This window comes from Allobosea sp. UNC402CLCol, assembly GCF_000745475.1.
GTDB lineage: Bacteria > Pseudomonadota > Alphaproteobacteria > Rhizobiales > Beijerinckiaceae > Allobosea > Allobosea spartocytisi.
This window is the reverse complement of record NZ_JQJJ01000010.1, coordinates 903,235-946,316: the sequence shown is the minus strand read 5'-3', so window position 1 is coordinate 946,316 and position 43,082 is coordinate 903,235. Positions and strand designations below refer to the sequence as shown.

Sequence of the window (43,082 nt, the reverse complement as noted above, 5' to 3'; positions counted from 1 at the left end):
TGGGTATCAGGCCGCTTCCATTGAGCCAGGATGCGGCGCGGAGGGATTGAGCCACCCTCCGCACGCCCCGTGGCGCTCCGCTTATCGGCGTTCTTAAGTCTCCGGGCCGCGCTTACCGGGCCTGCAGCCATCCTTCGCCGCGAGCCCTTTCGACGCCAGTTCGGCTCAGCGCCTTGTCGCGTCTACTCGGGCATGGGACGAAGGCGTGATGCCATCGGCCGTTCCCAGCGAGCTCCTCGCACAGGGATCGTAGTGTCCCCAGGGCGGTGCCCCGAAGCCTCCCGGGAGTGGATCGTGACTCCACCCGCAGGCGCCGCCCCCGCCCCGCCAACGGCATACCTCCGGATGGCTGCCCCTCGGGGACGAGGTGGGGTGAGGATAGGCGCGGGACGCGAGGGCGGGGATGAATTTAGCGCCACCTCGATCGCCAAGATCGAGGCTCTGCAATACGCCGCAGGACACGAGCTTGAAAACAGCGTGTGCTCAAGAATTCGACAATCGTCGTGGACCCATTTCGACCAATCAATACCGGCACAAGAACACCAGAGTCCCAAAAATATTTAGGAGCCAAATAGATCAAAGTAGCTTTCCATCCTCCTCGATAGGTCGCTCATTTTCTCCAGCTTCAGACTCTCCCGTAAAGTCTTTTGCTAAAGCAAAACTACGCCCAGAATGGGTCCAGCAAGACGAAAACCGCGCACGTTCAATACCCAAAAAATCCAACACCGCACCCAAAAACGAGCGAGCGTCTACCGTTAATTCATCGAATGTCGGCAGCGTGATCGAGTATGATGAGTATTCCAGATTCCGAGCACCTTCAAACAGACGCTCGGAGTTGCCCATCCTTGCTACCACTTCAGCTAGGCCCTCAGCGGGGACGGATAGCAATGCCTCATTAAATCGGCTACGTATCATCTCGGCGAGCCCTGCACCGTTTGGAGCAAACTCTCGGATGGCAGCTTCCGCCCATCGGAGCTTTTCAGCAGTTCCTTTAGCGTCTTCTCCATGGCGAATTGCGCTAGTCAAACTGGCTAGTCGCTCAGAAGCAGGGCGGAGCGCGATTTCACCGCAAGCAAAATCTAATGAAGCAGCGGCGATCGCCGCACAAAAGTACACCAATCTAGTAAACGCTTCCGATTGAAACGAATTTGGATGCGATTTCATCGCAAAACTAGCAAATTCTTGCATGTAATCAATCGCTTGATTCGCACAAGACGGGCCAAAGCGGTCAGACACGGACGACTTTAAAGAATTAAATCTGTCCCGAATGCTCTTGGTAGATCTTACGGCATCAACTCTCCCAATAAGGCCATAAAAAGCCTCATCAGAAAGGCGAGACGAAACAGAAAGTCTTTGACTTGCCTTCAAGCGCTGCAAATCAGCGTTGTCGATCCAGATAATATTATGCTTACGGGCAAGATCGCGCAAAGAGCGACGCGGATCACTTGTTACGATTCCCGCCGCTTCAACCTGAGTAAATTCCGCCAAGCCCTTTACAAAAAACAGTCTTTCAGCCGCCTTCGGTTGGGCATTATCTTTAATATCAATAATTATCCGCCTCCGAGCAAGCGTAGCCGACCTCTCATAGAGCCATAGGTCGATATCCGTCAGCTCGTCACCCGCGTGCCGCAATTTAACACCGCGGAGAACAAAAAATCCGGCCTGCAAAAAGTAAGACCTAACTATTTCTTCGGTCTCTAAGCCTTTTTTGCCAGTTTTTTTTGCCACAGTCACAGCGCTCCCCCTCGAACCGCGCTGAGTAGCGAGCGGGTTTGAGCTTTGCTTGCAGCCGACTGATTTTTACGAAGGCCCACACGAGCGACTTCAGGCGCAACGTAACTACGCATGCCGGCACTAGGTAAGGTCTCCAGCGCTGCGGCAGCAGCATTACGCCCTTTTAGCACCTCCAAAGCTATGACCCCAACTTCCCTCTTCAGCAGGCGCATCGTAAAACCGCTTCCAGATCGCTCCGTCTTAACAACGCGCTCAAGCTCAAGAGCACGATAGTCATTTCCAATTGCCGGAGCAGGCCCGACTTTTCCACCTCTGATGAGCTTGCCGAGCAACAGATCGATACCCCAGATTCGCCCCCTCTCAGTGGGGCTAAGTGACATACCATAACTCAATGCAGCGACGAGTGCTTTCGCATGATCGAACGCGTCTTCGGTAAGCGGATCGCTGAATTTATGGAAAGCCCCGGGTGTCGTGATGAAAACGTGATCGCCAGCCTCGTTCGAAACGATGTTCATATCGTACAAAGCCGCAGCACGGACTTTCGAAAACAACGCCTCTCCCAGCATCGCAGATGCCTCGACTGCCGAGATAGCCCCGGTCAATTTGAGCTTTGCGTTAAATTCGGACAAATTCAGCTGCTCCGAAGAACTTAACGAAGATAGAACTTTTGAAGTCTTTTCCGCGTTATCCCGACGAAATAGATTCCCGTTGAATAGAAGCTTATCATTTCCGTCCCCCTCAGCATCGACAAAGCCAATCTGAGCCGCCTGCTGAACGAATTCGACGGAGTCCGCCTTGGCAATTTTATGAGTATCTCCAATGTATTCTGCAGCTTTGGCGCTAGATATCGGCGCCTGTGAAGCAATCTCTGAAAGATCAATCGCCGCCCTCTCGAGAGGGTGAGGGTCGTTATCCTCAAAAAGATTCGCAGCATGCGTGAGGGCAGAGGCGCCAGACACGCCAAGAACCGACACCGCGCCGTTCGACGCTCTGTCTATAAGTTTTCTTCGCGCCAAGTGCTCTAGACAAGCAGGAAGCTCAGTCTTTGGATTAAGATTACCTATTCTAGCGGCAGCAGTCACCTGAGAAGATGATAACGTGCTCTCGTCGCTTTCGCCAAGCCTTGTAAGTAAGCCCGCAGCCTTTGCCGCTAAATCAAGAGCACTAAATTCAGCTCCCCCTCGCATATCGGCCGCAATCTTGCGGCCATGATGCACAATCCAAGCACCTGTGGTTTTTGCGTCGAGCTTCGCCAAGATCGTCCCCCGTTTTCTTATCGATCTATATCGGGGCACTAGATCATTGTTGATTCGACGAAAGTCGCGCCTTCAAGCGCTCCCTTGACTCCCCACCCCAAGCGGCTCTACCCCCATCGACGGGACACGCCCCCCCAACGGGGCGCGCCCATCTGTAAGGATGGAGACATCGATGGCGAATACCGCACCGACCACGCGTCCGCGCGTGCCTAATTTCTCGTCCGGCCCCTGCGCCAAGCGCCCCGGCTGGGCCCTCAAGAACCTCTCCGACGCCCCGCTCGGCCGCTCGCACCGCGCCAAGATCGGCAAGGACAAGCTCAAAGCCGCGATCGACCTCACCCGCGAGGTGCTGCAGGTCCCGGCCGACTACCGCATCGGCATCGTGCCGGCCTCCGATACCGGCGCCGTCGAGATGGCGCTGTGGAGCCTGCTCGGCGCCCGCGGCGTCGACATGGTCAGCTGGGAGAGTTTTGGCGCCGGCTGGGTCACCGATGTCGTCAAGCAGCTCAAGCTCGCCGATGTCCGCACCTTCGAGGCGCCTTACGGCGAATTGCCGAACCTCAAAAAGGTCGACACGAAGAACCGCGACGTCGTCTTCACCTGGAACGGCACCACATCGGGCGTGCGCGTCGTCGATGCCGACTGGATCGCGGAGGACCGCGAGGGGCTGACCATCTGCGACGCCACCTCCGCCGCCTTCGCCCAGCGCCTTGATTGGCCGAAGCTCGATGTCGTCACCTTCTCCTGGCAGAAGGTGCTCGGCGGCGAGGCCGCGCATGGCATGATCGTGCTCTCGCCCCGCGCAGTCGAGCGGCTGCTGACCTACAAGCCGGCCTGGCCGCTGCCGAAGATCTTCCGCATGACCTCGGGCGGCAAGCTGATCGAGGGCATCTTCTCCGGCGAGACGATCAACACCCCCTCCATGCTCGCGGTCGAGGATTATCTCGACGCGCTGAACTGGGCGAAGAAGGTCGGCGGGCTCGACGGGCTGGTGAAGCGCGCCGATGCCAACGCCCGCGTCATCGCCAAATTCGTGCGCGAGAACGACTGGATCGACTTTTTGGCCGTGAAGCCGAAGACGCGCTCCAACACCTCGGTCTGCCTGAAGTTCACCGACCCGGCCGTCACCGCCCTGCCGGCGGACGCGCAGGCGGCCTTCGCCAAGCAGGTCGTCTCGATCATCGAGAAGGCCGGCGCCGGCTACGATCTTGGCCATTACCGCGACGCCCCTCCCGGCCTGCGCATCTGGTGCGGCGCGACCGTGCAGTCGCGCGACGTCAAGGCGCTGCTGCCCTGGATCGAATACGCCTTCGCCGAGGCCAAGGCGGCGTTGGGCAAGAAGGCGGCGTAACAAGCTGCCGCCATGGTCGGGCTTGACCCGACCATCTCTCTCAAGAAGAGGCGCTGCCCTGCGCCTCCGCGTCCCGAGATGGCCGGGTCAAGCCCGGCCATGACGCTCTCCTCCTCTTTACGCGCCGAACGCTCCCCGTGTAGCGCGGCGCCAGCCGGAGCCTCCCATGCCCGCACCAAAGGTCCTGATTTCCGACGCCCTCTCCCCCGCCGCCGTCCAGATCTTCAAGGATCGCGGCATCGACGTGACCTTCGATCCCAACCTCGGCAAGGACAAGGACAAGCTCGCCGCGATCATCGGCGATTATGACGGCCTCGCCATCCGCTCGGCCACCAAGGCGACCGCCAAGCTCCTGGAGCAGGCGACGAACCTGAAGGTCATCGGCCGCGCCGGCATCGGCGTCGACAATGTCGAGATCCCCGCCGCGACGGCCCGCGGCATCATCGTGATGAACACGCCCTTCGGCAATTCGATCACCACCGCCGAGCACGCCATCGCGATGATGTTCGCGCTCGCCCGCCAGATCCCCTCGGCCGACGTCTCCACCCAGGCCGGAAAGTGGGAGAAGAACCGCTTCATGGGCGTCGAGATCACGGCCAAGACGCTCGGCCTGATCGGCGCCGGCAATATCGGCTCGATCGTCGCCGAGCGCGCCATCGGCCTGAAGATGCGCGTCATCGCCTATGACCCCTATCTCTCGCCGGAGCGGGCGGTGCAGCTGGGCGTCGAGAAGGTCGAGCTCGACGACCTCCTGAAGCGCGCCGATTTCATCACGCTGCACGTCCCGATGACGGCGATGACCAAGAACATCCTCTCGGCCGAGAACCTCGCCAAGACCAAGAAGGGCGTGCGGATCATCAACTGCGCCCGCGGCGGCCTCGTCGATGAGCAGGCGCTGGCGGACCTGATCAAGTCCGGCCATGTCGCCGGCGCCGCCTTCGACGTGTTCTCGCAGGAGCCGGCTGAATCGAACCCGCTCTTCGGCCTCGACAACGTCGTCTGCACGCCGCATCTCGGCGCCTCGACCAATGAGGCGCAGGAGAATGTCGCCCTGCAGGTCGCCGAGCAGATGAGCGACTATCTGCTCAAGGGCGCCATCACCAACGCGGTCAACTTCCCGTCGATCTCGGCGGAAGAGGCGCCGCGCATCAAGCCCTTCGTCGATCTGGCGGAGAAGCTCGGCTCCTTCCTCGGCCAGCTCACCGAGGCACCGGTCAAGGGCATCCGCATCGAGTACGAGGGCGCGGTCGCCGCACTCAACCTCAAGGCGATCTCGGCTGCCGCGATCACCGGCGTGCTCAGGCCCTTCCTGCCCGAGATCAACATGGTCAACGCCGCGCTGATCGCCAAGGAGAAGGGCATCGTCGTCGAGGAGCTGACCCGCGACGTCGCCGGCAACCTCGAAAGCGTCATCCGCATCGTCGTCGATGCCGAGGACATGCCGCGCCATGCCTCCGGCACCGTCTTCCATGACGGCAAGCCGCGCATCGTCGAGATCCGCGATATCGCCGTCGATGCCGAGTTCGCGCCGCACATGCTCTACGTCCGCAACGCCGACAAGCCGGGCTTCATCGGCGCTTTCGGCTCGCTGCTCGGCGGCGCCGGCGTCAATGTCGCGACCTTCGCGCTCGGCCGCGACAAGCCGGGCGGCGACGCGATCTGCTATGTCGCGGTGGACGAGCCCATCTCGGATGAGCTACTGGCCAAGATCCACGAGATCCCCATGGTCAAGCGCGCCAGGCGCCTGAGGTTTTAACATCTTGATCAATCCGCTGAAGGCTCTCGTCGCCGCGCCCGCCGGGGCGATGGAGCCGATCCGCTTCGAGGTCCGCCGCGACGAGGCGGCGGGCCTCTGGTACGCCATGGATGTGGGCGAGCTCGGCATCGTCACCGAGGCCGACACGCTCGATGCCCTGCGCGAGCGGGTGAAGCAGCTCCTGCCGGAATGTTTCGGCATCGAGAACTGCCCTGTGGAGCTCGAACTCTGCGACAGCGAGAATAACGGACCGGCCTGACGCACCGCCGTAACCCCGCCGTAATGTCCATTCTCTCTGATGCGGACATCACGAGGAAACGTCCATGCCTGCCCGCCTTCGCCTTGCCGCCGCCCTCGCTTTCGTCGGCCTGGCCATTCCACCCGCCTTCGCCGATTGGGATCGGCCCAGCCTCGACAAGGGCATCGCCAAGCTCGAGCGCCGCACTGAGGGCCGGCTCGGCGTCGCGCTGATCGACCTGAAGGACCACAAGCTCTGGTCCTGGCGCGGAGCCGAGACCTTCCCGATGCAGAGCGTCTTCAAGCTGCCGCTGGCGGTAGCCGTGCTACAGCAGGTCGAGGCGGGGAAGTTCAAGCTCGACCAGCCGATCACCATCACCCGCAAGGATTTGTCGCTCTTCAACAGCCCCATCGCCCGGCAATTCAAGGGCGAGAGCGCGACCTACCCGGTGCGGGACTTGATCCGCCTTGCCGCCGGCCAGAGCGACAACACGGCGGCCGACCGGTTGATGCGCGAAATCGGCGGCCCGCAGGTGGTGACGAAGATGCTGCGCGACGGTGGCATCGAGAACATGTCGATCGACCGCTACGAACGCCAGTTCCAGCCGGAGATCTACGGTCTCAAGGGCTTCGGCTGGAACGAGGTCGTCGACGAACAGCGCTTCCGTGCCGATCTGCGCGCCCTGAACCCCGAATTGCGCATCGCGGCGCTGGCCGCCGCTCTGAAGGACAAGCGCGACGCCGCGACGCCGGAGGCGAGCGCGCGCTTCCTCGAGGGCTTCGCCGAAGGCAACTGGCTGCGCAACCCCGCGCACACCGCCTTCCTGACCAAGGTCATCAGCGAATCGAAGATCGGCACCGGCCGCATCAAGGCTGGGCTGCCGCCGGGCTCCGTCCTCGCTCATCGCACCGGGCTCGGCCTGACCACGGACGGCATCAACCACGCCACCAACGACATCGGCATCGCGACGCTGCCGGACGGGCGGCGCTTCGTCATCGTCACCTATCTTGCCGGCTCGCGCGCCGATGCCCCGAAGCGGGAAGCCGCACTCGCCGAGGCGGCGCGGCTGGCGGTTTCAGCCTTGCGTTGAGAACCGCTGTTTTTGGCGAGCCCGCGCTTGTATCGCCGGAGATTCTCTCTCATTCTCAATAACGAGGGAGAGGCTGACATGTCTGACGCAGTCTTCAAGGGCGGCAGGTCGGAGTTTATGTCGTTTCCGGGCAGTGCCTGCCTCAACGACAATACAATACTCGGCATGTGGTACTGGGATGTAAAACAGGATCGGCTCTACGCCGATGCACAATTCGCCGCGCTGTTTTCTGTCGATCCCGAGGAAGCGATCCGCGGCGCGCCGGTCGATGCCTATGTCAACGGCATCCATTCCGGGGATCGCGAGCGGGTCGCGCGGGAAGTCGCGCACTGCACGCGGGCCGGCATCGATTTCAGCAGCCAATACCGCGTCTCGACGGCCGAGGGCGAGCGGCTCATTGCGGCGTTCGCACGCTGCCACCGCATGGCGGATGGCAGCGCCACGCATTATGTCGGGATCGCGCTCGACATCACGGAGACGGTCGGCACGGAGACGCCGACCGCAAACGTCGCCGACCATGTCATGCAGGCTTACCGCGTCGCGAAGGACGCTGGCGACGAGGAACTCAAAAGCGAGCTGAAGAACCTGCTGGTGCGGATCGGCAGGCGCCTGTCGCGGGAAGCCAGCCCCATGGACGCCCGATGAAAGGCCACGCGGCGGCTTGAGCCTTGTCGAGCGAAGTGGACACCGGCTCGCGTGAAGAAAATCCGATAAAACAAGGAGATAGAGCGTTTTCGCAGAAAGGCGGAAATGCTCTATCGCCCCAGCCGCTCGGCGATGAAGATGCCGCCGAGCACCAACGCGAGCGCGACCGCATGGTAGAGGCCGAAAGGCTCGCCGATGATCGCCACGGCGAGAATCGGCGCGAAGACCGGCACGAGATTGACGAAGACGCCGGCCCGGCCCGGCCCGATCAGCTCGACCGCCCGCAAGAAGGCGAGCTGCGACAGGAGCGAGGGGCCGATCACGACGAAAGCGAGGATGAGCCAGCCCTTCGGCGTCGGCGCGTAGTACTGGCCGAGCGCGATCTCGGCCGCGAGCAGCGGCAGCGAGATCACGCAGGCGAAGCAGGCGACCGCGGTGAAGAAGACCAGCCCCGGCATCGGCGGCCGATTGCGCACGGCGACCGTGTAGCCCGCGTAGAACACACAGGCGAGGATCATGAACAGGTCTCCTGCCGCGAAGCGCAGGCCGGTCAGGACATGGAAATCGCCCCGGCTCGCCGTGACCGCGACACCGATCAGCGTCACCGCGACGCCGAGCGCCTGCATCAGGCCGATCCGCGTGCGATAGGCCAGGAAGGCGCCGATCAGCACGAAGATCGGGATCGAGCCCTGAAGAATGCCGATATTGATTGCCGAGGTCGAATAGGCAGCGAGATACATCAGCATGTTGAACATGGTGAAACCGCCCATGCCGAGCAGGGCGATGAACCCCCAGCGCGCCCGCAGCGCCGGCCAATGGATGCGGAGCTGGTCGCGCAGCAGCCAGGGCAAGACCGCGCAGACCGCGATCCACCGGAACGAGGTCAGCGCCATGGGCGAGATGTTGCCGACGGCGAGCCGGCTCGCCACGGCGTTGCCGGCCCACATCAGCGTCGTCAGGATCATCAGAAGATAGGCATTCGCCCAGGCCCGATGCAGCCATGTCTGGGAGGGGTACACGTTTCGGCCCTGTCGCGAGGAAGGAGCTTTGCATAACCTTGCGCAACCCGCCCCTCCTATGAGATTGCGCGCACACCTGCCCGTCGCCCGATGCATCCCTCGGAACCCTGCCCATGATCCAGACCGGCCACCGTCCCCTCCGCCTGCTCTTCGTCGAAGGCAATACGCGCGAGCATCGCGAGGAGCATGTCGCCGGCTATGGCGCGACCCCGGCCGAGGCCTATGCGGCCGAAATCGCCGCGATCGCCCCCGGCATCGTCTCGGATATCTGCCTGCCGGCGGATGAGGGCGCCAATCTGCCGGATGCCGCGGGACTGGAATCCTATGACGGCATCTTCCTCACCGGCTCGGCCCTGCACATCTACAAGATCGAGCCGGCCGTGACCCGGCAGATCGAACTGATGCGCGCGATCTATGCCAGCGGCACGCCCAGCTTCGGCTCCTGCTGGGGCATCCAGATGGGCGCGGTCGCGGCCGGCGGCACCGTCACCGCCAATCCGAACGGGCGCGAGGTCGGCTTCGCCCGGCGCATCGCGCCGACCGAGATCGGCCGTGGCCACGCGCTGCTGGCCGGGCGCCCCGCCGCCTTCGACGCCCCGGCGATCCATCTCGACAGCGTCGCCCTGCCGCCGCATGGCACAACGATCCTCGCCTCGAACGCCATCAGCCAGGTCCAGGCCGCCGAGATCAAGCATAATGGCGGCACCTTCTGGGGCGTGCAGTATCACCCCGAATTCCCGCTGAAACAGGTCGCCTCCATCCTCGGCCGCATGGTGCCGCTGCTGATCGAGGAAGGCTTCCGCAAGGACGAGGCCACCGCGAAGGATTGGCTCGCGGACCTCGAGACGCTCGACGCCGACCCCGCCCGCCAGGACCTCGCCTGGGCCCATGGCCTCGACCGCGAGGTGCTGGACGCCGAGCGCCGCGTCACGGAGCTGCGCAATTTCCTCGACCGTCGCGTCAAGCCTCATGCGAGCGAACGCGGCAGGGCGTGAGGGCTGTCAGTGGAACCGCTGGAAAGCCCAGAAGCCGAGAGCGGCCAAGCCCAGCAACCAGATCAGGACGATGATCGCAGCCCCGACGGCGCTGCGCGGTCGGCCCGCGCGCTCATCGGCCTGCCTTCGAAACTCGCTCATGAGCTCGGCCGGGATGAGGCGGACCGCCAGAGCGATCCCGGCGGGCCCGATGAGCAGGTCATCCAGATAGCCCAGGACCGGAATGAAATCCGGAATGAGGTCGATCGGACTGAGGGCGTAAGCGGCGACCGCGGCAGCGACGGCTTTCGCGATCAACGGCGTCCGCGGATCGCGCGCGGCAATCCAAAGAGCGACGGCGTCACGCTTGACCCGTCCTGCCCATTGCGTGATCCGTTTCAGCATGGGCGCGGCTTCTCATGAACCGGAGGCGTCCGCAACGGGCGGGAAGCCGAAACCGGTGTTATTGGAAGCGGCGATGCCACACCCGGAGAAGCACCTGCCTGCAACGATCAGCGTTGAGCTGGTTGGTCGCCTGATCAAGGCCCAGTTTCCGCAATACGCGACGCTGGCACTGGAAGCCGTCCAGCCGGGAGGCTGGGACAATCGAACCTTTCGCCTTGGCCAGGAGCTGTCCGTTCGCTTGCCGAGCGCAGAACGCTATGTCCCGCAGGTCGAAAAGGAGCACCGCTGGCTGCCGAGGCTGGCTCCGAACTTGCCCCTTCCGATCCCGGTTCCGTTGGCGATGGGCGCGCCAGGCGAAGGTTACCCTTGGCCCTGGTCGATCTATCGATGGCTTCAAGGCGAGCCTGCAACGACCGGCGATATTGCCGACCTGCCTGCTTTGGCCCGATCATTGGGCTCCTTCCTGGCTGCATTGCACCGGATCGATGCCACCGGCGGACCTGCCGCCGGGAACCACAATTTTCATCGTGGCGGGCGCCTTGCCATCTACGACTCGGAAACGCGGTCCGCTTTGACGGCCCTCACCGGACGGATTGATGCCGCCTCCGCCGCCGAGGTGTGGGAAACGGCACTCTCGTCGGAATGGAGCGGCCAGCCGCTATGGGTTCACGGCGACATCGCCTCGGGCAATCTGCTGGTCAAGGACGGAGCCCTTTGTGCAGTCATTGATTTCGGAAGCTCGGCTGTAGGCGACCCCGCCTGCGATCTGGTGATGGCCTGGACAGAGTTTTCCGGAGACAGCCGCGCTGCGTTCCGCGCCGAACTCGCGCTTGACGACAACACCTGGAGTCGTGCTCGCGGATGGGCCTTGTGGAAGGCCCTCATCACCCTCGCAAGCGCCGGTCAGGATGCTCGCTCGATTGAAAAAGCCGGGAGGATCGTCACCGAGGTCATCGCGGACCACCGCCCGTCGTCCGGGACGTAGCGCTGATTTCGGGCCGAACGCCGACCTGCCTTGGCACTCCCGCACATCCCCAAACCCTTGCGGAAAACCCGCGCCGTCCGGCACAATTCGCCGGAACCGTTCCGCACGAAGCACCGTTGCTCTGTCGTCCATGCTGGCGATCACCGGGGATGCGCGAGACCACGATGAGACTTTCAGGCGGCTGCAATTGCGGACAGGTCCGCTACGAACTCGACGGCGAGCCGATCCGCGTCGGCATCTGCCATTGCGAAACCTGCCGGAAGGGCTCGGGCGCGGCCTTCTCCTTCTTCGGAATCTGGCCCCGGGCCGGCGCGACGCTCTCCGGCGAGCTCGGATGCTGGCAGAGCCGGGCGGGCGGCGAGCGCTTCTGCCCGCGATGCGGCTCGCCGCTGTTCTGCTGGGCGGAAGGTTCGGACGAGATCGAGATCAAGCTCGGCACCCTGGACAGCCCGCCGAGCGCGCTCGTGCCCGCCTATGAGCTCTGGACCATCCGCCGGGAGCCATGGCTGGCGCCTCGGCAGGGCACCGAGCAGCACCGGCGCGACCGCGGGGATGCCGGCGCCTGACCTTGAAGCGACCGGCGCGCATCCGCTGCGGGGGCAACCGTCACGTGACGAGCCCCGAGGCTGGCGCCTTGCCGCCACCGCCGGAAAGCGCGTCCCGCCCGGCCGACGCCCCTGCGAATGGAGGACGAGGCCATGGCCCAGCGGGCCTATCCGCAGTTAGGCTCGATTTCGCCTTGGGCGCGCCGGATTCGGCACCGTCTATCACGGCCTCGTGACTTTGATTTGGAGGGGGAAACTTCATGAAATACGGCCTCGCCGCCGCCCTCGTGATCGCGCCTGGCCTCGCCAGCGCCGCCGAGACCGAGCTTTCGAGCCGCATCGACCGCGTCACGGTCTATCCCGACGGCGCTATCGTCACCCGCCTGGGCAAGGCCGACCTGCTGCAGGGTGCCTCGCAGATCGTGCTGCGTGGCCTGCCGGCGACGATCGACCCGGCCTCCATCCGCATCGAGGGGAAAGGCGACGGCTCGTTCTCGGTCGGCGCCATCGATGTCCGCGTCACCCCGGGCGAGGCGAAGCCGGTCCTCGACAAGACCGCCGAGGACAAGCTCAAGGCGCTGCGCGACGAGAAGGGCGCGCATGAGGGCCGCATCGCCGCGATCGAAGCCCAGCGCACCACCATCGAACGCTTCGCCCAGACCGGCCCCGACAAGCTCGGCCCGGACGGCAAGGCCCTGCCCGTCGCCGACTGGCCGACAGTGTTCGAGGCGATCGGCACCGCTTTGGTCAAGGTCCAGAACGATCTGCGCGGCGAGCGCGGCAAGCTCGCGGATGTCGAGGCCGAGATCGCCGCGCTCGAAAGCGCCCGCCCGCAAGGTGGCCGCCCCGGCGCGCCGAAGCGCGACGTCGCCATCGCGGTCGAGGCCCCGCAGCCGGTCGCGGCCGAGTTCACGGTCAGCTATCGCGTCAGCGGCGCGCAATGGGTTCCCGCCTACGAGGCGCGATTGACGACCACGACGGCGAAGCCGGAACTGGCGCTGACCCGCCGCGCCGAGATCCGCCAGCGCACCGGCGAGGACTGGGGCGACGTCGCGCTGACGCTGTCGACGACGCGCTCGGCCGGCGGCACCGGCGCGCCCGAGCTCCAGCCGATGCAGATCGCGTTCTTCGAGCCGCCGGCGATCTATGAAAGCCGTTTGCGCAAGGTTGCGCCTGCGCCGATGGCCGCCGCCCGCGCCAAGGCGGAGGCCGAGGCTCTGGCCGAGCAGGCAGAGGCAAAGGCCGCGTCGCAACGCGCCGCAGCGCCGCCCACACCGGCGGAAGTCCAGACCGCCCGGATCGAAGCCGGCCCCTATCAGGCGAGCTTCCAGGTGCCCGGCCGGGCCACCATTCCGCAGGACGGCACGGTGAAGACGGTCGTGCTCACGCAGCGCAAGGCCGAGCCGACGCTGTCGGCCCGCAGCGTGCCGGAGCTGGAACAGAAGGCCTTCCTCGAAGCCGCCTTCAATCATGACGAGGAAGCCCCGCTCCTGCCGGGCAAGGTCGCGCTGCATCGCGACGGCACTTATGTCGGCACGGGCCGGATCGGGCTCGTCGCGCCGGGTGACGAGGTCTCGCTCGGCTTCGGCGCCGACGACCGGATCAAGGTCAGCTTCGCCCCGGTGAAGCGCCGCGAGAACGAGCCGCGCTGGCTCAACCAGACCCGCACCGACCAGCGCGAGTTCCGCACGGTGGTGAAGAGCCTGCATGCTCAAGCCGTCAAGGTCACCGTGCTGCAGCGCACCCCCTACTCCGAGAACAGCGCGATCACGGTCGAGACGATCGCGGCCCAGACCACGCCACCGACCGAGAAGCAGGTCGGCGACAAGCGCGGCGTCTCCTCCTGGACCTTCGATCTCGCACCGGGCGGCGAGAAGGAACTCCGGCTCGCCTACCGCATCAAATCGCCGGGCGACCGCGAGCTCTCCTATGACGAGCAGCCGCTGCCGCAGGCGACGGATTGAGGCCAGAGGCCTTCACGCCCCGGAGCGCCTCGCTCCGGGGCGTGAAGGCACCTTGCATCGGCAACCGGAGGCCGATCGCGCAAATGATCTGAAATAAAAGAATACCCGAAGCAGGAACCCATGGCGAGAGGCGGCGTTGTCTCTATCACCTGGGGAATTCATGGTTTGGAGTTTACTTTCATGCGCAATGTCGCCATCGCCATCATTTCTGCAACTGTTCTTTCGACCAGCGCCTATGCGCAAACGGCTACCAGCACGACGGCGGTGAAGGAAGTCTATGTCGCCGCCAAGCCGACCGACGTACTGAGCAGCAACCTGATCGGCCTCAATGTCCAGAACTCCGCCAAGGACAAGATCGGCGAGATCAAGGACATCGTCATGTCGAACGGCCAGATCGCCGGCTACATCGTTTCCGCGGGCGGCTTCCTCGGCATGGGCGAGCACTATGTGATCGTCTCGCCGGCCGCCGTGAAGGTGAACTATTCCGAGAACGACAAGAAGTGGTCGGCCACGATGGAGACCACGAAGGACGCTCTCAAGGCCGCGCCGCAGTTCAAATATGAAGGCCGCTGGGCAAAGTAAGTCCTTGCCGTAAGTCGACGACGGCCCTGCTTCGGCGGGGCCGTTTTCATGTCGGCGGCCCTCTGTCGGTCGATATGCCCGGACGCTCCGCCTCGTCGGCGAGCTAAACCGCCATTTCCAGCTCGCGCTTGCGGCCGAGATCGTTCATCCAGGTCCGGAATTTCGGCTGCGCCGCGATCTGGTGCGCATAATGCCGGCCCAGGGCCTCGGTCAGCCGGCCATGGCGGCCGAGCTGCTCGTCGGCGAAGCCGACCATCACCGAATTCGGCCAGGCCTGAGGCCGGATCTCGCGCAGACGCGCGAACAGCGCGTCCTCGCCCTCATGCGGATCGGCCTGCGCCATCAGGGTCAGCATCGCCGCCGTCGAGCGCGAGATGCCCATATGGCAATGCACCAGCAGATGGCCGGCCTTCCGGCCCACCGCCGAGGCGCGCAAGCCCTCGCCGAAGCCGAGGATCTCCGCGACATGCCCCGGCGCCGGCATGATCCTGTCCGGGGCCGGATCGATGATGTCGTGGAAGCGCAGCGTCACCCGCTCATGCGTGCCATAGGCGCCGAAGGCCTCGATTTCGGCCCGGTCGGGATCGAGCACTGAGAGCACATGCGTGACCTCGCGGGCGCTGTTGCCCGGCAGTTCCTCGATGCCGCAGATGGTCAGGGTCGAGATGGCGAGGGTTTTCATGGCATCATTCCGCATACCGTCATGGTCGGGCTCGTCCCGACCATCCACGTCTTTAGCCCGCATCGCTCGCCAAGGGGAGCCGAAGACGTGGATGCCCGCCACAAGGACGGGCATGACAGTTCCCGTGCAGGCGCTCCGTTACTCCGCCGCGACGGCCCGCAGGCCCTGGCCGAGCTCCTGATCGACGAGGCCAACCCAGTAGCGCACGCCGGCCGGGATGATCGCGTCGTTGAAGTCGTAGAGCGGCGTGTGCAGGCCGACGAAGGAACCGTCCGGATTGACGCCGTTGCCGATGCGCATGAAGGCACCGGGCCGCACCAGCATCATCTCGGCGAAGTCCTCGCCGCCCGTGCCGGGACGGAGCTGGCCGTTGACATGCTCAGCGCCGGCGGCCTGCGTCGCCGCGGCGACGGCAACGCGAACCTGCTCGGCCTCGTTGACCAGCGGGCTGGTGCCGCGGTGATAATACGGCTCCGCCTGGCAGCCCCAGGCCTGCGCCGTGGCCAGAGCAAGCTCGGCGATGCGCCGCTCCACCGTATCGCGCACCTCCTGCGAATAGGTGCGGGCCGTGCCGCCGATGACGAGCTCGGAGGGGATCACGTTCGAGGCGTTGACGTCGCCGCCATGGATGTAGCCAACGCTGATCACGGCGGTGTCCAGCGGCGCGACGTTGCGGCCGACGATGCCCTGCAGGCCGAGCACGAAATGCGCCTGCGCATAGGTGATGTCGGTCGAGCGATGCGGCTGCGAGCCGCCATGGCCGCCGAGGCCGCGGAAGGTCACCTTCCAGCTATCCGCCGCCGCCAGGAACGGGCCGACGGTGGTGCCGAAGCTGCCGGTCGGCATGCCCGGCGTGTTGTGCAGCCCGTAGATCGCGTCGCAGGGGAAGCGGTCGAAGAGACCGTCGGCCAGCATGGCGTTGGCGCCGCCGCGGCCTTCCTCGGCCGGCTGGAAGATCAGGTTGACGGTGCCGGCGAAATCCCGGTTCTCGGCGAGATAGCGCGCGGCCGCCAGCAGCATGGTGGTGTGGCCGTCATGGCCGCAGGCATGCATCCGGCCGGGATTCTTCGAGGAATAGGGAAGGTTCGTCGTCTCCTCCAGCGCCAGGCAGTCCATATCGGCGCGCAGGCCGATGGCGCGCCCGCCCGGCTGCTTGCCGCGGATGACGCCGACGACGCCGGTCTGGCCGACCTTCTCGGTGACCTCGATGCCCCATTCGCGCAAGCTGTCGGCGACGAGCTTGGCGGTGCGGTGCTCTTCCAGGCCGAGTTCGGGATGGGCGTGGATGTCGCGGCGGATCGCCGTGAACGCGGCATGGTGCTGGCCGAGCCAGTCGTCGAGCTTGGTCATATTGCTGTTCTTCCCCTTCTGCGGCCCGCGCCGGCAAGCACGATTCCTGCCACGCGCCGACGATGCCCCTTAGCCCTTACGCGCGATTGCGGCAGCATTACTGCGCAGATCCTGCAGATCCGCCATGCTCCGGCTGTTTACCCATGGATCCGCCCCCCATTTTGCACCTGTCCGGGCCGCTCAAGCCCTCATCCTGAGGGGCGGCGTCAGCGGCATCTCGAAGGAGGCTCCAGATCGCTCCGGAGCCTCCCGGACCATCCTTCAAGAGGCCATTCCCCTGGCAATGGCTCCTCAGGATGAGGGCTGGGGGCCTCAAATGGACCTACGCAAAACTTGACCTTCGCGCCGCATTGGCCCATGAGGGCTTGCAAGGACCTGCCCCGAAACCCCGGCCTTGCGCCGGGGTTTTGCATTTGCGCGGGCCGCTTGCGTGAGGCAACGCGGAACAAGCAGGGACACCTCGCTCATGGCGAATGTTGTGGTGGTCGGCGCCCAGTGGGGCGACGAGGGCAAGGGCAAGATCGTCGACTGGCTTTCCAGCCAGGCCGATGTCGTCGTGCGTTTCCAGGGTGGCCATAACGCCGGCCATACCCTGGTCATCGACGGCGTCGTCTACAAGCTCTCGCTTCTGCCTTCCGGCATCGTGCGCCCCGGCAAGCTCTCGGTCATCGGCAACGGCGTCGTCGTCGACCCCTGGCACCTCGTCGAGGAGATCGGCAAGCTGCGCGCGCAAGGCGTCGCGATCACCCCTGACAACCTGCGCATCGCCGACAACGCGACGCTGATCCTGCCGCTGCATCGCGAGCTCGACCATTTCCGCGAGACCTCGAATGCCGGCATGAAGATCGGCACGACCAAGCGCGGCATCGGCCCGGCCTATGAGGACAAGGTCGGCCGCCGCGCCATCCGCGTCGTCGATCTCAAGGACGAGGCCCTGCTCGAGGCCAAGATCGAGCGGCTGCTTGCCCATCACAACGCGCTGCGCCGCGGTCTCGGCATCGCCGAGGTCGACGGCCGCGAACTGCTCGGCCAGCTCAAGGCGATCGCGCCCGAGATCCTGCCCTATGCCGACACCGTCTGGGCGCTGCTCGATGCGCAGCGCCGCGCCGGCAAGCGCATCCTGTTCGAGGGCGCGCAGGGCGCGCTGCTCGACGTCGACCACGGCACCTACCCCTTCGTCACCTCCTCGAACATCGTCGCCGGCCAGGCCGCGACCGGCTCGGGGATGGGCCCCTCCGCCGTCGGCTATGTGCTGGGCATCGCCAAGGCCTACACCACCCGCGTCGGCGAAGGCCCCTTCCCGACCGAACTCTTCGACGAGATCGGCGAATTGATCGGCCAGAAGGGCAAGGAATTCGGCGTCGTCACCGGCCGCAAGCGCCGCTGCGGCTGGTTCGACGCCTGCCTCGTGCGCCAGACGGTCAAGACCTCCGGCATCGACGGTATCGCGCTGACCAAGCTCGACATCCTCGACGGCTTCAAGGAGATCAAGGTCTGCGTCGGCTACAAGCTCGACGGCCAGATCATCGAGCATCTGCCCGCCGGCCAGAGCGACCAGGCCCGCGTCGAGCCGGTCTATGAGACGATCGAAGGCTGGGAAGGCTCGACCGCCAACGCCCGCTCCTGGGCCGATCTGCCGGCCCAGGCGATCAAGTATGTCCGCCGCATCGAGGAACTGATCGGCGCCACCGTCGCCGTGCTGTCGACCAGCCCGGAACGCGACGACACCATCCTCGTTCATAATCCGTTCGAGGGTTGACGCGGCTCGTCATCAGCGACAAGTGAGGCCAATGGCCGATTTCTACCCGATCCTGGCACGCGCCGTCGCCGGGCTGCCCGACAACTCACCCGAGGCGCGCCGCGCCATCTTCGACCGGGCGCGGGCAGCCCTCGTCGCGCAGTTGCGCGGTCTCGATCCGCCGCTGAGCGAGGCCGAGATCATGCGCGAGCGCCTGACGCTCGACGAGGCCGTCGCCCGGATCGAGGCCGAATATAGCGAGGCGCCGCAGCCGCCCGCTCGTGGCCCGGTGATTCGCCCCCAGGAGCCGGCGGCGAAGCCTCCGCGCCCGCCCGAGCCGAAGCAGCAGCCCGAATTCGCCCCTCTGCCGCCCGCCGAGGGCCAGGAATTCGGCGAGCCCCTGCCCGAGCCGGCAGAGAGCCAGCCGGCCCGCCCGCGCATCATGCCGCCGCGTGAGTCCCGGGTGAAGCCCGGCCACATCCGCACCGGCGTGGTCGGCGTGGTCGTCGCCGTCGCGGTGGCCGCCATCGCCGGCACCGCGATCTATGTCCACAAGCTCAAGCCGCAGGACGCGACGCATCCCGGCGCGGAAACCGCGGCCCGGCAGCAGCCGGCCCAGCCGGAAAATGCCGGCAAGATCGGCGACCGCGTCGGCGACGCCAATGCGCCGACGCAGGGCCGCTCCAACAACGCGGGCGGCAACAACGCCGCCGGCACGCCGGTGCAGCAGCCGGGCGGCGAGATCGCCGTCGCCCAGCGCGCCATCCTCTATGTCGAGAACCCGGACAACCCCCAGCAGCCGCGCACCGTCAATGGCCGCGTCTTCTGGCGGCTCGACAGCGAGAGCGCCGGCCAGGGCCGGCCCGTCGAGACCATCGTGCGCGCCACCATCGAAATCCCGGAAGCGGGCGTCAATCTCGATTTCACCATCCGGCGCAACACCGATTCGGCCTTCCCCGCCTCTCACATCGTCGGCATGCGCTTCACCGCCACCGGCGACCCGGCGACGCAGGGGATCAAGGAAGTCGGCGTACCGCAGTTCAAGACCGCGGAAGGCGAGCGCGGCGCGCCGCTCTCGGCGATCAACTCGGCGCTCGGCGACAATCTCTTCGTCGCGGCCCTGTCCAACGTGCCGGTCGAGGTCGAGCGCAACACCGATCTCATCCTGAACCGGAGCTGGATCGACCTGCCCGTGCTCTTCACCTCGGGCCGCCGCGGCATCATCACCTTCGAGAAGGGCGTCTCGGGCGCCCAGACGCTGGGCGACGCCTTCGGCCGCTGGCAGTAGGCCTGCCGGCTTCGGAGACGCCCGGTCTCCACAAGGAGAGAGGCACCCGCGCCTCTATTTCCGGGATGGCCGGCCGGCCCCGCTCGCCACCAGCGCGCCGATGACGATGAGCGCGCAGGAGGCCGCCAGCAGCCAGCTCGCCTGCGCATAGCCGAACAGCACGAGCACCAGCGTCGAGAGCACCGGGGCGGCGTAGGAAGCGACGCCGAGCAGCGCGACATCGCCCTGCTTCATGCCGATGTCCCAGACGACGAAGGCGAGCCCGATCGAGCCGAGCCCGAGGCCGAGAACGCCGGCCCACTCCACTCCCGTGAGCGACCACAGCGTCGTCTCGAAGGCGAAATGGCAGAGGAGAGCCGGCACGGCGCAACCCAGCATGGTGACGCAGAGGCTTTCCGACGGCACGTCGGCGAAGCGGCGCGAGACCACCGAATAGCTCGCCCAGACGAAGGCGCCAAGCGCGGCCAGCACATGGCCGACAGCGAGCCCGCCGCCACTGCCGAGGCCGCCGGAAACGAGGAGCCCGGTCGCCATGAGCCCGACGAAGGCGCCGACGAGATGGCGGGTCTTCAGCCCGCCGCCGGGCAGGAGCGCGGCGAAGAGCACGATCAGCAGCGGCCAGAGATAATGGATCAGGTTCGCTTCCGCCGGCGGCGCCGTTTTCACCGCGGCATAGTAGAGCGCGCTGTCGCCGAACGGACCGTAGAGGCCCAGTGCGAAGGAGGCCGGCGTCGGCCTGATCCGGCTGAGCTCGCCGCGCAGCGCCGTGATGGCGAGGATCAGCAGGCCGCCGATGACGAAGGTCATGGCGACGAGCTGGAACGGAGGCACCCGCCCCGACATCGCGGTGAACAGCGCGAGCGTCGACCAGAGCAGGATGGCGCAGAAGCCGATGAGAGTGGCGGTACGGGAGGTCATGACGAAAAGCCGGGCTCGAAACAGGGCGGCGATAGCAGGTTTCGTCGGGCTTGCCGATGGGCCGGCGCCAGTTTGTCCGGCAGCCCCCGGCATCATGCTGCATTGCACCTCAGCACGGCAGCCATGGGCGCCATGTTCCGGAAACCGTTGACCGCGACGCCGGCTCGCATCATGCCTCATTCATGACCACGATCCCGATAGAAGGCGTCGTCCGCCGCCCGTTGATGCCGGTTCTGGCGGCGCTCAGCGTCGCCCATCTGCTGAACGACCTCGTCCAGTCGATGATCCCGGCGCTGTATCCTCTGATCAAGGATGCCTATCGGCTCGACTTCATGCAGATCGGCTTCATCACGCTCGCCTTCCAGGTGACGTCGTCGCTGCTGCAGCCGCTGCTCGGCTATGTCACCGACCGCAGGCCCTGGCCCTATGCGATGGTCGCCGGGATGTGCTCGACGCTGACCGGGCTGCTGCTGCTCTCCTTCGCCCACAGCTATGCCGTCGTGCTGCTGGCGGCCGGGCTGATCGGCCTCGGCTCTGCGGTGTTCCACCCGGAAGCGACGCGCATGGCACGCCACGCCGCCGCGGGGCGGCAGGGGCTGGCGCAGGGCGTGTTCCAGGTCGGCGGCCATGTCGGTTACGCCATCGGCCCGCTGCTGGCGGCGATGGTGGTGGTGCCGCGCGGGCAGGAGAGCCTGTCCTGGTTCTCGCTGGTCGTGCTGCTGGCGATGGGGCTGATGGGCTGGATCGGCGCGCGCTATGCGGCGATGCGGCGCGAGCAGACATCGTCCAAGGAGCATGTCGAGGAAATCGCCAGCCACGGCCTGCCGCGCGGGCGCATCATCCTGGCCATGACCGTTCTGGTCGTGCTGCTGATCTCGAAGAACGGCTACACGGCTGCCTTCACCTCCTACTACACCTTCTACCTGATCACGCGCTTCGGCGTGGAGGTGCAGCTCTCGCAGATCATGCTGTTTCTCTATCTCGTGGTCGGCGCCATCGGCGTCATCCTCGGCGGCATGATCGGCGACCGGATCGGCCGCGACCGGGTGATCTGGCTGTCGATCCTGGGCTCGCTGCCCTTCGCGCTCGCGCTGCCTTACGCGGATTTGTTCTGGACGGGCGTGCTCAGCATCATCGTCAGCTTCATCATGGCGAGCGCCTTCTCGGCGATCCTGATCTACGCCATCGATCTGGTGCCGCACCGCATCGGCCTCGTCGGCGGTCTGTTCTACGGCCTGTCCTTCGGGCTCGGCGGCGTCGCCGCGGCGGCTCTCGGCGCGCTCGCCGACCAGGTCGGCATCATCCAGGTCTTCAAGCTCTGCGCCTGGCTGCCCGCACTGGGGCTCCTGACCTTCCTGCTGCCGAGGGGAGCGCGGAAGGCCTGAACTTCCATCGGAAGCGCTCCGGCATGGATTCCCGGTCAGGCCCGGGATGACTGCGTGGCTCCGTCGTGCTCTAGATCGCCGCCAAGTGGACGACCTCGCCGTCTTCCTTTGTGAACGAGTCGGGGCGGCGTTCCAGAAGCTCGAGCACGACTTCGGAAGGGCGCGCCAGCTTCACGCCCTTCGGCGTAACGACGATCGGGCGGTTCACCAGGATGGGCAGGGCGACCATCGCGTCCAGAATCCGATCCTCGGAGATTCCCGGATCGAGCAGGCCGATCTCGGCAGCCGGCGTGCCTTTCTCGCGCAGGATGTCGCGCGGCGGTGCCGCCATCGCGTCGAGCAATTGCCGGAGCTGCGCCAGAGTCCAACCCGTGTCGAGATAATGGACGACCGTCGGTTCGTAGCCGGCGGCGCGGATCATCGCGAGCGCATTGCGCGAGGTGCAGCAGGCGGGATTGTGGAAGATGGTGATCGGAAAGCCGGCAGTCATGGCGCCGCATTCTCCTGAAGAAGCCAGTGGAAGACCATCGAGGCTGCCGCGGCACCCGCCAACTGCGCCGCAAGGAAAACCGGCACGGAGCCGGGAGCGATCCCCGCAAAGCTGTCGGACAGGCTGCGCGCCAGCGTGACGGCGGGGTTGGCGAAGGAGGTCGAGGCCGTGAACCAGTAAGCTGACACGATGTAGAGGCCGACGATCGACGGCACGGCCTGCGGCCTCAAGCGCGCTGCCCCGCAAATGGCGGCGATGAGGCCGAAAGTGGCGACGAATTCCGACAAGGCCTGGCCCGGACCGTCGCGCAGCTTGCCCGAAACCTGCAGAAGCGGCTCGGCAAACATGGCATGGGCGAGCCAGACGCCGAGAAAGGCGCCGATGAGCTGCGTTGCGACATAGGCGCAAGCCACCCTCCAGGGCAGTTCGCGCCGGAGGCTCGCAACCAGGGTGACGGCCGGGTTGAAATGCGCGCCCGACACCGGGCCGAAGATGGTGATGAGCACGACCAGCCCTGCCCCGGTCGCCAGCGTATTGCCCATAAGCGCTATCGCGATGTTTCCGCCGGCCAGCCGCTCGCCCATGATGCCGGAGCCAATGACGATGGCGAGCAGGGCCATCGTTCCCAGCCCCTCCGCTGCCAGGCGGCGCGCCAGCGTCGCCTCCGCAATGGGGCTGACCGCCGCGTGCATGGCGAAGTTACGCTGAGGCGGTTTCATGGGCGCAGCAAGCCGCTTGCGCGAATTTCTCGGCAAGCGGCCGACAGATCTCGGGGGATCCGCCGCAGCAATCGTCGAGGAGATAACCGAGCAGCCGCGTCATCTCGTCATACCCGGCGGTATAGACGATCGAGCGGCCCTCCCGCCGCGCCGCGATCAGACCGGCATGGCTGAGCACGGTCAGATTGGCTGAAAGGCTGCTGGGAGGTACGCCGAGGCGGCGCGCGATCTCCCCGGCGGCGATGCCGTCGGGGCCTGTCTGGACGAGCATGCGGAAGACCGCCAGGCGACCTTCATGAGCGAGCGCGGAAAGGCGCGTGACGGCATCTGTAATTTCCATATTTCCACGATATAGGAAATATAGAAATATGGAAGCACTGCTTCTGCGGGCAGCCTCAGGCCCGGGAGCGCCCCGGGCATCTCTTGGCGGAAGAGCTCCCCGTCCGGTGCGAGATTCTCGGGTCACCGCCTTGCGGCGCCCGAGAACGACGGCGGATTGCCGGGCGGCTCACGCCATGTACTGGCCGCCATTGGCCGAGAGGGTCGAGCCGGTGATGAAGCCCGCATCCGGGCCGGCGAGGAACACGACCGCCCGGGCGATCTCCTCGGGCTCGCCGAGTCGCCCGACCGGGATATGCGGCAGGATCGACTTCTCGATCACGGCGGGATCGATCGCCTTGACCATTTCGGTGGCGATGTAGCCGGGGCAGATCGCGTTCACGGTGATGCCGGCGCGTGCGCCCTCCTGCGCCAGAGCCTTGACGAAACCGATGTCGCCGGCCTTGGCGGCGGAGTAGTTCACCTGACCCATCTGGCCCTTCTGGCCGTTGATCGAGGAGATGCAGATGACGCGACCGAATTTGCGGGCGCGCATGCCCTCCCAGACCGGGCGGGTCATGTTGAAGAGCGAGTTCAGGTTGGTGTTGATCACCGCGTCCCACTGATCCCTGGTCATCTTGTGGAACATGCCGTCGCGGGTGATGCCGGCATTGTTGACGAGGACGTCGACAGGCCCGAGCTCAGCCTCGACCTTGGCGATGCCGGCGACGCAGGACTCATAGTCGCCGACGTCCCATTTATAGACGGAAACGCCGGTCTCGGCCTTGAACTTGGCGGCCGCCTCGTCATTGCCGGCATAGCTGGCCGCGACCTTGTATCCGGCCTCTTTCAGGGCCTTGCAGATCGCCGCGCCGATCCCGCGCGTGCCCCCCGTCACCAGCGCCACCTTCGTCATAGCCATTCTCCCTCTTGTGAAGTCTTGCGCGGCTTGCCGCCGCTATTGTTCGGATAGCTTCAACGTGGGCGTGTAGGGCACGTCCACGTCCTTGGTGATGGCCTGTCCGCAGATGACGCGGCCTTGCGCGGCGTCGAAGGTGAGCGTCGGCTGGCCGTAGAGCGACCAGCCCTGGCTCAAGGCTTCGGTGACCCGATGACAGAACGCAGCGTCATCGGGCCCGGTGAGATAGCGGTAGAGCGTCGTGCGCTTCGCCATGAGCAGAGGCGCTTGTCTCAGCGCTCCACGGCCAAGGCGACGCCCATGCCGCCGCCGATGCAGAGGGTGGCGAGGCCCTTCTTGGCGTCGCGCTTGGCCATCTCGTGGAGCAGCGTCACCAGCACGCGAGCGCCCGACGCGCCGATCGGGTGGCCGATCGCGATGGCACCGCCATTGACGTTGACGATGTCAGGGTTCCAGCCGAGATCTTTGTTGACCGCGAGCGCCTGCGCGGCGAAGGCCTCGTTGGCCTCGACGAGATCGAGATCGGCGACCTTCCAGCCGGCCTTTTCCAGCGCCTTGCGGGTCGAGGGGATCGGGCCCGTGCCCATGATCGCCGGATCGACGCCAGCCGTCGCCCAGGAGGCGATGCGGGCGAGCGGGGTGAGGCCGCGGCGGGCCGCTTCCTTGGCCGTCATGATGACGAGGGCGGCGGCGCCGTCATTGAGGCCGGAGGCGTTGCCGGCGGTCACCGTGCCGTCCTTGGAGAAGGCGGGCTTGAGCTTGGCCATGGCTTCCAGCGTCGCGCCGTGGCGGGGATACTCGTCGCTGTCGACGACCACGTCGCCCTTGCGGGTCGAGATGGTGAAGGGAACGATCTCGTCCTTGAACCGGCCAGCCTTCTGGGCAGCCTCGGCCTTGTTCTGCGAACCCACGGCGAAGCGGTCCTGCTCCTCGCGGCTGATCTGGTACTTGGTCGCGACGTTCTCGGCCGTGGTGCCCATATGGTAGCCGTGGAAGGCGTCCCAGAGCCCGTCCTTGATCATGGTGTCGACGAATTTGGTGTCGCCCATCTTGGTGCCCGCGCGCAGATGCGAGGCATGCGGGGCCAGCGACATCGATTCCATGCCGCCGGCGACGATGATGTCGGCATCGCCATTGGCGATCTGCTGCAGGCCGATGGCGACCGTGCGCAGGCCCGAGCCGCAGAGCTGGTTGAGGCCCCAGGCGGTCTTCTCCTGCGGGATGCCGGCGGCCATCGCGGCCTGGCGGGCGGGGTTCTGGCCCTGGCCGGCGGCGAGTACCTGGCCCAGCACGACCTCGTCGACCTCGGCCGCCTCGACCTTGGCGCGCTTCAGCGCTTCCTTGATCGCGGCGGCGCCGAGATCATGGGCGGGAGTGTTGGCAAAAGCGCCGTTGAAGGCGCCTACCGCCGTGCGCGCTGCGCCGACGATCACGATGTCCGTATCTGCCATGGGGGAATTCCTTGCTGCTATTCTGATGTTGACCTGCCGCGCCGCTCCCGCCGGCGCAACCTTCGCCCACCTTCGAAGGCCGCCGTGACGCCGTCAAGTCAGCCCTACTGCCATATCCGGCGTTTGGCAGGGCCTCCCGGCTGTGGAGCGCGCGGTCGCGGCGGAGACATCGCCTCAATTCCGACCGGTTTTTGCGCCGCACGCTCAAAAAGCTTGCGGCGCAGCACCGAGAGGCTATCGTCACGGCAGGGAGAACGTTCCGCCAAACGGCGCCGGCACCGCCGGCACGGGGCGGATCAACGTCTAGCAGGACATGATGGCCAGCGAAAAAGAACCGACCGTCATCAAGAAATACGCCAATCGGCGCCTCTACCATACGGGTACGAGTTCCTACGTCACCTTGGAGGATCTGGCCGGGCTGGTGCGCGGCGGCGAGGATTTCGTCGTCTACGATGCCAAGTCGGGAGAGGACATCACCCGCTCGGTGCTCGCGCAGATCATCTTCGACGAGGAAGCCAAGGACGGTCAGAACCTGCTGCCGATCGCGTTCCTGCGTCAACTGATCCGCTTCTACGGCGACAGCATGCAGGCGCTGGTGCCGCGCTATCTCGAATTCTCGATGGAGAATTTCGCGCAGGAGCAGAGCAAGTTCCGCGAGCAGATGAGCAAGGCTTTCGGCAGCCCGGCCTTCGGCGGCACCGCCTTCGGGGCGCCCGCGCTCGACGCCATCCAGGCGCAGACCCGCGCGAACATGCAGATCTTCACCGAGGCCTTCCGGATGTTCAATCCCTTCACCGCCGCGGCGGCCGCGAAGGCGAAGCAGGAAGCCGCGTCGGAGCCGACCAAGGCCGACGACCTCGGCGATCTCAAGCGCGAGCTCACCGAAATGCGCGAGCGGCTGGACAAGCTTTCCCGCAGCAAGTGAGCCCAAGGCGGCGGGCGTTGCCCGCCGCAGCCCCGGCCTGCATCAGCCGACGGCGCGGCGGCGCTCCGGCTGGGTTTCCGTCACGAGCTCGGCGCGACCGACGAGATGGCCCTGCAGATAGGTGACGCCCCAGTCGCGCAGCATCGTCGCCTGCAACTCGTCATCGACCCATTCGGCGACGGTCTCGACCTCGAGATGGCGCGCGAGATCGATCAGCGTGCGGACATAGAAGCGGTCGTCGGTCGAGCGGCGCAGATTCTGCGTGAAGGCCCCGTCGATCTTCAGGATGTCGATCGGGAAGGCGCGCAGATGCTTGAGCGAGGTATGCCCCGCGCCGAAATCGTCGAGGGCGATGCGGCAGCCATGCTGCTTGATCCGGGCGAGCAGCTTCGCGATCCGGACCGGGTCCTGGATGGTCGCCGTCTCGGTGATCTCGACGATCAGCCGTGAGGCGAGGCCGCGCGACGAGCCGGCCAGCGTCAGGAAGGCGTCGAGCCATTCGGGGTCGCCGAGCGAGACCGGCGAGACGTTGATCGACAGCGTGAGCGCCGGGTCCCCGGCCAGCATCGCGAGTGCCAACTCGAACACACGATGGTCGAACAGCCGCACGAGGCCGCGCCGCTCGAGCAGCGGCACCAGCTCGGCCGAAGCGAAGAACAGGCCGGCCTCGGGCTGCCCGACGCGCAGCAGCGCTTCGTGGAAGGCGACCTCGCGGGTGCGGGCCGAGACGACAGGCTGCAGGGCCAGCCGCACCCGCCGCTCGTTCAGCGCGGTGACGGCCTGGACGTCGAGCCCGCCATGGTCAGCCCTGTCCTGGCGCCGGCGCTGCGGGCGGGCGATGACGGCATCCTCGCAGGCGCCGGCCCGCGCCGCCGCCAGCGCGCCCTCGGCCGCTGCCAGCAATTCGCCGGCATGGCTGCCGAGCTCGGGCGCATGGGCTGCGCCGACGCGCAGCCGCACCAGCGCGATGCCATGGCTGGTCTCGATGGCGGATTCCGCGACCACCTTGATGAAGCGGCGGGCCGCCGAATCGATCTGGTCGCGCGGGCAGCCGGACAGGATGATCGCGAAGCTGTTGCCGGCATAGCGAACGAGATGGTCGCGCTGGCGCGTCACCGAGCGCAGCCGCTCATGCGCCGTGATGACGATCTCGTCGGTCGCCTCATGGCCGAAATCGTCGTTGAGGCGCGCAAGCTCGTCGATCGCCGCGACGAGGACGACCACCGGCCGGTCCTGCGGCAGATGCTCCTGCAGGCTGAGGCCGATCTGCTCGACCAGGGCCGGGCGGTCGCAGAGATCGCTGCCGGAAGAGCCGAATTCCTCGCTGCGCACCGCACGGTCGAGCCGCAGCACGCCGCGGGCGCAGGCCGGGCGGCCGTCGCTGCCGGCGAACCAGCGGCCGGTATCCTCGGCCCACATCTTCCGGCCGCCGAGATCGATGGCGTAGCGGGTGCGGTAGAGCACGCCCTCGCCCTGATCCTGCTCGCTCGAGCCGAAGATCGCGTCGTAGCGGCTCGGGCCGCTGCCGGGCTCGACGAGCGCGGCGAAGCCGATGCCCCGCGTCATCGCCCGCTCCGGGAGCGTGCCGAAGACATCCGTGGCATTCGGGCCCAGGCTCAGCGCGTCGCTCTGGATGTCCCAGCTATAGACCACCTCGCCGATCGACGAGAGCAATCCCCTCGGATCAGCCGCATTGTCCTTGCGGAAGCTGAAAAGCGCGGGGGAAGGCATCGCGGGCGGCCTCATCGGACTGTTCGCGCCGCATCGTCCTGGTGCGGCCCCGCCATGTCCGGCTGGTTGGGGAAGTGTTTCGAAATGATGAAGGGTTTTTGCTTAACGCCCCGTTAAGCGTGGCGACCGTCTTGCAACTTCCGCCCCGTCACAGAGTGCCCGTGCCGGAGTGAGACATATGCGTAACGGAGAGAGGCCAGCGCCTGAGGGGTTGAACCTCAGCGCGTCCGCGCTCGTGCTGCTGCAGGCCGCGGCCTTCAAAGCGCGGATCGGGCCCTTCGCGCTCAAGGGCCTGGCGACGTCGCAATCGGCCGTGCTGCTTTATCGCGCCGCGGCGCGGCTGGCGGCGTTGTCGTCGGCGAGGCGCTGAAGGGCTTACAGCCCCACCCCCGGATATGGCGGATAGGGCAGCCATTCCGGCGCCGTCATGCTCACAGGTTCCGAGCGCGACTCTCGGCCCGGCAAGACAAAGAAAAAACCGGCCTTTCGGCCGGTTTCATCAGATTCGAGCGAAGGCCGGAGGCGATCCGGCCATTCCGGCTCAGGCGTCGGCCTTGACCTTGAGAACCTGGCGGCCGCGATACATGCCGCTCTTCAGATCGACATGGTGCGGGCGGCGCAGTTCGCCGGAGTTCTTGTCCTCGATATAGGTGGGCTGCTTCAGCGCGTCGGCCGAGCGGCGCATGCCGCGCTTCGACGGCGACGTCTTCTTCTTCGGAACGGCCATTGTACTCTCCATCGTGCCGCCGCTCGGAGCGCCGCTCGCCAAAGCTGCGCCACCGCCACGACGACGGATCAATCTCGTGAGGCGTTGCCCATACACGCTCAGGCGCGCGCTGGCTAGAGCCTCATGTGAAAAAGTGGCTGACTGACCTTTGCCCATAACGATGTCGGGCGCCGGAGCAGGCTTCGTCTTCGCGGAGGAGTTAGCCGGGCAAGGCGCAATTGCCAAGGGAGCCGAGCTGGCCCATGCGGCGCAGAACGCGCCCGGAGGCCGATTGCAGCGCGCGACTCGGCTTGCCCGGATTGCGCAGGATCGGATTCGGCAGGGCCCCGGCAAGACGCGCCGCCTCCACCGGGGTGAGCCGGGCCGCGGATTTGCGGAAATAGTGCTGCGCCGCGGCCTCGGCCCCGAACAGGCCCTCGCCCCATTCCGCGACGTTGAGATAGACCTCGATGACGCGCGGCTTGCCCCAGGCGAGGTCGCTCACCATCGCGAGCGGGATTTCCAGCCCCTTGCGGATGTAGGAGCGCCCCGGCCAGAGGAAGACGTTCTTGGCCGTCTGCATGGTCAGCGTCGATGCGCCGCGGCTCGGCCCGTCCTCATCTTCCATCACCGCGTTGAGCTCAACCCAGTCGACGCCGCGATGGCTGCAGAAGCGCTGGTCCTCGGAGGCGATGACGGCACGGATCAGATTGGGCGAAATCCGCTCCAGCGGCACCCATTCGCGCTCGACCGGCCGCAGCGTCAGCCAGCGGCCGAGCATCAGCGTCGAGGGCACGGGCACGAATCGATAGAGCACCAGAGCAACGACGAGGGCGAGGACGAGCCAGAAGGTCAGCCTCAGGCACCATCCGAAAACCCAAGCCAGGAGACCGCTCCCTGTTTCCCGCCGCTCCGCCGACGCATCCGCCATGGCCCCGCACCTTGACGATGCGGCAAACGTCCGGCAAGGCCCCCGTCCCGGCAGCGAACGCGAGACCCACGCATGAGTTCCGTCCCGTCACAGGCCAGCCACGCCGATCTCGATGCCCGGCTGGCGCAGAATGCCGCGGCGGTCGAGACGCTGCTCGAGAGCCTCCTGTCCGAGACGCCGGCGGCCGGCGAAATCCTGCGTCCGCCGCGTCTGGTCGCCGCGATGCGCCACGGCGCGCTCGCGGGCGGCAAGCGGCTGCGGCCGTTCCTGACGGTGGAGACGGCCCGGCTTCTCGGCGTTCCCTCGGCACAGGCGCTGCGGGCCGGCGCCGCGGTCGAACTGCTGCATTGCTATTCGCTTGTTCATGACGACCTGCCGGCGATGGACGACGACGATCTGCGCCGGGGGCGCCCCACCGTCCACAAGGCCTATGACGAGGCAACCGCGATCCTGGCGGGCGATGCCCTGCTGACGCTCGCCTTCGACGTGCTGGCCGATCCGGAGACGCATGAATCGGGTGAGATCAGGGTGGCGCTGGTGCGCTGCCTCGCCCGCGCCTCCGGGCTTGGCGGCATGGTCGGCGGCCAGATGCTCGATCTCGCCGCCGAGGGCCGCTTCGAGGCGCAGAAGCATGCCTTGACCGAGGCGGAGATCCGGCGCCTGCAGGCGATGAAGACCGGGGCGCTGCTGGCGGCCAGCGTCGAGATCGGCGCGCGGCTGGGCGGCGCCGATGTGGCGACGCTGGCGGCGCTCGACACCTATGGCCGGGCGCTGGGCGCGACCTTCCAGATCGCCGACGACATTCTCGACGTCGAGGCCGATGTGGCCCAGATGGGCAAGGCGACGGCGAAGGACGAGGACAAGGGCAAGGCGACGCTGATCGGCGTGCTGGGGCTCGACGGCGCCAAGCGCGAGCGCGACCGGCTGAGCGAGGCGGCGGTGAAGGCGCTCGACGGCTTCGGGGCCACGGCGGACACGCTCAGGGCCGCGGCGCGCTTCGCCGGGCAGCGAAAGAGCTGAGAGGCGCGGGGAGCGGTCCGCTCAGTTCCGCCGGAGCAGCCGCTCCAGATAATCCAGTTCCTCCTGCGGCCGCAGCGGATCGCCGAGGCGCTTGCGCAGCTCCTCCAGGATGCGCCGCGCCCGCTGCGTCGCGCTCTCGTCGGCGCCGGGAACCTTGACCCGGCCATCGGCCCAGTCGCGCTGACGCTGCGGGCGGCCGAGCGGATCCTCGCTGCCGCGCTGCTGGGCCGAGGGGCGGCCCTGCTGGCGCCCGTCCGGCTCGCCATAGGCCTGGCCCTCGCCGTCGCCCTCGCCGGGCTGGCCCTGCATCTGCTGGGCGAGGTTCTGGCCGCCGCGACGCAGCGCATCGAGCGCACGGCCCTGCGCGTCCAGCGCCCCTTCCCCGTCGCCTTGACCGAGCTGCCGCTCGGCCTCGCGCATCGCCTCCTCGGCCTCGCCGAGCTCGCCATTCTGCGGCGCGCCCATGCCGCGCATGCGCCGCTGCAGATCCTGCAGCCGCTCGCGCAGGGCCTGCTGGCGCTGGGACAGGCCACCCTGCCCCTGGCCGTTCTGGCCCTGCATGCCCTCGCCGCCTTCGCCATCCTCGCCCTGGTCGCCCGGTTGCTGGCCGGGCTGCTGACCGCGCTGGCCCTGCTGGCCGCGTTGCCCTTGCTGGCCCTGTTGGCCGCGCTGGCCGGGGCGTGCCTGCTGCTGGCCGGGGCGCTGGCCGCGCTGGGTCTGCCCCTGCCCGCGCTGCTGGTTCTGATAGGTCTCGTCGCGCAGGTTCTGCTGGTCGCGCGTCATCCGGTCGAGATCGCCCAGCGCCTGGTTCATCTGGTTCTGGCGCGGATCGCCCTGGCCGGGCCGCGCCATCTGCAGATTGTTGAGCATCCGGTTGAGCTCTTCCATCAGCCGCTGCGCCTCGGCCATGTCGCCGCGCCGCGACAATTCCTCGATGCGATCGAGCATGTTCTGCAGGTCGCGCGGCGTCACCGTCCGGAAATTCTCAGGCAGCTGCGCCTGGTTCTGCTGGCCGTTCTGCTGCTGGCGCATCATCTGCTCGGCGAGCTGGCGCATATAGTTGTCCATCGCCCGCCGCATCTCCTCGGTGAGCTTCTTGATCTCCTCCTCGGAGGCGCCACGCTCCAGCGCCTGCTGCAGATTCTCCTGCGCCTGCCGCAGCGCCCGCTCGGCATCGGACATGTCGCCGTCCTCGAGCTGGAGCGCCATCGCCCACATCAGCTCGGACACCTCGCGCAACTCGTCGTCGCTGCCGGATTTGCGCAGCCGCTCCGTCAGCATGCGCATGCCGAGATAGGTCCCCATCTCCTTCATGAAGAGCCCGGGCTCGATCATCAGCGCATCCATGGCGAGCTGCACCCTGGAGCGGTCGTCGACATTCATCACGAGCTTGCGCCGCTGCTCGACCAGCGCCTTGGCCAGCGGATTGGTGAAGGTGCGCTGCGGCAGCACGACCTCGACCGGCTGGCTGCGCCCCTCCTGCCCGGCCTCGTCCTTGGCGATCAGCACCATCCGGACCTTGGCGCCAGCCCAGGGATGCGCCGAGAAATCGACAGTGCCCTTGAGCTCCTCCTCGCCGGTTGCGGAGGAGGGCACGGCAAGGTTCTGCTTCGGCGGATCGACCAGCGAGCGGCCGCCGGCGGCGACATCAGGACGCGAGACATCGACCTCGATCGAGGCGATACCGTAATCGTCCTTGGCCTTGTAGGTGATGCTCAAGCCGCCAGACTGGGCGCCGACGACCGGCTTCGGCGTATCGACGAAGGCGATGGTCGGCGGCAGGTCGGGAATGGCGGTGATGCTGAGCGTGGTGCCGGGCGCGCCGCTGCCGGTCAATCTCAGCGTGCCGTTGCCGGCGAGCACATAGCGCTTCTCCAGCACCGCCTGCTGCGGGTCGCTGCCTTGCGCCTGCCGGGCCGGCTGGGCGCCCGCCTCGCCGTCTTGGGCCTTGCCGTCTTGGGCCTCGGCCGGCTTGGTCTCGAGCTTTCCGGTGGTGACGACGTCCATATTGGTCTTGCCGGCGATGCGCACGACGATCGTCGACTTCTCCGGCGCGCTGAGACGCGGGCTCGCGAGCTTGGCGAAGTCGATCAGGATCGGCGGCAGGCGGGTATAGGCCGGCGGGTCGATCCAGGCGTCGATGCGGGTCGAGGGCGAGGCGCCCGGCGGCCCCTGCCAGTCGAAGGCGGCGGAGAGGCGCTGCGTCGTCTCGGGCCCGGCGACGAAGAAGGCCGCGATGGCGGCGAGCAGCGGCACCGCGCGCAGCGCCCGCTGGTCGCGAGCCGCCATCAACGGACGCGGCGCCTCGATCCTGAGCGCCGCGACCTGCCGGCTCTGGCGCTCGACATGCAGCTTCCAGAGAGCTTGCGAAACCGGATCGCTGGAGCCGACGGCGAGGCTGTCCTCCAGCGCCGAAGCGGGACGATGCCCGCCGGCGAAGGAGCGATCGAGCCGGGTCAGCGCGTCGCGATGCGTCGGCAGCACGATGCGGGCGACGTGCCAGAGGCTGGCGAGGAAGGCCCCTGCAAAGGCCAGGACGCCCACGATCCGCCCATACCAGGGCAGATGGGTCCACAGCCCGAACCAGGACAAGGCGAGGAAGGCGAGGGCGACGCCGAGCGGCAACCACAGCCGCGGCCACAGCCGTTCCCAGCCGAGCGAAACCCGCGAGGCCAGCGTGAGGCGGCGCAACCGTTGCCGGATGCCGTCCATCGTGTCGGGCGCCTTGCGGCGCTCTGCCTCGCTCATGCCATCGCTCCGGGCAGCCCCCATTTCCGTCGGTTCATCGCCTTACTGAAGCAGGCTAACACGGGAATGTGGCATTGCCAGTCCCCGGACCGGCCTTTGCACCGCGCTCGACGTTTCGTGAACGGGCACACAGGCCGTCATGCCCGGGCTTGACCCGAGCATCGCTGAAACCAGAGCCAACTGGTCATGAGATTCTCGGGTCAAGCCCGAGCATGACGCGTGAATTTACGCGAACCACCCCGGCAACCTGTCCGCCCCGATCAGCTCCTCATAGCTCTGGCGCGGACGGGTCACGGCATATTGGTCGCCCTTGACCATCACCTCGGCCACGAGCAGGCGCTGATTGTAGGTCGAGGACATCGAGGCGCCATAGGCGCCGGCGGTCATGAAGGCGATGAGATCGCCCTGCTTCAGCGCCGACAGCACCCGCCCCGTGGTGAAGGTGTCGCCCGATTCGCAGATCGGCCCGACCACGTCATAGGCGACGTCCGGCGCCCCGATCGCCGGCTCGGCCACCGGCCAGATCTCGTGATAGGCCTCGTACATCGCCGGCCGGACGAGGTCGTTCATCGCCGCGTCGACGATGAGGAACTGCTTGGTCGGACGCGGATTGAGATGCAGTACCCGCGTCAGCAGGATGCCGGCATTGCCGACGATGAGACGTCCCGGCTCGAAGCCGAGCTCGACATCGAGCCCCTTCGTCACCCGTCCCACCATCTCGGCATAGGCCTCGATCAGCCCCGGGCCGTAATCGAAGCTCTTCGGGATGTCGTAGGGAATGCCCAGCCCGCCGCCGAGATCGAGCCGCTCGACGCGGTGCCCCTCCCCCTTCAGCGCGCCGACCAGCGCCACCATCTTGGAATAGGCCGCCTCGAAGGCGTCGATCTCGCGGATCTGGCTGCCGATATGCACGGCAAGGCCCATGATCCGCACGCCCGGCATGTTCGCCGCCCGCCCATAGAGCCGGCCGACCTCCTCGAAGGAGACGCCGAACTTGTTTTCGGAGGAGCCCGTCGTGATCTTGGCATGGCCGCCGGCGCCGATATCGGGATTGACCCGGAACACCGCCTCCTGCCGCTTGCCGAGCGAGGCCGAAACCTTCGAGAGCAGGTCGAGCTCGCTCTCGCTCTCGATATTGACCTGGTAGATCCCGGCCTCGACGGCGAAACGCAATTCCTGCTCGCTCTTGCCGACGCCGGAAAACACGATCTTCTCGGGCGGGATGCCGGCGGCCAGCGCCTTGCGCACCTCGCCCTCGGAGACGGTATCGACGCCCGCGCCGAGCGCGCCCAGCGTCTTCAGCACGCCGAGATTGCCATTCGCCTTCATGGCGTAGAAGACATGCGCCTTGCCCGCCGGCACGGCCTTCTTCAGTGCCTGCTCGAAGAGCTTGTAGTGCCGCTCGATCGTCGCGCTCGAATAGACATAGACCGGCGTGCCGATTTCGGCCGCGATCCGGTTGAGGTCGACGCCCTCGGCATGGAGCGAGCCGTCGCGATAGGCGAAATGATGCATGGGCGGAACCCCGGAACGAGATCTGTTGAACCGTCGCCGTCATCCCGGGCGACCGAAGGGAGACCCGGAATCCCTGCCGGAGCGCTTCCGGTCGAGGCTCAGGCATGGATCCCGGCTCTGCGCTACGCTTGGCCGGGATGACTTCGCAGCAAGCTGGTGAGGGCGCCGCCGCTCACATCAGCGGATCGAGCAGGAACGGTTTTTCCGGCACGGTGATCGCCCGGTTCGCCTTGGCCGGCTTGGCCAGCACCGAGGCCGAACCGTAATCCGACACGTCGTTCGACTGCGCGCCGATCTGGTTGTCCGGCAGGTCGACGGCGCCGGAGACGTTCGGCGGCGCTTCGAGCGGCCCCTTGCGCCCGCAGGCGGCGAGCGCCACGCCGAGGAGGCCGACGACCAGGAGGGTGCGGCCGAATTTCAGGCGGGCAAGATTCAGACGGGATGGAAGCACGAAGACGAACCCTCGAACGAAACGTGGCGGGACAGTAGCGGAGGATGCGGCGAAGCGCGAGCGGTTGCGACAATCCTTCGCCGTCATTCCGGACGCCGCGAAGCGGAGATCCGGAATCCATCGTAGAGCACCAACGCCCGTCGATGGATCCCGGGTCAAGCCCGGGATGACGTGGCGTTTCGCCGTCCGACTAGCCTTTCGCGAGCTGCTTCAGCCAGCGCCTGGCCTGCTTGCGGACATTGGCCGGGGCCGTGCCGCCATAGCTGACGCGGCTCTTCACCGACTGGTCGACGCCGAGCACGGCGAAGACGGCCTCGGTGATCTGCGGCTCGACCGCCTGCATCTCGGCGAGCGTCAGCTTCTCCAGCCCGACCTTCTTCTCCGAGGCGATGCCGACAAGCCGGCCAGTGACGTGATGGGCGTCGCGGAACGGCATCTTCAGCACGCGCACCAGCCAGTCGGCGAGGTCGGTCGCCGTGGCATAGCCGGCGCCCGCCGCCTTCTTCATCGCCTTGAGGTCGGGCTGCATGTCGCGGACCATGCCGGCCATCGCGGCGAGGCACAGCGAGAGCGTCTGGAGGGCGTCGAACGTGCCTTCCTTGTCCTCCTGCATGTCCTTGGAATAGCTCAGCGGCAGGCCCTTCATCATCGTCAGCAGCGCCTGCAGCGCGCCGAAGACGCGCCCCGCCTTGCCGCGCACCAGCTCGGCCGCGTCGGGGTTGCGCTTCTGCGGCATGATCGAGGATCCCGTCGAGAAGGCGTCGGAGAGCCTGACGAAGCCGAATTGCGGCGTCGCCCAGAGCACGATCTCCTCGGCCAGCCGCGAGAGATGCATGGCGCAGATCGAGGCCGTCGACAGGGTCTCCAGCGCGAAATCGCGATCCGAGACCGAATCGAGCGAGTTCGCCGTCGGCCGGTCGAAGCCGAGCGCCTTCGCCGTCATGTGCCGGTCGATCGGGAAAGAGGTGCCGGCGAGCGCGGCCGCGCCCAGCGGGCATTCGTTGAGGCGGGCACGGGCATCGCGCACCCGGCCGCGGTCGCGGCCGAGCATCTCGACATAGGCGAGCAGATGATGACCGAAGGTGACCGGCTGCGCCGATTGCAGATGGGTGAAGCCCGGCATCACCGCGCCGGCATAGGTATCGGCCTTCTCGGCCAGCGCGCGCTGGAGGTCGGCCATCTGCCCGTCGAGCTCGTCGAGCGTGTCGCGCACCCAGAGCCGCATGTCGGTCGCGACCTGGTCGTTGCGCGAGCGGGCGGTGTGCAGCCGGCCGGCGGCCAAGCCGATCTTGTCCTTGAGGTTCGACTCGACGTTCATGTGGACGTCTTCGAGCGCACGCGAAAACGTGAAGGCGCCGCTCTCGATCTCGCCTTCGACCTGCTTGAGGCCGGCGGTGATCGTCGCGACGTCTTCCTTGGTCAGGATGCCGGTTTCGGCCAGCATGGCGGCATGCGCCAGCGAACCGCGGATGTCCTGGCGCCAGAGCCTCTTGTCGAAATCGATGGAGGCGTTGATCTCCTCCATGATGGCGTCGGGACCTGTGGCGAAACGCCCACCCCACATGCGGTTGCTCACGGCGGTCTTTCCTGCTTTTGAGGACGCACGATGACGTCAGGAACGAAGATCGGACTGGCCCTCGGGGTCGTGGCGGCGCTCGGCCTCGCTGGCGTGGCAGCCTTCTACTCCGGGCTGGGCGATGCCGGCAACGGATCATGCAGCGCGGCCGCCAAGACCGCAGCGCGCATGGCGCCGCTGGCGAAGGGCGAGGTCGCGGCGGTCGAGATCCGCCCCCGGCCCGAGCCGGCGCCCGAGCTCGCCTTCAGCGGGCCGGACGGCAAGCCGCTGACGCTCGCCGACTTCAAGGGCAAGACCGTACTGGTCAATCTCTGGGCGACCTGGTGCGCGCCCTGCCTGAAGGAAATGCCGGCGCTCGACGTGCTGGAGCGCGAGATGGGCGGCCCCGATTTCGCGGTCGTCGCCATCAATATCGACACGCGCAACCTCGACAAGCCGAAGGCCTGGCTGGCCGAGAACAAGGTCACCACCCTGCCCTTCTACGGCGACCCGCAGGCTTCGACCTTCCAGGCGCTGCGCAAGGCGCATAAGGTCGAGGGCATGCCGGTCAGCATCATCGTCGACAAGACGGGCTGCGAGCTCGGCATCATCCAGGGCCCGGCCGATTGGGCGAGCGCCGATTCGAAGGCGTTGATGGCTGCGGCCACGGACCGACCCTGACCGAATTCCACCTGACCAAAGACCGGATGAACCGCAGAGCCGGCGGCATGACGAACTCTTGTCGCATTGCGGCGTTCTGTTGCGGACGACATCGAAGACCGGAAGGACGAGCCATGACCCATCCACGCAGCGGCGCGAGCCGATTCGGCAGCTCCGGATCCGGCAAGTCCCGGCTTGGCAAGTCCCGGCTTGGCAAGTCCCGGCTTGGCAAGTCCCGGCTCGGCAAGTCCGGTGTCGTCGCATTCGCCTGCATCGCCTGGCTGGCGCTGGCGCTGGCGCCGGCCGTCGCGCAGGAGCGCAAGCCGATCCCCGGCACCAGCGTCTCGCTCGCCGCACCGAAGGGCTTCGAGCCGGCCACCGGCTTCTCCGGTCTGGTGAACAAGGCGAACCAGGCGAGCGTGCTGATCGTCGAGCTGCCGCCCGAGGCTCATGCGCAGCTCTCCACCCTGTTCGGCAATGCCGATGTGGCCAAGGCGAACTTCGCCCGCCAGAACATCACGATCAAATCGGTGGAACAGATCGCTGTCGGCGGCGACAAGGTGCCCTTGCTGACGGGCTCGCAGATCGCACCGACCGGCGACACCTTCGACAAATGGATCGTCCTGCTCAAGGGCGAGAAGACCGTGATGCTGACGGTACAGGCGCCGCAGAAGGCCAAGCTCGCCCCGGCGCAGATCAAGGCGATGATCGCCTCGGTCTCGCTCGGCAAGGAGCCGTCGCTCGACGAGAAGCTCGCCGCCCTGCCCTTCGCCATCAAGGCGACCGCGCCCTTCCGCGTGATCGACAGCATCGGCGGCTCCGGCCTGCTGATGACGGTCGGCGACAAGAACACCGACCCTTCCGGCACGCAGCCATTGCTGGTCGTCGCCTACCAGCCCACCGGGCCGGTCAAGCCCGGCCAGGAGGACGCCCTTTCCGAAAGCCTGCTCAAGGGCACGCATAATCTGGAAAACGCCACGGTCGCCGAGCGCAAGCGCGTGCCCTTCGCCGGCCAGGACGGCATGCTGCTCACGGGCTCGTTCAAGCACCCGAATGGCAGCAACAAGAGCTTTGCCCAGTATCTGGCGATCGGGCCGGATAGCCGCTTCGTGCGGCTGATCGTCATGGCCGACGAAAGCGAGATGCCGCAACTCCAGCCAGCCATCGACCAGACGGCAGCGAGCATCTCCTTCAAGGACAAATAGCAACCCTCCCCCGCGCGCAGCGACGGCCCGCGCCATTCGGATTGGCGCGGCGCCCCGGCACGGGTAAAGGCATGTCCATGCGTTACACGATCGGCCTCGCCACCACCTTCCACGACCCCGCCCTCGCGATCATCGGCCCGAATGGCGAGGTTCTCTTCGCCGAGGCGACCGAGCGCTATCTGCAATACAAGCGCGCGCCGAACTGCGAGCCGGATTCGGCCCCGCGCATGGAAGGGCTGCTGAAGCGCTACATCCCGGACGGCGCCGAGGTCGCGATCGCCACGAGCTGGGGCGAGGACTTCACCGGCTTCCTCGACCAGATGGCGCGCGCCGGCTCCCTCAGCCTCGAGGCGCTGCTCAAGCTCTCGCCCGAGCTCAACCGCTCGCTCGTGCCAGAGCGTACCGAGCGCGCGCTCATCGCCTCGCTCCACCACGCCCAACAGCGCGCCGGCATGGGCGTGCTGCTCGGCCTCGACCGCGCCTATGGCAAGGCCAATGTCACCGGCCTCACGCGCTACGGTCACCATCTCAGCCACGCAGCCTATGCCTGCTGGTCCTCGCCCTTCGACAACGCCGCCTGCCTCGTCGTCGACGGCATGGGCGAGACCGGCGCCTCGGCCATCTTCGCACTGGAGAACGGCAAGCTGCGCGAAGTGAAGCGCCATCGCGGGCGCGAATCGATCGGCTTCTATTTCGGCCTCGTCACCGACCTCGCCGGCTTCGACCAGGCCAAGGGCGAGGAATGGAAGATCATGGGGCTCGCCCCCTATGGCCGGACCGATCCCGAATTGATGGCGCTATTGCGCAGGCTCTATGCGATCGAGGGCCACAAGCTCTCCTTCGCCAAGGCGGATGTCGTGCAGGCGGTCGCCGCCGAAATCCTCGCCCGCCGCCCGGCCGACGCGCTCGACAAGGGCTGGGCCGACCTCGCCCGCTGCGGGCAGGATGTCTTCGCCGAGATGATGGAGGCGCTGCTCGCCGAGACCGCCGCTCTGGTCCCGAGCGAAAACCTCGTCATGGCCGGCGGCTGCGCGCTGAACTCCTCCTTCAACGGCAAGATCGTTGGCCGGCATGGCTTCCGGACGGTTTTCGTGCCTTCCGCGCCTGCCGATGACGGCAATGCGATCGGCGCGGCGTGGCTTAGCCACGCAGAGGCGAACCCGGATTGGCGCGCGTCGAAGGGGCCGCTTTCGCCTTATCTCGGCTCGACGGTCTCGACCGAGCCCTTCGAACGCATGCAGGCTTGGGAGCCGCGCCTGCGCAAGCTCAGCGCCGACGAGATCGCGCCGGTCACCGCCAAACTGCTCACCGAGGGCAAATTGATCGGCTGGGTGCAGGGCCGCGCCGAGTTCGGCCCGCGTGCGCTGGGCAACCGCTCGATCATCGCCGATCCGCGCCCGGCCGACGCCAAGGACGTCCTCAACGCCAAGGTGAAGTACCGCGAGGCCTTCCGGCCCTTCGCGCCCTCGATCCTGGCCGAGCACGCCGCCGACTGGTTCGAGAACTACCAGGACGCGCCCTATATGGAGCGCACGCTCACCTGGAAGGAGACGGTGCGTGACCGCGTCCCGGCCGTGGTCCATGAGGATGCGACGGGCCGCCTCCAGAGCGTCACGGTCGAGCGCAACCCGCGCTATCACGCGCTGATCTCGGCGTTCCATGAACTGACGGGCGTGCCGGTGATCCTCAACACCTCCTTCAACATCATGGGCAAGCCGATCCTGCACACGGCGGAGGACGCCATCCTGATGTTCTACACAAGCGGGCTCGACGCGCTGGTGATCGACGACTGGCTGCTGGTGAAATAGCCGGCGCAGTCAGGCATTCCCAAAAACACGCCGTCATCCCGGGTCTCCCTGCGGTCGCCCGGGATGACAGTGCAAAATTCCAAGGTCGAGAAAAATCGATCCGCGCCATTGATCGGTCGGATCACGCGAAGTCGCTGGCGTCGTCCCGGTTTGCGGTCATTCTTCCGCCACCCGCAAAGGAGACGACGCCATGCTGCAACTGCGCCCGAACTGCGAATGCTGCGACCGGGACCTACCGCCCCAGTCGCGCGACGCCCTGATCTGCACCTATGAATGCACCTTCTGCGCCGATTGCGCCGAAACGCGCTTCGCCGGCATCTGCCCGAACTGCGGCGGCGACTTCGCGCGCCGGCCGATCAGGCCGGAGCGCATGCTGGCGAAACACCCGGCGTCGACAGAACGCGTCCGCAAGCCGCACCCGCAATGCGCGGCCTGAGAAGCACCGTCAGGTCAGAAAGCTGATTGGGAAACCGGCGAGCCTCAGCTCGCCTGCTTCACCGAAATGCCCTTCTCCTCGAAGAGCGCCTGCAACTCGCCGGCCTGGAACATCTCGCGGGTGATGTCGCAGCCGCCGACGAACTCGCCCTTGACGTAGAGCTGCGGGATCGTCGGCCAGTTCGAATAGGCCTTGATGCCCTCGCGGATTTCCTGGTCCTCGAGCACGTTCACGCCCTTATAGGGCACGCCGATATAGCCGAGGATCTGCACGACCTGGCCGGAGAAGCCGCACATCGGGAATTGCGGCGTGCCCTTCATGAACAGCACGACGTCGTTGCTCTTCACTTCGGCATCGATACGGGCATTGATGTCGGACATGGGATAACGGCCTTTCTGCCGGACGATCTGATGGCGCTCGCTGGTGCGGTCCGCCTTATATCGGGGCGAGCGTTAGCAGATTCCAGAGCACCCCGCACCAGCCCCGGCCGCTCATCGGCCCTCAGGGCGCGGCATACCCCTCAGGGAAGGCGCGCGACGCCTCGTTCTCGAAGCGGAAATTGGTCATCGCCCAGCCCTCTTTGATCTTCTTGTAGGTGAACTGGAAGTACATGAACGGATAGCGGTTATCGTCGTACTGCGCGTAGAACACCATCACCCGGATCAGGTCGTTGAAGTTCCGGTCATAGGCGAGGCCGAGGACGTCGGGCTTCTTCTTGCTGAACGGCCTGAGATTGGTGGAGAGCTCGGTGTTCTCGCCCTTCTTCCTCAGAAGCCGCATCACCTCGGCGACGAAAGGCTCGCCGCCGTCACTCTGGAGCTTGTCGAGCAAGGCACGCGAATTCGCGGCCGGATCCTCCACCGGCGGCATGATCTGGGCCATGACCGGACTAGCGCCCAGCGCGATGCAGAACCCAGCGGCAGCCAGGCCGGCGCGCCACGGCGCGAGGCGCAGCCCCCCCGGCGCCGGCCGGCTCATTCCGCCACCGCCGTCGTCAGCGCAAGGGCGTGCAGCACGCCGCCCATATTCCCCTGCAGCGCGGCATAGACCATCTGGTGCTGCTGCACCCGGGTCTTGCCCTTGAAGGCCGCCGAGGTGACGGTCGCGGCATAGTGGTCGCCGTCCCCAGCCAGATCCTTGATCTCGACCGCCGCATCCGGCAGCGCCGCCTTGATCATGCGCTCGATCTCGTGCGCGTCCATCGCCATGGTCTTGCCTCCTCAGGCCGCCTTGCCGGCCATGTAGGACGGCAGCCAGTCTTCATGGATCTTGCGCAGATCGGCGACAGCCAGGGCCGGCTCGCCCGGTAGGCTGAGCGCCGTGCCGCCGGTGCGGCCGATCGTCAGCGCCGGCACGCCGGCGGTCTTGGCCTCGGCCAGAATCGCATCGGCCTGCACAGCCGGGACCGTCAGGACATAGCGCGCCTGATCCTCGCCGAAGAGTGCGGCGTGGGCCGAGCCGGCCGGCAGCGTCTCGATGGTCGCGCCGACGCCCTTGGCCATCGCCATTTCAGCGAGCGCCACGGCAAGGCCGCCGTCAGACAGATCGTGGCAGGTCGAGACCGTGCCCGACGCGATCAGCCCGCGCAC

Annotated in this window: 44 protein-coding genes (1 of these 44 running past the window's edge); 20 read left to right on the top strand and 24 right to left on the bottom strand. The window is 66.6% G+C overall.

What is annotated here, in order from left to right; all coding sequences use genetic code 11:
• Positions 1-576: 576 nt before the first annotated feature.
• Positions 577-1,728: a hypothetical protein gene (locus GY40_RS27135; RefSeq protein ID WP_197062758.1), complete on the bottom strand. Its 1,152-nt coding sequence runs from the start codon at positions 1,726-1,728 to the stop codon at positions 577-579.
• A 2-nt stretch (positions 1,729-1,730) separates the two neighbouring features.
• A complete protein-coding gene (locus GY40_RS27130) occupies positions 1,731-2,990 on the bottom strand; it encodes a hypothetical protein (RefSeq protein WP_248311185.1) in 1,260 nt (419 codons plus the stop codon).
• Positions 2,991-3,162: 172 nt separating this feature from the next.
• On the opposite strand from GY40_RS27130, the gene GY40_RS16320 reads away from it, so the two are divergent.
• From GY40_RS16320 to GY40_RS16300, 5 genes are all read left to right on the top strand, one after another.
• On the top strand, positions 3,163-4,341 hold the full coding sequence (locus tag GY40_RS16320) for a phosphoserine transaminase (protein ID WP_038363903.1): 1,179 nt from the start codon (positions 3,163-3,165) through the stop codon (positions 4,339-4,341).
• Positions 4,342-4,507: 166 nt separating this feature from the next.
• Positions 4,508-6,097 (top strand): phosphoglycerate dehydrogenase, encoded by a 1,590-nt coding sequence (serA, locus tag GY40_RS16315; protein WP_038363900.1) that lies wholly within the window; start codon positions 4,508-4,510, stop codon positions 6,095-6,097.
• A 4-nt stretch (positions 6,098-6,101) separates the two neighbouring features.
• Positions 6,102-6,356: a DUF1902 domain-containing protein gene (locus GY40_RS16310; protein ID WP_038363897.1), complete on the top strand. Its 255-nt coding sequence runs from the start codon at positions 6,102-6,104 to the stop codon at positions 6,354-6,356.
• Between the two features lie 64 nt (positions 6,357-6,420).
• A complete protein-coding gene (bla, locus tag GY40_RS16305) occupies positions 6,421-7,425 on the top strand; it encodes a class A beta-lactamase (RefSeq protein WP_051988136.1) in 1,005 nt (334 codons plus the stop codon).
• Positions 7,426-7,542: 117 nt separating this feature from the next.
• Positions 7,543-8,070 (top strand): PAS domain-containing protein, encoded by a 528-nt coding sequence (locus GY40_RS16300; RefSeq protein ID WP_197062757.1) that lies wholly within the window; start codon positions 7,543-7,545, stop codon positions 8,068-8,070.
• A 110-nt stretch (positions 8,071-8,180) separates the two neighbouring features.
• Here GY40_RS16300 and GY40_RS16295 read toward each other — a convergent pair whose 3' ends face one another.
• Positions 8,181-9,089, bottom strand: coding sequence for a DMT family transporter (locus GY40_RS16295; RefSeq protein ID WP_051988135.1), 909 nt, complete (start codon positions 9,087-9,089; stop codon positions 8,181-8,183).
• A 113-nt stretch (positions 9,090-9,202) separates the two neighbouring features.
• Here GY40_RS16295 and GY40_RS16290 point away from each other — a divergent pair, with 113 nt between their 5' ends.
• Positions 9,203-10,084 carry a type 1 glutamine amidotransferase gene (locus tag GY40_RS16290; protein ID WP_038363893.1) on the top strand — a complete coding sequence of 294 codons (882 nt, stop codon included), beginning with the start codon at positions 9,203-9,205 and terminating at the stop codon, positions 10,082-10,084.
• A gap of 6 nt (positions 10,085-10,090) precedes the next feature.
• On the opposite strand, the gene GY40_RS16285 is transcribed toward GY40_RS16290, so the two are convergent.
• Positions 10,091-10,468, bottom strand: a complete 378-nt coding sequence (locus GY40_RS16285; protein ID WP_038363890.1) for a YkvA family protein — start codon at positions 10,466-10,468, stop codon at positions 10,091-10,093.
• Positions 10,469-10,541: 73 nt separating this feature from the next.
• On the opposite strand from GY40_RS16285, the gene GY40_RS16280 reads away from it, so the two are divergent.
• From GY40_RS16280 to GY40_RS16265, 4 genes are all read left to right on the top strand, one after another.
• Positions 10,542-11,453, top strand: a complete 912-nt coding sequence (locus GY40_RS16280; protein ID WP_038363889.1) for an aminoglycoside phosphotransferase family protein — start codon at positions 10,542-10,544, stop codon at positions 11,451-11,453.
• 164 nt (positions 11,454-11,617) lie between these two features.
• Entirely contained in the window at positions 11,618-12,019 is a 402-nt protein-coding gene (locus GY40_RS16275; protein WP_038364458.1) for a GFA family protein, read from the top strand.
• 239 nt (positions 12,020-12,258) lie between these two features.
• Complete coding sequence (locus tag GY40_RS16270; protein WP_038363887.1) at positions 12,259-13,962, top strand: mucoidy inhibitor MuiA family protein; 1,704 nt, start codon at positions 12,259-12,261, stop codon at positions 13,960-13,962.
• 180 nt (positions 13,963-14,142) lie between these two features.
• Positions 14,143-14,544 (top strand): PRC-barrel domain-containing protein, encoded by a 402-nt coding sequence (locus GY40_RS16265; protein ID WP_038363885.1) that lies wholly within the window; start codon positions 14,143-14,145, stop codon positions 14,542-14,544.
• Between the two features lie 103 nt (positions 14,545-14,647).
• On the opposite strand, the gene GY40_RS16260 is transcribed toward GY40_RS16265, so the two are convergent.
• Both GY40_RS16260 and GY40_RS16255 read right to left on the bottom strand, forming a co-directional pair.
• Positions 14,648-15,226, bottom strand: a complete 579-nt coding sequence (locus GY40_RS16260) for a tyrosine phosphatase family protein (protein WP_038364456.1) — start codon at positions 15,224-15,226, stop codon at positions 14,648-14,650.
• 138 nt (positions 15,227-15,364) lie between these two features.
• Positions 15,365-16,576 carry a M20 aminoacylase family protein gene (locus tag GY40_RS16255; RefSeq protein WP_038363883.1) on the bottom strand — a complete coding sequence of 404 codons (1,212 nt, stop codon included), beginning with the start codon at positions 16,574-16,576 and terminating at the stop codon, positions 15,365-15,367.
• 466 nt (positions 16,577-17,042) lie between these two features.
• Between GY40_RS16255 and GY40_RS16250 the strand changes: the two genes are divergently transcribed.
• On the top strand, positions 17,043-18,335 hold the full coding sequence (locus tag GY40_RS16250) for an adenylosuccinate synthase (RefSeq protein WP_038363881.1): 1,293 nt from the start codon (positions 17,043-17,045) through the stop codon (positions 18,333-18,335).
• Positions 18,336-18,366: 31 nt separating this feature from the next.
• The gene (locus GY40_RS16245; protein WP_038363878.1) at positions 18,367-19,602 is read left to right on the top strand and encodes a hypothetical protein; all 1,236 of its coding nucleotides are present in this window, start codon (positions 18,367-18,369) and stop codon (positions 19,600-19,602) included.
• 54 nt (positions 19,603-19,656) lie between these two features.
• On the opposite strand, the gene GY40_RS16240 is transcribed toward GY40_RS16245, so the two are convergent.
• Positions 19,657-20,520, bottom strand: coding sequence for an aromatic amino acid exporter YddG (locus tag GY40_RS16240; RefSeq protein WP_038363877.1), 864 nt, complete (start codon positions 20,518-20,520; stop codon positions 19,657-19,659).
• 182 nt (positions 20,521-20,702) lie between these two features.
• On the opposite strand from GY40_RS16240, the gene GY40_RS16235 reads away from it, so the two are divergent.
• Positions 20,703-21,905: an MFS transporter gene (locus tag GY40_RS16235; RefSeq protein ID WP_038363875.1), complete on the top strand. Its 1,203-nt coding sequence runs from the start codon at positions 20,703-20,705 to the stop codon at positions 21,903-21,905.
• Between the two features lie 70 nt (positions 21,906-21,975).
• Here the strand turns inward: GY40_RS16235 and arsC are convergent, their stop codons facing one another.
• The 6 genes from arsC to GY40_RS16205 all read right to left on the bottom strand — a co-directional run bounded on the left by arsC (position 21,976) and on the right by GY40_RS16205 (position 25,802).
• Entirely contained in the window at positions 21,976-22,395 is a 420-nt protein-coding gene (gene arsC / locus GY40_RS16230; RefSeq protein ID WP_038363873.1) for an arsenate reductase (glutaredoxin), read from the bottom strand.
• Complete coding sequence (locus tag GY40_RS16225; RefSeq protein ID WP_282568288.1) at positions 22,392-23,114, bottom strand: aquaporin; 723 nt, start codon at positions 23,112-23,114, stop codon at positions 22,392-22,394. The genes arsC and GY40_RS16225 overlap by 4 nt, the downstream gene beginning before the upstream one ends.
• A complete protein-coding gene (locus GY40_RS16220) occupies positions 23,095-23,454 on the bottom strand; it encodes an ArsR/SmtB family transcription factor (protein WP_038363870.1) in 360 nt (119 codons plus the stop codon). The genes GY40_RS16225 and GY40_RS16220 overlap by 20 nt, the downstream gene beginning before the upstream one ends.
• A gap of 168 nt (positions 23,455-23,622) precedes the next feature.
• A complete protein-coding gene (locus tag GY40_RS16215) occupies positions 23,623-24,348 on the bottom strand; it encodes a beta-ketoacyl-ACP reductase (protein ID WP_038363868.1) in 726 nt (241 codons plus the stop codon).
• A 42-nt stretch (positions 24,349-24,390) separates the two neighbouring features.
• Entirely contained in the window at positions 24,391-24,606 is a 216-nt protein-coding gene (locus GY40_RS16210) for a DUF1737 domain-containing protein (protein ID WP_038363866.1), read from the bottom strand.
• A 17-nt stretch (positions 24,607-24,623) separates the two neighbouring features.
• Complete coding sequence (locus GY40_RS16205) at positions 24,624-25,802, bottom strand: acetyl-CoA C-acetyltransferase (protein WP_051988133.1); 1,179 nt, start codon at positions 25,800-25,802, stop codon at positions 24,624-24,626.
• Positions 25,803-26,118: 316 nt separating this feature from the next.
• Between GY40_RS16205 and phaR the strand changes: the two genes are divergently transcribed.
• Entirely contained in the window at positions 26,119-26,727 is a 609-nt protein-coding gene (gene phaR, locus GY40_RS16200) for a polyhydroxyalkanoate synthesis repressor PhaR (protein ID WP_156115970.1), read from the top strand.
• Between the two features lie 42 nt (positions 26,728-26,769).
• On the opposite strand, the gene GY40_RS16195 is transcribed toward phaR, so the two are convergent.
• The gene (locus GY40_RS16195; RefSeq protein WP_051988132.1) at positions 26,770-28,458 is read right to left on the bottom strand and encodes a GGDEF domain-containing phosphodiesterase; all 1,689 of its coding nucleotides are present in this window, start codon (positions 28,456-28,458) and stop codon (positions 26,770-26,772) included.
• Positions 28,459-28,636: 178 nt separating this feature from the next.
• Here GY40_RS16195 and GY40_RS27625 point away from each other — a divergent pair, with 178 nt between their 5' ends.
• Positions 28,637-28,828: a hypothetical protein gene (locus GY40_RS27625; RefSeq protein ID WP_156115969.1), complete on the top strand. Its 192-nt coding sequence runs from the start codon at positions 28,637-28,639 to the stop codon at positions 28,826-28,828.
• 171 nt (positions 28,829-28,999) lie between these two features.
• On the opposite strand, the gene rpmF is transcribed toward GY40_RS27625, so the two are convergent.
• Positions 29,000-29,185 carry a 50S ribosomal protein L32 gene (gene rpmF, locus GY40_RS16190; RefSeq protein ID WP_038363858.1) on the bottom strand — a complete coding sequence of 62 codons (186 nt, stop codon included), beginning with the start codon at positions 29,183-29,185 and terminating at the stop codon, positions 29,000-29,002.
• Between the two features lie 199 nt (positions 29,186-29,384).
• Positions 29,385-30,095, bottom strand: a complete 711-nt coding sequence (gene mtgA, locus GY40_RS16185) for a monofunctional biosynthetic peptidoglycan transglycosylase (RefSeq protein WP_081925442.1) — start codon at positions 30,093-30,095, stop codon at positions 29,385-29,387.
• Between the two features lie 72 nt (positions 30,096-30,167).
• Here mtgA and GY40_RS16180 point away from each other — a divergent pair, with 72 nt between their 5' ends.
• A complete protein-coding gene (locus tag GY40_RS16180) occupies positions 30,168-31,115 on the top strand; it encodes a polyprenyl synthetase family protein (protein ID WP_051988131.1) in 948 nt (315 codons plus the stop codon).
• Positions 31,116-31,136: 21 nt separating this feature from the next.
• Here GY40_RS16180 and GY40_RS16175 read toward each other — a convergent pair whose 3' ends face one another.
• The 4 genes from GY40_RS16175 to argH form a co-directional block, all read right to left on the bottom strand.
• Complete coding sequence (locus GY40_RS16175; RefSeq protein ID WP_038363855.1) at positions 31,137-33,863, bottom strand: TIGR02302 family protein; 2,727 nt, start codon at positions 33,861-33,863, stop codon at positions 31,137-31,139.
• Positions 33,864-34,088: 225 nt separating this feature from the next.
• Positions 34,089-35,378: a diaminopimelate decarboxylase gene (gene lysA, locus GY40_RS16170; RefSeq protein WP_038363853.1), complete on the bottom strand. Its 1,290-nt coding sequence runs from the start codon at positions 35,376-35,378 to the stop codon at positions 34,089-34,091.
• Between the two features lie 172 nt (positions 35,379-35,550).
• Positions 35,551-35,829: an LPS translocon maturation chaperone LptM gene (locus tag GY40_RS16165; RefSeq protein ID WP_133564704.1), complete on the bottom strand. Its 279-nt coding sequence runs from the start codon at positions 35,827-35,829 to the stop codon at positions 35,551-35,553.
• A 190-nt stretch (positions 35,830-36,019) separates the two neighbouring features.
• Entirely contained in the window at positions 36,020-37,405 is a 1,386-nt protein-coding gene (gene argH, locus GY40_RS16160; protein WP_038363851.1) for an argininosuccinate lyase, read from the bottom strand.
• Positions 37,406-37,435: 30 nt separating this feature from the next.
• Between argH and GY40_RS16155 the strand changes: the two genes are divergently transcribed.
• The 4 genes from GY40_RS16155 (at position 37,436) to GY40_RS16140 (ending at position 41,493) form a co-directional block, all read left to right on the top strand.
• Positions 37,436-38,065 carry a thiol:disulfide interchange protein TlpA gene (locus GY40_RS16155; protein ID WP_038363849.1) on the top strand — a complete coding sequence of 210 codons (630 nt, stop codon included), beginning with the start codon at positions 37,436-37,438 and terminating at the stop codon, positions 38,063-38,065.
• Between the two features lie 113 nt (positions 38,066-38,178).
• Positions 38,179-39,249 (top strand): hypothetical protein, encoded by a 1,071-nt coding sequence (locus GY40_RS16150; protein ID WP_038363847.1) that lies wholly within the window; start codon positions 38,179-38,181, stop codon positions 39,247-39,249.
• Positions 39,250-39,326: 77 nt separating this feature from the next.
• Entirely contained in the window at positions 39,327-41,057 is a 1,731-nt protein-coding gene (locus tag GY40_RS16145) for a carbamoyltransferase family protein (RefSeq protein WP_038364445.1), read from the top strand.
• Between the two features lie 190 nt (positions 41,058-41,247).
• Positions 41,248-41,493, top strand: coding sequence for a DUF1272 domain-containing protein (locus GY40_RS16140; protein WP_038363845.1), 246 nt, complete (start codon positions 41,248-41,250; stop codon positions 41,491-41,493).
• A 44-nt stretch (positions 41,494-41,537) separates the two neighbouring features.
• Here the strand turns inward: GY40_RS16140 and grxD are convergent, their stop codons facing one another.
• From grxD to purL, 4 genes are all read right to left on the bottom strand, one after another.
• Positions 41,538-41,873 (bottom strand): Grx4 family monothiol glutaredoxin, encoded by a 336-nt coding sequence (grxD, locus tag GY40_RS16135; RefSeq protein ID WP_038363843.1) that lies wholly within the window; start codon positions 41,871-41,873, stop codon positions 41,538-41,540.
• 121 nt (positions 41,874-41,994) lie between these two features.
• The gene (locus GY40_RS16130) at positions 41,995-42,471 is read right to left on the bottom strand and encodes a hypothetical protein (RefSeq protein WP_142022020.1); all 477 of its coding nucleotides are present in this window, start codon (positions 42,469-42,471) and stop codon (positions 41,995-41,997) included.
• On the bottom strand, positions 42,468-42,701 hold the full coding sequence (locus tag GY40_RS16125; protein ID WP_038363838.1) for a BolA/IbaG family iron-sulfur metabolism protein: 234 nt from the start codon (positions 42,699-42,701) through the stop codon (positions 42,468-42,470). Before GY40_RS16125 ends, GY40_RS16130 begins: the two co-directional genes overlap by 4 nt.
• A 12-nt stretch (positions 42,702-42,713) precedes the next feature.
• Positions 42,714-43,082: the 3' portion of a phosphoribosylformylglycinamidine synthase subunit PurL gene (purL, locus tag GY40_RS16120; protein WP_197062756.1), read on the bottom strand. It continues 1,842 nt past the right edge of the window; 369 of the gene's 2,211 nt are visible here — the last part of the coding sequence; the start codon falls outside the window, past its right edge; it ends in the stop codon at positions 42,714-42,716.

What these genes read in the sequence shown, in the direction of transcription:
- GY40_RS16320 (WP_038363903.1), top strand. Translation starts at nt 3,163, where the DNA reads ATGGCGAATACCGCACCGACCACGCGTCCGCGCGTGCCTAATTTCTCG.
- serA (WP_038363900.1), top strand. Translation starts at nt 4,508, where the DNA reads ATGCCCGCACCAAAGGTCCTGATTTCCGACGCCCTCTCCCCCGCCGCC.
- bla (WP_051988136.1), top strand. Translation starts at nt 6,421, where the DNA reads ATGCCTGCCCGCCTTCGCCTTGCCGCCGCCCTCGCTTTCGTCGGCCTG.
- GY40_RS16300 (WP_197062757.1), top strand. Translation starts at nt 7,543, where the DNA reads ATGTCGTTTCCGGGCAGTGCCTGCCTCAACGACAATACAATACTCGGC.
- GY40_RS16290 (WP_038363893.1), top strand. Translation starts at nt 9,203, where the DNA reads ATGATCCAGACCGGCCACCGTCCCCTCCGCCTGCTCTTCGTCGAAGGC.
- GY40_RS16285 (WP_038363890.1), bottom strand. Translation starts at nt 10,468, where the DNA reads ATGCTGAAACGGATCACGCAATGGGCAGGACGGGTCAAGCGTGACGCC.
- GY40_RS16280 (WP_038363889.1), top strand. Translation starts at nt 10,542, where the DNA reads ATGCCACACCCGGAGAAGCACCTGCCTGCAACGATCAGCGTTGAGCTG.
- GY40_RS16275 (WP_038364458.1), top strand. Translation starts at nt 11,618, where the DNA reads ATGAGACTTTCAGGCGGCTGCAATTGCGGACAGGTCCGCTACGAACTC.
- GY40_RS16270 (WP_038363887.1), top strand. Translation starts at nt 12,259, where the DNA reads ATGAAATACGGCCTCGCCGCCGCCCTCGTGATCGCGCCTGGCCTCGCC.
- GY40_RS16265 (WP_038363885.1), top strand. Translation starts at nt 14,143, where the DNA reads ATGCGCAATGTCGCCATCGCCATCATTTCTGCAACTGTTCTTTCGACC.
- GY40_RS16260 (WP_038364456.1), bottom strand. Translation starts at nt 15,226, where the DNA reads ATGAAAACCCTCGCCATCTCGACCCTGACCATCTGCGGCATCGAGGAA.
- GY40_RS16255 (WP_038363883.1), bottom strand. Translation starts at nt 16,576, where the DNA reads ATGACCAAGCTCGACGACTGGCTCGGCCAGCACCATGCCGCGTTCACG.
- GY40_RS16250 (WP_038363881.1), top strand. Translation starts at nt 17,043, where the DNA reads ATGGCGAATGTTGTGGTGGTCGGCGCCCAGTGGGGCGACGAGGGCAAG.
- GY40_RS16245 (WP_038363878.1), top strand. Translation starts at nt 18,367, where the DNA reads ATGGCCGATTTCTACCCGATCCTGGCACGCGCCGTCGCCGGGCTGCCC.
- GY40_RS16240 (WP_038363877.1), bottom strand. Translation starts at nt 20,520, where the DNA reads ATGACCTCCCGTACCGCCACTCTCATCGGCTTCTGCGCCATCCTGCTC.
- GY40_RS16235 (WP_038363875.1), top strand. Translation starts at nt 20,703, where the DNA reads ATGACCACGATCCCGATAGAAGGCGTCGTCCGCCGCCCGTTGATGCCG.
- arsC (WP_038363873.1), bottom strand. Translation starts at nt 22,395, where the DNA reads ATGACTGCCGGCTTTCCGATCACCATCTTCCACAATCCCGCCTGCTGC.
- GY40_RS16225 (WP_282568288.1), bottom strand. Translation starts at nt 23,114, where the DNA reads ATGAAACCGCCTCAGCGTAACTTCGCCATGCACGCGGCGGTCAGCCCC.
- GY40_RS16220 (WP_038363870.1), bottom strand. Translation starts at nt 23,454, where the DNA reads ATGGAAATTACAGATGCCGTCACGCGCCTTTCCGCGCTCGCTCATGAA.
- GY40_RS16215 (WP_038363868.1), bottom strand. Translation starts at nt 24,348, where the DNA reads ATGACGAAGGTGGCGCTGGTGACGGGGGGCACGCGCGGGATCGGCGCG.
- GY40_RS16210 (WP_038363866.1), bottom strand. Translation starts at nt 24,606, where the DNA reads ATGGCGAAGCGCACGACGCTCTACCGCTATCTCACCGGGCCCGATGAC.
- GY40_RS16205 (WP_051988133.1), bottom strand. Translation starts at nt 25,802, where the DNA reads ATGGCAGATACGGACATCGTGATCGTCGGCGCAGCGCGCACGGCGGTA.
- phaR (WP_156115970.1), top strand. Translation starts at nt 26,119, where the DNA reads ATGGCCAGCGAAAAAGAACCGACCGTCATCAAGAAATACGCCAATCGG.
- GY40_RS16195 (WP_051988132.1), bottom strand. Translation starts at nt 28,458, where the DNA reads ATGCCTTCCCCCGCGCTTTTCAGCTTCCGCAAGGACAATGCGGCTGAT.
- GY40_RS27625 (WP_156115969.1), top strand. Translation starts at nt 28,637, where the DNA reads ATGCGTAACGGAGAGAGGCCAGCGCCTGAGGGGTTGAACCTCAGCGCG.
- rpmF (WP_038363858.1), bottom strand. Translation starts at nt 29,185, where the DNA reads ATGGCCGTTCCGAAGAAGAAGACGTCGCCGTCGAAGCGCGGCATGCGC.
- mtgA (WP_081925442.1), bottom strand. Translation starts at nt 30,095, where the DNA reads ATGGCGGATGCGTCGGCGGAGCGGCGGGAAACAGGGAGCGGTCTCCTG.
- GY40_RS16180 (WP_051988131.1), top strand. Translation starts at nt 30,168, where the DNA reads ATGAGTTCCGTCCCGTCACAGGCCAGCCACGCCGATCTCGATGCCCGG.
- GY40_RS16175 (WP_038363855.1), bottom strand. Translation starts at nt 33,863, where the DNA reads ATGAGCGAGGCAGAGCGCCGCAAGGCGCCCGACACGATGGACGGCATC.
- lysA (WP_038363853.1), bottom strand. Translation starts at nt 35,378, where the DNA reads ATGCATCATTTCGCCTATCGCGACGGCTCGCTCCATGCCGAGGGCGTC.
- GY40_RS16155 (WP_038363849.1), top strand. Translation starts at nt 37,436, where the DNA reads ATGACGTCAGGAACGAAGATCGGACTGGCCCTCGGGGTCGTGGCGGCG.
- GY40_RS16150 (WP_038363847.1), top strand. Translation starts at nt 38,179, where the DNA reads ATGACCCATCCACGCAGCGGCGCGAGCCGATTCGGCAGCTCCGGATCC.
- GY40_RS16145 (WP_038364445.1), top strand. Translation starts at nt 39,327, where the DNA reads ATGCGTTACACGATCGGCCTCGCCACCACCTTCCACGACCCCGCCCTC.
- GY40_RS16140 (WP_038363845.1), top strand. Translation starts at nt 41,248, where the DNA reads ATGCTGCAACTGCGCCCGAACTGCGAATGCTGCGACCGGGACCTACCG.
- grxD (WP_038363843.1), bottom strand. Translation starts at nt 41,873, where the DNA reads ATGTCCGACATCAATGCCCGTATCGATGCCGAAGTGAAGAGCAACGAC.
- GY40_RS16130 (WP_142022020.1), bottom strand. Translation starts at nt 42,471, where the DNA reads ATGAGCCGGCCGGCGCCGGGGGGGCTGCGCCTCGCGCCGTGGCGCGCC.
- GY40_RS16125 (WP_038363838.1), bottom strand. Translation starts at nt 42,701, where the DNA reads ATGGCGATGGACGCGCACGAGATCGAGCGCATGATCAAGGCGGCGCTG.